General features: G+C 44.2%; 48 protein-coding genes and 1 riboswitch (2 of these 49 cut by a window edge). Of the genes, 25 read left to right on the forward strand and 23 right to left on the reverse strand.

What is annotated here, in order from left to right; all coding sequences use genetic code 11:
- Positions 1-191, reverse strand: partial view of an SOS response-associated peptidase gene (locus NDI48_05795; GenBank protein ID MEP0830720.1) — the start only. Its footprint begins 490 nt before the window's first position; only the first 191 of its 681 coding nucleotides appear in the window; the start codon lies at positions 189-191; its stop codon lies off the left edge, out of view.
- Between the two features lie 188 nt (positions 192-379).
- On the opposite strand from NDI48_05795, the gene NDI48_05800 reads away from it, so the two are divergent.
- The gene (locus NDI48_05800) at positions 380-862 is read left to right on the forward strand and encodes a hypothetical protein (GenBank protein MEP0830721.1); all 483 of its coding nucleotides are present in this window, start codon (positions 380-382) and stop codon (positions 860-862) included.
- Here NDI48_05800 and NDI48_05805 read toward each other — a convergent pair whose 3' ends face one another.
- The gene (locus tag NDI48_05805) at positions 863-1690 is read right to left on the reverse strand and encodes a DNA adenine methylase (GenBank protein ID MEP0830722.1); all 828 of its coding nucleotides are present in this window, start codon (positions 1688-1690) and stop codon (positions 863-865) included. It lies immediately after the preceding gene.
- A gap of 113 nt (positions 1691-1803) precedes the next feature.
- Between NDI48_05805 and NDI48_05810 the strand changes: the two genes are divergently transcribed.
- From NDI48_05810 to NDI48_05825, 4 genes are all read left to right on the forward strand, one after another.
- A complete protein-coding gene (locus tag NDI48_05810) occupies positions 1804-3438 on the forward strand; it encodes a hypothetical protein (GenBank protein MEP0830723.1) in 1635 nt (544 codons plus the stop codon).
- 161 nt (positions 3439-3599) lie between these two features.
- Complete coding sequence (locus NDI48_05815; GenBank protein MEP0830724.1) at positions 3600-3803, forward strand: DUF751 family protein; 204 nt, start codon at positions 3600-3602, stop codon at positions 3801-3803.
- A gap of 159 nt (positions 3804-3962) precedes the next feature.
- Positions 3963-4361: a 30S ribosome-binding factor RbfA gene (rbfA, locus tag NDI48_05820; protein MEP0830725.1), complete on the forward strand. Its 399-nt coding sequence runs from the start codon at positions 3963-3965 to the stop codon at positions 4359-4361.
- Positions 4362-5150: 789 nt separating this feature from the next.
- A complete protein-coding gene (locus tag NDI48_05825) occupies positions 5151-5393 on the forward strand; it encodes a DUF4327 family protein (protein MEP0830726.1) in 243 nt (80 codons plus the stop codon).
- Positions 5394-5916: 523 nt separating this feature from the next.
- Here NDI48_05825 and NDI48_05830 read toward each other — a convergent pair.
- From NDI48_05830 to NDI48_05865, 8 genes are all read right to left on the reverse strand, one after another.
- The gene (locus NDI48_05830) at positions 5917-6309 is read right to left on the reverse strand and encodes a hypothetical protein (protein MEP0830727.1); all 393 of its coding nucleotides are present in this window, start codon (positions 6307-6309) and stop codon (positions 5917-5919) included.
- Positions 6310-6490: 181 nt separating this feature from the next.
- Positions 6491-6841: a hypothetical protein gene (locus NDI48_05835; GenBank protein MEP0830728.1), complete on the reverse strand. Its 351-nt coding sequence runs from the start codon at positions 6839-6841 to the stop codon at positions 6491-6493.
- A 474-nt stretch (positions 6842-7315) separates the two neighbouring features.
- Positions 7316-8266, reverse strand: coding sequence for an FTR1 family iron permease (locus NDI48_05840; protein ID MEP0830729.1), 951 nt, complete (start codon positions 8264-8266; stop codon positions 7316-7318).
- A 102-nt stretch (positions 8267-8368) separates the two neighbouring features.
- Entirely contained in the window at positions 8369-8803 is a 435-nt protein-coding gene (locus tag NDI48_05845; protein ID MEP0830730.1) for a bacterioferritin, read from the reverse strand.
- Positions 8804-8957: 154 nt separating this feature from the next.
- Entirely contained in the window at positions 8958-9524 is a 567-nt protein-coding gene (locus NDI48_05850) for a hypothetical protein (protein ID MEP0830731.1), read from the reverse strand.
- A gap of 248 nt (positions 9525-9772) precedes the next feature.
- Positions 9773-10789, reverse strand: coding sequence for a helix-hairpin-helix domain-containing protein (locus NDI48_05855; GenBank protein ID MEP0830732.1), 1017 nt, complete (start codon positions 10787-10789; stop codon positions 9773-9775).
- A gap of 129 nt (positions 10790-10918) precedes the next feature.
- Entirely contained in the window at positions 10919-11932 is a 1014-nt protein-coding gene (locus NDI48_05860) for a multicopper oxidase domain-containing protein (protein MEP0830733.1), read from the reverse strand.
- Between the two features lie 259 nt (positions 11933-12191).
- Complete coding sequence (locus tag NDI48_05865; GenBank protein MEP0830734.1) at positions 12192-13184, reverse strand: ion transporter; 993 nt, start codon at positions 13182-13184, stop codon at positions 12192-12194.
- Positions 13185-13683: 499 nt separating this feature from the next.
- Here NDI48_05865 and NDI48_05870 point away from each other — a divergent pair, with 499 nt between their 5' ends.
- The 3 genes from NDI48_05870 (at position 13684) to NDI48_05880 (ending at position 15869) form a co-directional block, all read left to right on the forward strand.
- Positions 13684-14064 (forward strand): cupredoxin domain-containing protein, encoded by a 381-nt coding sequence (locus NDI48_05870; protein MEP0830735.1) that lies wholly within the window; start codon positions 13684-13686, stop codon positions 14062-14064.
- 229 nt (positions 14065-14293) lie between these two features.
- On the forward strand, positions 14294-14998 hold the full coding sequence (locus tag NDI48_05875; GenBank protein MEP0830736.1) for a class I SAM-dependent methyltransferase: 705 nt from the start codon (positions 14294-14296) through the stop codon (positions 14996-14998).
- 115 nt (positions 14999-15113) lie between these two features.
- Complete coding sequence (locus NDI48_05880; GenBank protein MEP0830737.1) at positions 15114-15869, forward strand: VanW family protein; 756 nt, start codon at positions 15114-15116, stop codon at positions 15867-15869.
- A gap of 123 nt (positions 15870-15992) precedes the next feature.
- On the opposite strand, the gene NDI48_05885 is transcribed toward NDI48_05880, so the two are convergent.
- Genes NDI48_05885 through cbiM form a run of 4 tightly spaced genes read right to left on the reverse strand, consistent with a single transcriptional unit; the run spans position 15993 to position 18811 of the window.
- A complete protein-coding gene (locus NDI48_05885) occupies positions 15993-16778 on the reverse strand; it encodes an ATP-binding cassette domain-containing protein (protein ID MEP0830738.1) in 786 nt (261 codons plus the stop codon).
- 59 nt (positions 16779-16837) lie between these two features.
- Positions 16838-17620, reverse strand: a complete 783-nt coding sequence (cbiQ, locus tag NDI48_05890) for a cobalt ECF transporter T component CbiQ (GenBank protein ID MEP0830739.1) — start codon at positions 17618-17620, stop codon at positions 16838-16840.
- Between the two features lie 15 nt (positions 17621-17635).
- Positions 17636-18022, reverse strand: a complete 387-nt coding sequence (locus NDI48_05895; GenBank protein MEP0830740.1) for a PDGLE domain-containing protein — start codon at positions 18020-18022, stop codon at positions 17636-17638.
- A gap of 36 nt (positions 18023-18058) precedes the next feature.
- On the reverse strand, positions 18059-18811 hold the full coding sequence (gene cbiM / locus NDI48_05900; GenBank protein ID MEP0830741.1) for a cobalt transporter CbiM: 753 nt from the start codon (positions 18809-18811) through the stop codon (positions 18059-18061).
- A 784-nt stretch (positions 18812-19595) separates the two neighbouring features.
- Between cbiM and NDI48_05905 the strand changes: the two genes are divergently transcribed.
- The 9 genes from NDI48_05905 (at position 19596) to NDI48_05945 (ending at position 35969) form a co-directional block, all read left to right on the forward strand.
- On the forward strand, positions 19596-20594 hold the full coding sequence (locus tag NDI48_05905; GenBank protein MEP0830742.1) for a hypothetical protein: 999 nt from the start codon (positions 19596-19598) through the stop codon (positions 20592-20594).
- 104 nt (positions 20595-20698) lie between these two features.
- Positions 20699-21787: a hypothetical protein gene (locus tag NDI48_05910; protein ID MEP0830743.1), complete on the forward strand. Its 1089-nt coding sequence runs from the start codon at positions 20699-20701 to the stop codon at positions 21785-21787.
- Between the two features lie 266 nt (positions 21788-22053).
- Positions 22054-22446: a hypothetical protein gene (locus NDI48_05915; protein MEP0830744.1), complete on the forward strand. Its 393-nt coding sequence runs from the start codon at positions 22054-22056 to the stop codon at positions 22444-22446.
- 97 nt (positions 22447-22543) lie between these two features.
- Positions 22544-22897 carry a hypothetical protein gene (locus tag NDI48_05920; GenBank protein ID MEP0830745.1) on the forward strand — a complete coding sequence of 118 codons (354 nt, stop codon included), beginning with the start codon at positions 22544-22546 and terminating at the stop codon, positions 22895-22897.
- 162 nt (positions 22898-23059) lie between these two features.
- On the forward strand, positions 23060-25327 hold the full coding sequence (locus tag NDI48_05925) for a TOMM precursor leader peptide-binding protein (protein MEP0830746.1): 2268 nt from the start codon (positions 23060-23062) through the stop codon (positions 25325-25327).
- Positions 25328-25472: 145 nt separating this feature from the next.
- A complete protein-coding gene (locus NDI48_05930; protein MEP0830747.1) occupies positions 25473-26570 on the forward strand; it encodes an amidohydrolase in 1098 nt (365 codons plus the stop codon).
- 403 nt (positions 26571-26973) lie between these two features.
- The gene (locus NDI48_05935) at positions 26974-32628 is read left to right on the forward strand and encodes an AAA family ATPase (GenBank protein MEP0830748.1); all 5655 of its coding nucleotides are present in this window, start codon (positions 26974-26976) and stop codon (positions 32626-32628) included.
- A 3-nt stretch (positions 32629-32631) separates the two neighbouring features.
- On the forward strand, positions 32632-33000 hold the full coding sequence (locus tag NDI48_05940) for a response regulator (protein ID MEP0830749.1): 369 nt from the start codon (positions 32632-32634) through the stop codon (positions 32998-33000).
- A 47-nt stretch (positions 33001-33047) separates the two neighbouring features.
- Entirely contained in the window at positions 33048-35969 is a 2922-nt protein-coding gene (locus NDI48_05945; protein ID MEP0830750.1) for a response regulator, read from the forward strand.
- A gap of 95 nt (positions 35970-36064) precedes the next feature.
- On the opposite strand, the gene NDI48_05950 is transcribed toward NDI48_05945, so the two are convergent.
- Complete coding sequence (locus tag NDI48_05950) at positions 36065-36220, reverse strand: hypothetical protein (GenBank protein ID MEP0830751.1); 156 nt, start codon at positions 36218-36220, stop codon at positions 36065-36067.
- 20 nt (positions 36221-36240) lie between these two features.
- Positions 36241-36747 (reverse strand): transcriptional repressor, encoded by a 507-nt coding sequence (locus NDI48_05955; protein MEP0830752.1) that lies wholly within the window; start codon positions 36745-36747, stop codon positions 36241-36243.
- A 513-nt stretch (positions 36748-37260) separates the two neighbouring features.
- Between NDI48_05955 and clpX the strand changes: the two genes are divergently transcribed.
- On the forward strand, positions 37261-38601 hold the full coding sequence (clpX, locus tag NDI48_05960; GenBank protein MEP0830753.1) for an ATP-dependent protease ATP-binding subunit ClpX: 1341 nt from the start codon (positions 37261-37263) through the stop codon (positions 38599-38601).
- A 342-nt stretch (positions 38602-38943) separates the two neighbouring features.
- Here the strand turns inward: clpX and lspA are convergent, their stop codons facing one another.
- Positions 38944-39453: a signal peptidase II gene (lspA, locus tag NDI48_05965; GenBank protein ID MEP0830754.1), complete on the reverse strand. Its 510-nt coding sequence runs from the start codon at positions 39451-39453 to the stop codon at positions 38944-38946.
- 122 nt (positions 39454-39575) lie between these two features.
- Positions 39576-40157, reverse strand: a complete 582-nt coding sequence (locus NDI48_05970) for a biotin transporter BioY (GenBank protein ID MEP0830755.1) — start codon at positions 40155-40157, stop codon at positions 39576-39578.
- A 737-nt stretch (positions 40158-40894) separates the two neighbouring features.
- Between NDI48_05970 and pstS the strand changes: the two genes are divergently transcribed.
- From pstS to pstB, 4 genes are all read left to right on the forward strand, one after another.
- Positions 40895-42052 (forward strand): phosphate ABC transporter substrate-binding protein PstS, encoded by a 1158-nt coding sequence (pstS, locus tag NDI48_05975; GenBank protein MEP0830756.1) that lies wholly within the window; start codon positions 40895-40897, stop codon positions 42050-42052.
- A 231-nt stretch (positions 42053-42283) separates the two neighbouring features.
- A complete protein-coding gene (gene pstC, locus NDI48_05980) occupies positions 42284-43234 on the forward strand; it encodes a phosphate ABC transporter permease subunit PstC (protein ID MEP0830757.1) in 951 nt (316 codons plus the stop codon).
- Between the two features lie 44 nt (positions 43235-43278).
- A complete protein-coding gene (pstA, locus tag NDI48_05985) occupies positions 43279-44172 on the forward strand; it encodes a phosphate ABC transporter permease PstA (protein MEP0830758.1) in 894 nt (297 codons plus the stop codon).
- A 151-nt stretch (positions 44173-44323) separates the two neighbouring features.
- Positions 44324-45151 carry a phosphate ABC transporter ATP-binding protein PstB gene (pstB, locus tag NDI48_05990; protein ID MEP0830759.1) on the forward strand — a complete coding sequence of 276 codons (828 nt, stop codon included), beginning with the start codon at positions 44324-44326 and terminating at the stop codon, positions 45149-45151.
- Between the two features lie 236 nt (positions 45152-45387).
- Here the strand turns inward: pstB and NDI48_05995 are convergent, their stop codons facing one another.
- Positions 45388-46665: a glycosyltransferase family 1 protein gene (locus NDI48_05995; GenBank protein MEP0830760.1), complete on the reverse strand. Its 1278-nt coding sequence runs from the start codon at positions 46663-46665 to the stop codon at positions 45388-45390.
- Between the two features lie 160 nt (positions 46666-46825).
- Positions 46826-46972, reverse strand: a riboswitch (cyclic di-AMP (ydaO/yuaA leader).
- 329 nt (positions 46973-47301) lie between these two features.
- Here NDI48_05995 and psb27 point away from each other — a divergent pair.
- Together psb27 and NDI48_06005 are read left to right on the forward strand one after the other, a co-directional pair.
- Positions 47302-47703, forward strand: a complete 402-nt coding sequence (gene psb27, locus NDI48_06000) for a photosystem II protein Psb27 (protein ID MEP0830761.1) — start codon at positions 47302-47304, stop codon at positions 47701-47703.
- A 532-nt stretch (positions 47704-48235) separates the two neighbouring features.
- Positions 48236-49720 (forward strand): family 10 glycosylhydrolase, encoded by a 1485-nt coding sequence (locus tag NDI48_06005; GenBank protein ID MEP0830762.1) that lies wholly within the window; start codon positions 48236-48238, stop codon positions 49718-49720.
- Between the two features lie 105 nt (positions 49721-49825).
- Here NDI48_06005 and NDI48_06010 read toward each other — a convergent pair whose 3' ends face one another.
- Both NDI48_06010 and NDI48_06015 read right to left on the reverse strand, forming a co-directional pair.
- A complete protein-coding gene (locus NDI48_06010) occupies positions 49826-50659 on the reverse strand; it encodes a hypothetical protein (protein ID MEP0830763.1) in 834 nt (277 codons plus the stop codon).
- 1186 nt (positions 50660-51845) lie between these two features.
- A complete protein-coding gene (locus tag NDI48_06015) occupies positions 51846-52028 on the reverse strand; it encodes a hypothetical protein (GenBank protein MEP0830764.1) in 183 nt (60 codons plus the stop codon).
- Between the two features lie 378 nt (positions 52029-52406).
- Here NDI48_06015 and NDI48_06020 point away from each other — a divergent pair, with 378 nt between their 5' ends.
- Positions 52407-54122 (forward strand): tetratricopeptide repeat protein, encoded by a 1716-nt coding sequence (locus NDI48_06020; protein ID MEP0830765.1) that lies wholly within the window; start codon positions 52407-52409, stop codon positions 54120-54122.
- Here NDI48_06020 and NDI48_06025 read toward each other — a convergent pair whose 3' ends face one another.
- Together NDI48_06025 and NDI48_06030 are read right to left on the reverse strand one after the other, a co-directional pair.
- Positions 54123-54302: a hypothetical protein gene (locus NDI48_06025; GenBank protein MEP0830766.1), complete on the reverse strand. Its 180-nt coding sequence runs from the start codon at positions 54300-54302 to the stop codon at positions 54123-54125.
- A gap of 208 nt (positions 54303-54510) precedes the next feature.
- Positions 54511-57671 carry the end of a CHAT domain-containing protein gene (locus tag NDI48_06030; GenBank protein MEP0830767.1) on the reverse strand. It continues 3991 nt past the right edge of the window, so the window shows 3161 of its 7152 coding nt (coding positions 3992-7152); its start codon lies off the right edge, out of view; it ends in the stop codon at positions 54511-54513.

The following is a 57671-nucleotide window of genomic DNA, read 5'->3' on the forward strand; positions in this document are numbered from 1 at the left end:
TTCGCCCAACTGGGAATCAAACCCCAATGTAACATTTTGAACTGCCTGTCTTGGTGGTCTGGAGTTTGTAAAACCGTAGCCACCGACTGAGTAGGTGCAATATTGTATCGGGGTGTCAAGGGAGGAACAGCCACCTGAAAAACCTGAGCGATTGTTTCTGCTGATTGGCTCTGACTAAATCTTCCACACATGTTTTTATCCTATGGCCTGTATGATGAAATCCATTTTTTCTATATATAGTATATCTGTACTGATGTGAATCAAAAAATCAACCATTTTTTTCTTTTTACTAGCCTGTTTTTCAGGTGGAGAACTAGCAAAAGACACCTGATAGAGGTAATCTTTTTTTAGCTGGTCACCGTGTCACTCAGAAAAAACAATGAATCAGGGTGGTAGAGCCGTCATTTCTGGGAATGTGTTAGAAAAAACGGTTGAAACAATCTTACAGGTACATGGATATACCGAAATCTGTCGAGATTTGCCTAAAAAACGACGACGCGACTGGCTGTTATACTCGAATGAGCCAGCCAAACGATATGCTAAACAGGTTTATATTGGTTCGGGAATTTATGGAACAGCGATTTACGTAGATTTTTATGTTTTTAATTCTGTAGCCATTCCCAATGGTCTTATTGTTGAATGCAAATGGCAGCAAGCTGGTGGTTCAGTTGATGAAAAACTTCCTTACCTTAATTTAAATATACAGACTTGTTATCCCTCTCCCGCTGTCGTCTTGATTGATGGTGAAGGAATGAAAAAAGGAGCGATCAATTGGCTAACAAGACAAGTAGATTCTAATTCTAATTTACTGGCTGTACATAACCTAACCCGTTTTATAATTTGGGCTAACAACCATCTTTAATTAATAAGAGGTGATTAAAACCTCAGAAATTTTTCCTCGCTTACTGGCTTTAGAGTTAATTAACCGAGTGGCTGATATTGAATTAATTTTAAAATCACGGTAGAGTTCTCGGATGAAATTACAATCCGAATTAGAAAGCATAACTTTGACACCCCGTTGAGCTAGCTCGGCAAAAACTTCTTTAAGTTTTATCTGATCATCCGACCTAAAAGCATAACGGCTATAAGCTGTAAAATTACTCGTAGGACTGATTGGATAATAAGGGGGATCAAAATAAACAAAGTCATCACAGCTATCCGCATAGTCAAGAATGTATTCAAAAGGCTTTACATGAATTTGAGCATTCTGAAGTGCAAAACAGGCTGACCTTAGTAAAGATGGATTGCAAATTCTAGGATTTTTATATTGACCGAGGGGAACATTGAATTGACCTTGAGAATTCTCTCGATATAAACCATTAAAACAAGTTTTGTTGAGATAGATAAGACGTGCAGCTTTCTCCAGATTAGTGATGCCATTACGTTGACGTATATCATAATAATATTCTTTACAATGGTTGCTCTGATGTGCATCCAAAAGAACAATCAACTCCTCAACATTGTCTTTGACGCATCGATAAACATTAACAAGTTCGGCGTTAATATCCGTTAAAATAGATGATGGTGGATTAAGATAAAAAAAGACAGCACCTCCTCCGAGAAAAGGTTCATAATAATTCTTAAAGGCTTTAGGGAAATAATGTATATATTGCTGAATAAGCTGACTCTTCCCACCCGCCCACTTTAGGAATGGCCGAGGCACAACAGTTGGCTGAACAATAGTATGCATTGAGCTAAAAAACAGTGATAAGTGAGTAAAAATTTATTTTTTCAGTTTTTATCCTTTGTTTGTTCCGTAACTAGATAAACTTTATAAAATTATTTTTTGATTCTACTAAAAAAATGCAAATATTGGCAAAAACTTATGCTTCAAATTTATATCTCTTTATTTTAGTAACTTTAGTCTATTTCATCATTAATATTTTAAGCTATAGATTAATCAAAAGCAAATTATCTATTCCTAATGTAAAAATTAGCTTGATTGTTTCTCGTATTCTAATCACTAATTACATTTTTTTATTAGTCTTCTACGCTACACACAATAATTTTTTTGACCATGCAGAGGCGAATATAGCTACTGTGTCCTGGCTTTTTCAAATAGGCAAGCCTATTTATCATGAATTAGAATCTCCTGAGCGCTACAGTATTCCCTATGGCCCAATGCTATATGTTATTAATGGATTTTTCTTAAGTCTACTTAAGCCAAGTATATTTTCTGCAAAAATTGGTGGCACCTTAGCTGGCGGTCTGAGCCTGTTGTTGATATTCTATACTTTAAAAAAATTGGTAGGTTCTCAAATTGCAACTTTTTGCTTAGGTTATATAAGTTTAATTTTTATTTCAACTTATTTTTATTTCGCCGCAGCAACTTTTTGGAACAGAAGCGATTCTTTTCTCCTCATGTTCGTATCACTAGGGTTGCTAACGGTAGTTAGAACAACTTCATTGCTGGCAATCTTATGTTCTTCCTTATGTATAGGTATTAGTGTAAATCTCAAAATACACGCCATATTCTATTTTTTACCTGTTTATATTTTGTTGTATTTTCGTCATAAAATTTCTTCTCTTCTATTTTCAATCTTAGCTTCTCTAAATCTGGGAATTTTCCCTTTTATTTTCCTGCCACAAGTGTCTCTAAAAAACTATATGCTTTGGCTACAGGAGTTTGGTAGCCAAGGGCTATCACTGAACTTATTAAAGGGAAATATAGTTTGGTCTATCTACTTATTAGCACCTATACTATTTTTGTTTATTTATTTTAGAGTTATTAATCAAAATGAATTTAATATTTTCATTAAAAAGCATAAATATTTTATTTTCTCCCTTTTTATAAGCCTTCTGGGTGTAGCAGTAATAGGTTCTAAACAGGGTGCAGGAATGAACCATTTACTTCCCTTTGTACCCACAGAAGCTTATTTATTCGCATTGACTTTGTCTCAAGCCATGGCGGTCGAAAAAAAGCAAATTTTTCAAGATATCAATAAATATTATTATTGTTTTTATATAAGCTTAATATGTGCTTTGTTAAGCGTTACTCTAGTAAGAGGAACAATCAATGCAAGCAAACTCATTGAGTTATCAAGAAAATACCAGAATGAACCCATTCAGGAAATTAATAAAGTTGTTAAATCTTATCAAGGGATTACTATTGGAATGGGCTATGGGGGTGATTATGATTTAACCTACTATCGACCGATTTTAGCATACCAGGGAAATCCTTACTTACTGGATGCCGTTTCTATGATGGATTCGGAGTTTTTAGGCAAAGAAACACCGATTGCCACATTGAAAGCTCTAAGCTCATGTCAAACGGATTTATGGTTAATTCCTAAAGGAAGTTCGCCCTTTGAACTCTATAATTACTTTAATCAACGGCAAGTTTTTAGTGAAAAATTAAAATCAACTTTTTTGTTAAACTATGAATTAAGGAATCACACCAAACATTACAACTTATGGTTTTGTAAAACAAAAAAATGACAAAACACTACAATTAGAGAATAATCTAAAGACTCTAGCTGGAATAAACTATCACAAGCAGTGCAGCGATGATAGCAAGCCACTAAAATAACCTCATGGCTTGTCGATCTCACTCACAAGTGCTAACAGTAAACAGTGACCTCGTAAACTTTTTTAGGAAAATGCAAGATTTTTGGGAGAATGTCTCTCGCTACCCCCGTTTCTTTATCACCTTCACCTTGGGGATCTTTTATTTCTTATTCGAGCGACTGAAGCCTCTATTTGAGCGCCCTCTCACAGCGATCGCCTTGACGGGTATCCTGATCGCAGGCTTTTTCTTCATTGCTTTCACTCTCCGGGCTATGCTAGGTTTGAGTCCTGTTTAAAGAGGGGAGTTCACATAACCGCAAGTTAGAAGAAGGTATACATGACGCCCTCTCCCTTTGGACTGACGTTAGAAAAATTCAATGCCTGTCAATATTATTCTTAGTGAACTACTATAGCTCGTTGGAAGCGACTGTCTGTAGTGTAACAAAGGGGGCGTTATGCCTACAAGTCGCCGTGTTTCTCGCGTTGCCTCGCTGATTCAGCAAGAAGTCAGCCAAATGGTACTCCACGAAATCAAAGATGACCGAGTGGGGGCTGGTATGGTTAGCGTTACCGATGTGGACGTATCTGGCGACCTCCAGCATGCAAAAATCTATGTGTCAATCTACGGCACTGATGAAGCAAGGGCAGAAACCATGGCTGGGTTAAAGTCAGCCACAGGTTATGTCCGTCGCGCATTGGGTCAACGAATTCGCTTACGCCGAACACCAGAGGTTATCTTTATTGAAGACCGAGGGTTAGAAAGAGGCGATCGCATGTTGGCACTCCTCGATCAGCTGAGTGAAGAGCGTCAGAGCAAGGAGTTGGAAGACGATATCCCTGAGGCCGAAGATTGAAATTTGCACTGAAACCTCTGCCGGATTTCAACGGCTTAGCTCTCGCAGAACAGGTTGCATAGATGATTCTAGTGCGATTGCCTAGCAACCTGTTCCAGTATCTAGCGTCGGCACCCTCAGCATGGAAGTTTTACTATAGGCCAGAGTTGGGCTTTGGGGGGTGATAGTGGTGGGAAAGAACATCATAGACTTGCCCTTGGTCTCAACTCAATTACGAACTTGAATGCAATAACCGTCATCCCACTCGCCATTCACGTCATTTTGTTATACTGATTCATTCTGAGTAGCCCATTTGAATGGAGTGCTGGACAATCATCTGTGCCGAAAGAATAGCTTAATAATTTTTTATGCAACGATACTTTACACCCTCTCATAATCTATGGCAGCCCTTATTTTGAGAGTTCTTTCTACCTAAGTGGCTACATCTAGGCGTTTCTTTAGGGAAAAATGGCCCAGGCTCAGGTGATCCCCACTTAAAACCATGTGCCGTCAGGACTCTCCAAATTAATCTACTGACGCACTTAGGTTAAGTTTTGTTTAAGTTTTCAATAGAGCTTTTACATTCTTAGCTGGAAGACACGCTAGCCTGGTTTCCTGTAACCCTTACAGAGAGGGCGTTTCATGCTTGGAAGAGATAAAATGTGGTTTTTACCTTTTCTTAATCTTTTGCGATCTTTATTTAAAAAGAGAATTCATTCGTAACTTTCTATACGGAACTAAATTTATTTTCACGCTAGCGAATATTCGATTATATTTAATCGTAGCTTTGTTATTTCCCTGCCTATTACCATGAGCATTAACACCGTGCCTTCTACACCTACGATTCAGTACTCCATCGATGTCATCCAAGACGAAGCGCGCCACTTAGTCGAAAAAGGCATCATTAGCCGCCAGCAGCCTATCTACGTCCTTTGCCAGTACATTCCCGCACGGGAGTGGGTTTGTGTCGAGTGTGAGCTAGAGCGGTGCGACTTCTTGCTCAGAGACCGCATTGCCGATTTGATCGGATCTGAAGAATGGGATAACGATTAATATTTTTTATGGGAAGGAGAACAAAAACTGATGACTAGGAAGACTTACCTAGTCCTTGGCAAACCTTGAGACACCTAAGCGTGATCAAAAAGACTTTTAGGACGATCTAATTGGCCAAAAATTATGGGAAAAGCTTGAAACGAACTTTCTATCCTATTAAGCTTTAATAATTCAGTCCGCCCTTTAGGGCGTTACTTATTTTAGACGGCTTGAGAAGAATCAGAGAGCACAGTGCCCAGGCTGCCCCAATCTATAGAAAGTGTTCCCAATTGCCTCGTGAGTGAAAGGTAACAAATGTAACAGCTCGACTGACTCGGCGTCTAACCCTCAACTCATCCGCTATATCGGCTAACAGACCTCCTTGAGCAATTGCCTCTAATCCGCGAAAATCAAACAATCCTGATCAGGGCGGGAAGTATTGAACTTGCTGCTAACAACCCTAAGTCACCTAGCGCCAAACCTTATAGGTTATGGCGCAGCATTTTTGTTCTTTTTGCTCAACCTTGACCAACGCAGAGCGAGTCTAACTATCTAAGTCGGAGTTCCGCAACTTCTCTAACTCAGTGCGGATGGCGGCAATTTGTGCCGTCAGTTCTTCTAATTCCAACTGTGTATTGGGTGGGGCAGGGGTGGTTGGTGGTGTCGCAGAGATATCACTCGCTGTTTCTGTTGTGGAGGAACGCCCTGGAGCACTTTGTTGCCTCCACATCTGCTCAATAAAACTTCGGGCTTCTTGCTCAGTGATTGCTCCTTTCTCGGCCCACTCAGTGACCCGTTGGCTGAACTCTAACCTCAGTTGAGACAAGCTTTCTTCACGCTTTTGAGAGTCACCGAGCGTTTCGACGAGGGAGGTCGTTGCCCCCAACGAGACACGCAGTCCAGTTTGTAGCAAATCTAGGAGATTGTTGGAGTTCATCTAAGTATCCAGTCCGGTTGCACGAATGACTTCGTTTATAATGTATCGTTTTTGGCGAATGGCTAAGAGGAGAAGGTAATTTGCAATCCTAGGACTTATGCCAATTGACCTGTTGGACTCTATTGCTAGTCGTCAGGTGGGCATCGCCTACCCTAGATTTTCTGTGTATGTTCTCAATCTTTCAGCCCACTTGCTCCACATATTGATTAACATCATCGATCACGCGCGTCAACTCCGCTTCTGTCGTCAGGCGGATGCGCTCGTCACGGAGTGTAACGAGGACTTTAGCCGCAAAGGGACTCGGCCAGATATTAGGGTTGCAGAAAATTTCTAGAAAAACATCCCCCGAATATCGGTACTCCATGGGTTTTTGAGGCGTGGGTTTGGCACCACCACCGATGGCCTGGGTCGCGGCTTTCAGGCTCTGCATCAATTGGGCGATCGCTTGCTGTAACTCTCTAGCCGCATCAGCCGTGAAGGCAAACGACACAGAACCTTCGACAAGATTAAGTTTTAGTGGAGTAGGAGCCATATGTCATGAATCTTAATATTAGGATTTTAAGGCAAGAAGTTGTAATTGAACTCCTGGAAAAATTTACCAGACAATCGGGTTCATCGGTGCATTTTTATTAAAAATACTCTCAACAAGTCCCCAAATTGACACAATGATAGGGAACCCAACTCCCCTAAAATCAGTAGGTTTCAGCCATTTTAAAGACTCAACTAAATGCTAGAAATATTAATTCAATGGGGTAGCATCTGTGGTGCAAGATAACCGAGCTGAAGTTCGTAAAGCTTTTTAAGCTTTTTCAACTGGATAGTTATTTCCGCCATGCTGCACTAGACTGCTAGTTTTCCACAGATAGGGGTACTTTTCCACAGAAAATGGCGAGTTTTCCACAAAGATAAAGAAAAGATAATCATTGCCATCGCTATTCTTAACCCAAGCTCACGCCAGATTTTTGCAACTCTTAGCTAACGCATCCGTCTGAAATTAGTTTCGAGATTACTTCCGGCTTGCCGATTTCTCACGCTGAACACTGGCACCTGTTGGCACCGCTAAGCTGTTGAAATAAAGTCCGCCAATGGTGAACATAAACAACAGGTAAGCTACGGCTTGAACCAGATAAATTTTTTCCCGATAGCCAATTAAGGCTTTAAGCACTACACCGGGAAACTTATCATCAGGTAAAATACTGCTCGTATTCCAAACGATGGGGCCTAAAATACAGGAATGGTATTTGGCAAACCGTTCATAGTAGAAGCACAACGATTCTGAACTCCGATCCATTTGAGCTAAAGTATTGATGGATTGGTCAAAATGTGCTAAAGAAGAAACCACTAAACCAGCAACAATCAGAAGTAACAAAACCCCCATGACCTGAAAGAAGAGGCGGATGTTAATTTTGACACCCCACTTGAATAGCAACACACCAATTCCGGCAGCTACTGCGATTCCAGCAAGCGCCCCTAGGGCAGGTACCAACCCTTGTTGAAATTTGGCAACGATAAACAGAACCGTCTCAAACCCTTCTCGTAGGACAGCAATCAGAATCAGGGTGAAGACGCCCCAACCTGAACCCTTCCCTTGTTGAATCGCAGAAGTGACAGCGCCTTCAACTTCTGATTTCAGGTATTTGGCCTGTTGGGTCATCCAAATCAGCATCCAACTCAGCATGGCGATCGCAATCACGCCAAAGACAGCCTCCAGCAACGGCTCAATCACAGGTGCATACTGTGGATAGGTCGTGCTCAAGGCTTGAATCCCCCAGCTAAATAAGACGCCGACCAAGGCACTAGCGACGAGTCCGACGGCGACACCCGCATAAACCCAAGGGTTCAGATGTCCAGCTTTGGCTTTTTTCAGGCAAGCCAGAACAATTCCCACCACAAGGGCGGCTTCAACGCCTTCGCGTAGAGTAATGACAAAAGTCGGTAAAGCAGCACTAAAATCCATTAGTCATTAATCCTTAGTCATGGGTTATTAGTGAGTCTTTTGTTAATAATCAGTGGTCAGTAGCCACAGACCACTGACTACTGACTCTTAACGACTGACCCCTTAACTAAAATCGCGCAACATTTTTTTAATTTCTATGTTGTGCATTTCTTCTTGACCAATCATGGTGCGGGCGTACTCTTCCAAATAAACACTGGAATCATTTACGGTTTCTAGTAATTGCTTGTAGAGATTCAGGGCTTTTTTCTCATGGTTGAGGCTTTCTTCTAAAATATCCCGTACTGAGTGCTTGTAAGTTTCCTCAATCGGAGCAATTCGCTGGCTGGGATGTCCTTCTAAACCGGTGAGAATCTCTCCTGCCTGTTGAGCATGGAGCAAGGATTCTGTGGCTTGGGCTTTGAAAAAATCCACAATCGGAGTGCGGTAGGGACCCGTCACCATCAGGGAATAGTGGGTATAACGGACTACCCCAGCCAGCTCAAATTCCATGATCGAGTTGAGGATGTCAGTGGTGCCTTTGAGATCGAGTTCCTTCATGGTGAGCCTTTGGTTTTATGGTTGTTGAAATTCTCTCATGACGATCTAAGTGCTTGTCTCAAGGTTCACCACGAAACAAAGCACTAGAGGCGAGAGCCATGCCCTGAACGGAAGTGTTTTTATCTAGGTGGGATCAATCCTAGAACGCAAACCCTTAAGGGCTTTTTGTGTATTCCGTCACGGCTTGCGAGAGGGATTGAAGGGACGTGATGGCTTTGGCTTTGTCTGGATTGGGCGGCTGTATCACCGTATTAGTGACTTGCGTAACACCTGATGCCAGTTTGTTGTAGGCTGATTGAGATTTGTTTTTAACCTGAAATTGGATGATCTTCTGCTGCCAGTTATCGCTAAAACCCTTGGCATATTGTTTGGCTTTGGCAATATCGTTAGCTTGCAATGCCTTCACGGCAGCGGGCAAATAGCCATTGAGCTTGGCTAATGTTGGCTTGGCCCCATCATTGGTTTTAGCCGTAGCCTTGGCCGTATTAGCGGGTGCTACGGCTGTCTTCCCTGTTTTTGGGCTAGCAGCGGGACTAACGCCAGGACTAGCTGCTGGATTTACAGCCGCTGTGGAATTGGGGGGAGCGGCCTTTGGCTTTTTCGGTCTTTTTACAATTTGGGGTGTTGAGACCACTGCCTCATTAGACTCTTCTTGGTTACAACCCGCTATCCCCCCAAGCAGCAGGATACTGGCAATTACCACAGCATTGAAACGCATCATTTCTAACTCCTCAAAAATTCAGGGAATAATTCTAGACGGTCTTGGTCTAATAACGAAGCACCACAGCTACGGCTGCAACTAGAATTGTCAGCTTCATCAAGATAGTAAATTACAAAACTGACACCTGAACAGAATTACTTGAGGAGAATTAACGAACCCTGAAGACAAATCTAGCGGTTTCATTAGGTTTGATTTTTCTTCGTCGCTAGAAATTAGAGGGCGTTGGATTGAGCTTAGCCGTCTGAAGCTTAGGCTTTAAGAACATTTTGAGCGTTCTGCTCAATGGTCTTGATGAGCTGGGAGACTTGCTCAGGAGTCATCACAGGTTTGGCTGGGGCTTGCGCGGAAGGCCATGCGGTTTTTAGTTGAGTCATGCTGTCGGCGATCGCTTTTTGGGCTTCGGGATTGGATTTTTTCAAGGGGTCGGAAATTTGGCTCAATAAGCTATCCGCATAGTTGACAAATCCTCGCGAGTCCTGATACTCAATTACGGCGGCTATTTTGCCATTGGCGATCGCAGCCCCATATTCTGAGTTCGCTGCATCCAGTAACTCGTTGATCACCTCTAGCACGAATTGAGGCGATTGACGCTGTTGTTCTGGCAAAACTTGAATCGCCTGATCGACTGACTGCATGGACTGATCGAAATTCGTTGCGACTTTAGCATCCTTAGAATTCGATTTCACTAAGTCTTGCAGGCTGATCAAGGTCTTCTTAAATTCTGGGACTTTCCGCTCATTGAGCTGCTCTTCCACATCGACGTAAATTTCTTCGACTGGATGACCGATGTGAGGTTCAGCTTGTTTGGGCAATTGTGCGTCTAGGAGTTCTTTTGCCACCAGCAGATGACCTTTCATCAAGCCCAGCTTACTCATGTAATCGACATCTTTGGCTTCCCCAGTGAGCACGATATCCTCAACGGTGACCATATCCTTAATTTGGTCAAACTGCTCTTGAGCAATTACCTTTTTGGACACCAGTTCATCAGGACTGCCATAAGGACGACTGGCCTGAATTTTATTAGATAGGGCTGGAATCCCTAATTTGGCTTCTAATTTGTCTAAATCGGACAAAATTGCGGTATTGATGTTGATTTTATCCTTGGCATTGCTTGAATGATGAGTGCTTGTTGCCGTCGGACTGGAATTGTTAGCTGGAGAAGAATTTGAGGTTACACCAGACTTTGGTGAGGGAGCGCAGTTCGTCAGAACGACCAACAGCGTACTGGCAACAACAAGAGCAAGGAAACGGAAAATAGACTTCATTGTAAGTTCAGAAATTTGTAATTTGAGATCAGATCTTTAGTTGCTTAATAAAATTCTTTTGCAACATCAATTTAGCTTTTTATTCTCTAGCTAATAGGAATCTTTGTCAAATAATGACCAAAAAAGTCACTAGGCTTGAGCGATGACTTCAAAATTTCCCATGCAACCGCTTTCCGCGATCGCATCTTGGTGAGGATGAAACATATACTTACCCGTGTAAGGATAGGCAAATTCCAGGATGTGCCGTTCTGCGGTCCCCATCGTAATCACATCACTTTCCTGCGTTGGCTTCAGAGTCATCCCGGTGGGATAAACGCGAAAGAAGTTGGCATGAGTATGAAAGGTGACGGCCGCGTCGAACTCAATCATATTGAGCAGATACAATCGCACGAGCTGGTTTTGGTAAATGGGGATTGGATGCTCCATATAGTAATTCGGCATCCCGTTAAAGGCATAAAGTTCATTTTTGTTGTCATCGTTAATGTCATAACCGCCCATAATCATCACCATTTCATCAGCAGGGGGACGCCCTTGGGGAGGGTCAACGATGAACATGCCATATAATCCTTTGCTGATATGGCGTGTGACGGGTGCCGTGTGGCAATGGTAGAGATGAACGCCGTAGGGTTCGGCATCAAATTCGTAAATCGTGGCCGCACCATGACGTATCGGTTTGATACCATCAGCCTCAGCCGGGTGGATGCCATGAAAATGCATGGAGTGAGAATGTCCACCGTTGTTGAGGAAAATAATCCGGACGCGATCGCCCTGTTTGGCTCGTAGAGTTGGCCCTGGCACACGACCATTGAAGTTCCAAGTCACGAAGGATACAGCACTATTGAGATGAACAGTACTGTTTCCGGCAACAATCCGAAATTCGCGAATTGTCCGTCCGTTGTCTTTTTTCACGGTGCCATAATCAAAATTTCGCAGCATTGCCATAGGGCTAATCCTGCTATCCTCTGAGGAAGAGGCGTCATTGGGAAGCAGTGGCACTCTAACCTTCGCCGTTGAGTGGCGCGTTTGAGCAAACTGTTGCACAGCCAAAGCCGCTCCCGCCACGCCAATTCCTGCTAGTCCCAACTTGAGAAGTTGACGACGATTCCACAGAGGAGTTTTCTTAAGCAGAAAGGGGTCTGGCATGAATCGCAAGTTATTGAAATAATTGTCTAGTTTAGAAGAATAATTCTTCAAGTCTAACTGTTAATTATTCTCAACAGACTGAACAATAGCCTAATTACTCTCAACTGTTGAAAGCAGTATGACCTAAATTAAGAGTACGTATTGTATCAGTTAAGAAGAAAATCGTGCGGGCTTTGATGTTTCGGTGCTGCTACAGCACGCATAAAATAACCCAACTAACCAACCCGCTAGCAAAAACTGACTCAATACTTGCGAATGATTACAGGTTAAACTTGCGAACGGCTTCCACGTAGAGGGAGATGGCTAAGTCTCGGATGATCGTTTCATCTTCCAAGCGATCGCCAAACTTCCCCTTAGCGGCTTCAATGCACATATTCATTAGCTCTGCTCTCTGTTCCACATGGGCGCTAATTAACTGCTTTTGCTCCGGCGTCCACGGCTGTTGGGTAAGGCTTGAAATTATTTCTGGCAATTCTTGGCTCTCTAGCTCTTTTCTTCTTTCAACTTCTGTGGAAAAGCCAGAGGCAATGATTCCCGCAGGTAGTGCAAATAATCCAATTCCAATAAAGGCAAGTATTGCACCAAACAATTTTCCAATCGCCGTAACTGGGTAAATATCCCCGTAACCTACAGTCGTTAGAGTAACAACGCCCCACCACATAGCCGCAGGAATACTAGGAAATGCTTCTGGCTGCGCTTCTCTTTCCGCAAAAAACATTACACTCGAAGCAAAAATCAATAAAATAAAAACAGCTACTAGAGTCATTATCAATTCATCTTTTTTAATTTTGATGACTCGTAATATAGTTCGTAAAGCTTCTGAGTATCTAATTAATTTAAGTAAGCGCAAGAGTCGAAATAAATCTGTGGATTCTACTAGAGCAACGCCCGGAAATAATAGCAGTAAGTAAAAAGGTAGAATAGCCAACAGATCGATGATGGCTAAAGGCGTGCAAGCATACCTTACCCGGCCCCAAAGGGAATGATTATAGCGGATATCAGTGGTGCATGACCAGAGGTGTAAAATGTATAATATTGTAAAGCAGACAACAGATACTACTTCAATATCAATCAAAAAAATATTAAACTCAAAACCAGTAGTTTTGGCAGTTTCTAAGATAAAAGCACTCACATCTAAAATGACCAATAAGGTTACCCCCCAATCATCAAGATTACTGAGGAAATCATTAGGATTAGAAGATTCTAATATTTCATAAACTCGTTGTTGAATTCTTGGCTGAATATTGCTCATAGCCAGAAGGAAATTCGTGAAAATATTGGGAGATATTACCACATCTTTTGAACGACAAGATGTAATAAATAGAAACGGAACATAGTCTTCCAGCAGAGTGTCATGATCGCTGGACGGAGATTAGGCGTTAGGGTAGCGAAACAAAGTCTAGCGTACCAACCCAACTCATCGTACTCTGTTCGTGGCGGTTGAGCAGGAGCTAGGGCAGCACCAGGCAACAAAAGTATTGCAGCCTGTACCGCTGATGCCGAGCCAAATTTAGGGAGAACCAGGCTAACTGAGAATGTCACAGGAAGGTCATGCCCTAGTCACAGCAATTTCACCCCCAGCGGCTAGATTTCTGAACAATTGATTGCAAAACGTGTAAATGAAAACAGACATTATTCTCAAGAGCCTAACTATTTGTGTCATCCTATCTTCACTGGTTGCGTGTTCAAACAACAAGAGTGCTGAATCCAGTTCCCTGAATCATGCGCCCACTCAGACTTCTCCAAGTGCGATGAACAGTTCCCCAAAACCCAAGGAAACTGTTAAGGGAACAAAGATTAACGTCACGGCAAAGGAAATGCTGTTTCAACTCTCGTCAGCAACAGCTCCACCTGGATGGGTTGAATTTGTGGTTAAGAACGAAGGCCAAAAGCCACACGAATTTGTAGTTCTGAAAAATGAATATCCCGCTAAAAAACTCCCACTCAAGGGAGGAAATTTGGCGGAAGACGCCAAAGGACTCAAAAACGTGGGTGAAATTAATGAAAGTAAGCTCACAAGTGGAGCAACACAAACCCTCCAGCTCAATCTCACGCCAGGGCGCTACTTACTGGTGTGCAACTTACCCGGACACTTTCAGGCGGGTATGAAAACTGAGTTTACAGTTAAATAATCTGTTGTACATGAAGCTTGTGACTAAATAAGCCGTAGATTGAATCTGGGATGGGCGACAAGCCCGCCCAGACTATATAAATTAGATGTTTAGCCTCCCGGAATTTAGGTTGTCAGCGTTGAAGTTGATAAGGGAATCGCGAGTCCAGTCGTCCTTGGATGTCCTAAGTCTGACTGTAATCGCTAAGTAAAACTGACTAAACCTTAAAAGCCCGCTAAACCATTGACTCATGCTCCAGCAACCCAATCATCCCGATCGCGAAGATGAAGTCCTAAGGCTCTATTATGAGGAACTGGCTTCAGAATACGATCGCTCCCGTTTTAACAATAGCTATGGTCGTTACATTCACAGCCAAGAGCGAGAAATTTTAAGCCGTTGGCTGGGTAGCGTCCAAACCCAATCTATACTCGATTTAGCCTGTGGGACAGGGAGATTCCTTTCTTTTGCTACAGCAGGGCTTGATTTAAGCCCCAAGATGATTGAAGTTGCCAAAACTAAATATCCAGATAAACAATTCATCCAAGCCTCAGCTTCCCATATTCCCATTGAGTCGGGTCAGTATGATGCTGTTTTTTCCCTACATCTTTTCATGCACTTAAGCCAAGCTAAAATTCAGGCTATTGTGGATGAATGTTATCGAATACTCCGTCCCAATGGAATTTTAATCTTCGATATTCCCTGCGCTTTACGTCGGAAACTTATAGCTTATAAAGCGGAAGACTGGCATGGCGCGACTTCTTTTTCCCTGAACGATATTCATCAGCTGTGTACTGGAAAATGGCAGGTAGAAGAATTAGTTGGCGTTAATTTCCTTCCCATTCATCGGTTTCCTAACCCAACTCGTTCTCTTTGGCTACCTGTAGATAAATTTTTAAGTCACAGCTTTCTCAAATTACTGGCATCTTACTATTTCGTTAAACTGATCAAGCTCTGAGCTATAATCCAAGCTCCTTTCTCAAATTTACCCCAAGCCTTTATTTCCTAGCAACGAAAATGGAGATGGATTGGGATTGAATGTCAAATTCTGAGCAATTTAGTTGATGTTTGGTATGAAGCACTTAATTCCCTCTGGATTAAAACTACACTTAAAGTTATTCCAAAGATACCAGTTAGATTGGGTCAATAATCACCAAGATAAGTTTGTGAATTTTCAGCCAATCAATGAGGGAGATAAAATTTTATTTCAACCCAGAATTAGCATCTCTCAAGCTATCAAACAAACCCAGCATTCGGAAAATAAAAAACACAATTTTAATCTAGCGATCGCAAGGATTCAAGATGTAGCCATCCAGCCAGGTGAAATTTTCTCTTTTTGGCATCTAGTAGGAAAACCAGACCGAGCAAGAGGTTATCGAGAAGGGCGATCACTGGTAGCTAACCAACTGAAAGCTGAAGTCGGAGGGGGATTATGTCAATTATCAGGACTGCTCTATTTGTTAACCTTAAAAGCTGGGCTTACTACACTCGAAAGACATGCTCATTCTCATGATATCTATACCGAGTCAACCCGATTTGCACCTTTAGGGTCAGATGCTACCGTTGTTTATGGGTATAAAGATTTTAGATTTCAAAATAACTTATCGATTCCCGTGAGTTTTCGATTTAGTATACACGAAGAGGAAATCCGAGCAGCTTTATGTTCTCCTCAGCCCATTCCCGAATATCGAATTGAATTTAAAGTAGAAGACTTTGACGGTGGGGCTAAAGTGGATACAGTTCGTTTTGTTCCACAAAGTCATACAGTTGAAGTCATCAATACCACAACCTATGAAAAATTAATATCAAATCCTCATCCTGCTCACTAAAGGTTGTCTGCCAACTTTTGTAAAGACGAAAAACTCAACCTCTCTCTTTCTTACTCTGCGCCCTCTATGCCTCTGTGGTTAGTTAAAAATAAACTAACAAGACACCACCCCCAAAAGTTAAAACTAACTCATCAACGCCATGGCAACAGGGGCATCTTTAAGCTGACAATAGGGACGACTATAACTCAAAGGTGACTCTAAAGCGTGCTGAACCAAAAATTCTGGATTACTCATGACTTGCTCAGTTTGACCATCGAATACAATTTCTCCCTGACTTAAAACAACCGTGCGATCGCACAATTCCAAAGCTAAATCCAAATCGTGCGTTGCAATCAGTTGGGTTAACGGCAAACTGTGCAATAAATTAATTAACTGACGACGAGAACGGGGGTCTAATTGAGCAGAAGGTTCATCAAAAACCAACACCTGCGGATTCATGGCTAAAACACCCGCGATCGCAATTCGTTTCTTCTCCCCCCCCGATAAATTATCCGTATTGCGTTGACCATAGTAATCGGGGTCAATACCAACCGCTGCCATCGCTTGGCAAACGCGATCAATCAGTTTTTCATCTCGCAAACCCTGATTCATCGGGCCAAAACTTACATCATCCCAAACCGTAGGCATAAAGAGCTGATCATCGGGGTTTTGAAAGACTAATCCCACAAAATTGCGAATCTCTCGTAAATTCTCCGGCGTGACAGACCATTCTCCAATCGTTACCGTTCCTTCCTGGGGCAGAATGATCCCATTTAAGTGTAATTGTAAGGTAGACTTGCCCGAACCATTAGCTCCTATTAAAGCAACCCTTTCACTGGCTTTGATGGAAAGATTAATACCCCTCAAAGCATGAGTGCCATCAGGGTAAATATAGGTAAGGTTTTCAATTGCGATCGGATTATGATGCATGAGGCTGTTGAACGTAAGAATTGTGGCTCAAGGGTATGGAGTGAGAGCTTCAGTGCGGCCTACAACCCTAAACGTAAGTAAACCGCTTGCCCCAACACTATCCAAATACTAGTTATAGTCAAAGCCATGATATCCAGTCGTCCGCCGGATGGTACTTTTTCCACAAGCGGCACGCCTTGATAACCCCGTGCCTGCATCGCTTGATAAACGCGATCTCCCCGTTCATAGGTGCGGATGAACAGAGAACCTATCATATTGCCAATGACTCGGCGCTGCCATTGATTGTTACCACTCAAATTGCGAGATGCTGCCGCCCGCCGCATGGCGTTAAACTCTTCAATCAAGACATTGATGTAGCGATACATGGATGCCAAAATCGCGACTAACAGGGGCGGAGTTCGCAGGGCAACTAAGGCATTGAGCAATGCTGGAATGGAAGTGGTTAGGGTCAATACATTCAACATCATCAGGGAGAGTAAGGCTTTGAGCGTAACACTCCCCAACACCGTTAACCCCACTGTCGTAATTTTCAGCACACCCCAAGACCAAAGTACCTCGCCGCCCTCTCGAAACAACGTACCCAACAGCACAACCCCAACAAACGCAAACTCAACGGCGATGCGCTTGAGCAACACGGGTAGAGTTACCCGACTCAGCAAGATAACACTTAGCACAGCTAAGGCATAAATCCCCCAAGTCCACCAACGCCCATTGGGGGTGAGTGCGATCGCAAATACTAAAAGCAGCGTACACAAAAGTCGGGTACGGGGCGCTAATAAGTGCCAGCTCGTCGTTTGCTTGCTATCAATATCGAGATGAAACGCCCCTATGTGCAGCAGCATTCAGTTAAGTCCTAACTAATCGAGTGGCTGATCTGAAGGTTCTGAATCAAGAGATGCCTGATCATCCGTAGACGATGAACCCGAACCCCGAACAACGAGTTTGCCGATTCCCCAAGCCAAGCCAAACGTGGCTAAAGTTCCGGCTAAACCTGCTAAGGGAGTCGCCACAGCTTCGGGTACCCCTTTGAGGGCATACTCATCAAAAACTTGAGCAAAAGGCAACTTCCTGGCTGGTGCATCTTCGGCTGCCTTGTGATCAAATTTTAAATCTTGGGCAACGCGGTCTAAGCCATCTGGGTCTGAACTGGCAAAGGGAGAGAGAAAAACTGCAATCAGCAGGGCTACACCTAAGCCAGCAATGAAAAAAGCTCGGTTACGTGAGGGTGAAAGGTTCTCACTCATATGCGTTTAATGCCTATCTATATTGATACAAATTCTTTAACGCTGCACGAACGAGCGCGAATCCGATACTCTCCGCTTACGGGGCGGATCGTAGAGCATATCAGGTCGAGTCCGCCAAATAAAACTCACTGTTACCAACGTAATCAGCGCTTCTCCAATCCCAATCAGTAAGTGCCAGAATGCCATTGCCGACATCGCCACTGCCAAGGGTATAGTTCCCGATAGGGCAAGTTGTACGGCACATAAACTTGAAGCGATAAAAACACTAGTCCAAGCTGCAACGGCTGTAGCAACCGCCATTCCCTTCCAGGTATCACGACCCAAAGCCTGACGAATCGCACGATAGAGATAGTAACCGCAAAACGTACCAATCAACCCCATATTGGTAATGTTGGCTCCTAGCACCGTGATGCCACCATCTTGGAATAGAACCGCCTGCACGATGAATACCACCACCATCACCAGTGAACCCGCCCAAGGGCCTAACAGAACTCCTGCCAGCGTTCCACCTAGGAGGTGACCGGAAGTGCCGCCGGGAATGGGAAAATTAATCATTTGTGCAGCAAAGATAAAGGCAGCGCAAACGCCCATCAGGGGAACGACTCGTTCCTGGTATTCTGCCTGTGATCGATTTAGAGAGAGTGCAATTAAAGCGATCGCAATCACCCAAGTAACCAGACTAATGGGTAGGTTCAAGAAGCCATCTGGAATATGCAAGGCTAAGTGCGGCTGTATCATCCAATGCCGCAAGCTGTTGGATGAGATGCTGTGCAGCACAACTGTAACCATGATAAAAAACTGTCCTTAGCAGCCAGATTCTTCAGTAAACGTAACCCTCTAATAAAACCTGTCCCACATCAAAAATACAATGCCGTAGGGGGGGATTTTGAGCAAAATCTAGAGAATTTCTTTAGAATTGGCGACTTTATTCCATTATGTCTTGAGATGGAGGTTTTATTCCAGAAATCTTTGTAATACGCTAAATCGGCTCATAGTTCATAGTTCATAGTAGAAATTGCCATAAACCATGAACCATGAACGTGACTTGCAGTTGTCTGTCGGTTACTTCACTAACCTGCGATCGGAACGTCAAGCAGTATTAAGGAAGTGAGTATAGATAAACACAATGATGTGAAGACGCAGTAAACACGTCGGCGCGTTAACGACGCGAAGCGTTGTGCATTGCTGTTCGCGATTCTCAATAGCGAATTATTCGCTTTCCACGGCTGTCAGTAGTACGACTCTGGGCGAAATAGCTTCACTTGCTGCCCTTGACGAGCGCCCTTGTACTTGAGTATATTACGGTAGAACATTTGTTCTAGTATGGAAATAAAATTTTCGGTGATTCCGAATACCTGTTGTGAAAAATGCATCGGCTAACAGTTGTTGAAATAATGGCTTGAAAAAACAAGTCAGCGTCCGGAAAACTGTCACAGGCTCGTGTAGTTAAACACAGCAATTAGCGTAAAACGTTTCTCTTAAAAGCATTAGCTTTTGGAACTATAATACGCCAGCTTTCGAGTGCCGCTGCATTACTCGTTGTTGAGTTAAATATTGTGTAAGGAGAACCATCATGGTTGCAACCAAAGACAGCAAAGAACAGATTTCTAAAGCGTTTCAGCAAATCCTTACAGATCGCAAAAGAATTGACTCAAGAATTGCCACCAAAGAAGAGGAAGCCGACAAAGAAAAGAATAAGCAAATTTTACAGGTTGCTTCAACTTATACCATTGATGGGATTGTCAAAGGACTCGCCGATCTGCAACTTGAGTTTGGCAACATTGTCAATGGACTTTCTGAGAAATTAACTCAAAAAGTCTCCAATTTAGATGAGTTGCATCGTGCCATCAGCGTTGCAACTCAGAATTTACAAGAGCTAAACTCAGTTCGAGTCGTTGCCGATGCCCTACACCTTCTCACCCAGGAACATCAAGAAAAGCTCAAAACCCTGGAGCAAAATGCAGCCAATCAGCGAGAAGCCCTTGAAAAAGATATGGCTGACAAGCGTAAAAATTGGGAGAAAGAACAAGAAGAGTTTGAAAATTTTGTGCAACAACAAAACGAACTATTGATTAAAGAAAGACAGCGTCAAGAAGCTGATTATGAATACGAATTAGAACGCGACCGTAAAATCGAAACGGATGATTATGAAGAGCTAAAACGCACTCAAGAAAGAGAATTGTTAGAAGCGAATCAAGAAAAAGATAAGCAATGGGCTGAGCGCGAAAAAATTCTCGCAGAGCGTCAACCCTTGTTGGAAGAGTATCAACAAAAAGTTGAAGACTTCCCCATTGAGATAGACGAGGCTGTGAAGAAGTCTAGAGAAGAAGCGATTAAAGACATTCACCAAGACGCCAAGGTGAAAGCTGAATTAGTTAAGAAAGAGTGGGAATCCACGAAACAGGGTTATGACTTTAAGATTCAGTCTCTAGAGCAAACCATTCAAAAACAAGTCGAACAAATCGAAAATCTTTCTGCTCAGCTTCAAGAGACGATGAAACAGGCACAATCTCTTGCCATGAAAGCCTTTGAGAGTTCTTCAAATTCCAATTCTAAAGAACAACTCAAATAAAGGGTTATTGGCAGATTGCAGGTTAACCGAACATCCAGTTATTTTTAACCTCCAATTTCACTCTTCAACCTTCAATCCGTAATCAGTAAATCAGAGGTTTTTGCATGGCAAGAAAACTGAGTGATAGAAATACAAAAGCAGAGCTTCTAGAGGGTTATGCTCAGTTGCAAGAGGAAAAAAAAGCATTAGAATCACAACTCAAGCTGCTTCAGAAAGAACCTAAAGACAAACCTCCCATTGCTACTGATAAACAGTCTCAACCCCAAGGAACTGCCATGAGCCAACCGCAAACTGTTAAAGACAAAATGAGCTATACAATTGATAGCTTGGTTAAGCTGCAATTGGGGTTTGGTAGTGCGATTAGTGATTTATCTGAAAAATTGACTTCAGAAGCTGAAAAACTGGAAGAACTGCGGCATTCTCTCACAGAAGAAATGCAACTACTTAAAGAATTACATGAGCTAGAAGAGATTAAAGACGATACACTGGATGCTTTAATCCAAGCTTATGAAAGTAACTCGAAAGCATTTGAGGAAGAATTTGGTCAACGGCGCGAAACGTTGGATCAAGAAATTCAGGAATTGAGGAAAGCTTGGGAGAAAGAGCAAGAGGAGTACAAGCGCTCAATTAAGGAACGCAACGAACAGCAGAGCAAAGTACGTCAACGGGATATTCAAGAGTATGAATATGATCTGACACTACGGCGTAGCTTAAATAACGACGAATACGAGCAGAACCAAAAAGGCTTGTATAAGGAACTGGAAGAAACGAAGCAAGCGCAAGAGAAACAGTGGGATGAACGGGAAAAAGCGATCGCAGAACGGGAGAAGAAGTTTGAAGAGTTAAAATTCAAGGTGGAAGCCTTTGAGAAAGACAAGGAAGCCGCGATTAAAAAGGCAAAAGCTGAGGGTGAAGGAATCGCAAGAAAACAGGTATCTGTACAGGAAGATTTACAGAGCAAGGATTTAGAAGGCCAAAAACGCAACTATGAGTTGAGGATTCAATCCTTGGAGCAAACAATCCAGAATCAGGAAGCGCGAATTCATAACCTATCGAAACAATTGGATGGGGCGCTCAAGCAAGTTCAAGATTTGGCAGTCAAGGCGATTGAAGGGGCTTCTAATATTAACTCGTATCAGGCGTTGAAAGAAATTGCCATGGAACAGGCCAAAGCGCAAACGAAGAACAAGTAATATCATCTCCATACAACATTAATGCAGGGGCACGATCATGTCGCGCCCCTAACTTTGTGAATCAGCGATCGCGCCACGTCAGTTATCAAAACTTTACTTCTTCTTTTGCCTTGACGAAGACTAAACATGATATGTATGGAGTCACGCTAGTAAAAACGCAGCTTTTTTCAAGTATCTAACGCAGTAAATTGGGTCACTCATAGAGACCCGTCTTGAGCTTTTGGTTTGACCCCCTGAGCTTCCCATTGCAAGGAGTGTATTAACTTATGAGTCAATCATCCGATACCTACAATGTTCTCTCTCCCACGAAAAAACTCTCCCAACTGATCGCGCAGTCATGGCTGGATGGACAAAAGCTTACTATTGATAAAAATTTTCTGGTTGAAAACGATATTGTCTCCGTTGAGGAAGCTGACTATTATAAGTATGAGATTATGGGAAAGAAGGAGCCGCCCTACGTCATTCACATCGATACGGTACATGTCGATCAGGAACAGAAAGGTACGATTCAGATAACGTATAGTCCTGAGCGACCCTCTGAAGTGACAGAGGAAGAATTGAATGAGTGGGTTAATAGCGACACAAACTCATCGCCTTGGTTTGCGCCTGGTAATTTGCGGCACTTCCTTCCCCACTTGGAAATGATATTAGGTCGTTAGTGAGCAGCCCTGAAAGTCGGTTGTGATTATCACAACATTAAACGGATTCATTTTCATTGGTTTGAGTTGTGTTCTAATTTCAAGGAGTGTACAAGTTATGGCTTACAACCTTCTCAGTCCCAATAAAAAACTTTCCCAACTGATTGCCCAGTCTTGGCTCGATGGGCAGCAGCTTTCTTTTGATACACAATTTCTGATTGACAATCATCTTCTCTCTGAAAATGAGGCTCAATATGTGGAAATTAATGTCGATACAACGCCATGCGGGCCTCCCTACATCGGTAAAATTGAGGGGATAGTAGGCGGAGACGGATACTCGATGTATATACCCTATCCTAATCGACCGACTGAAGTGACAAATGAGGAGTTAACTCAGTGGGTTGATAGCCCAGTAGACTCAGCACCGTATACTCCATTTGAAATCAGTCAATGGATACCTTATAGTTGCTAAAACTAGCGCTGTTCTATTCTCCTAGAATCTAGGTGAGAAAAGGGTTTCAACGGGAACTACTCGAATCCATTTAGGATAGAAGCTTGGGAGAGAATTATATGAAAATGCTCTCTCAGCTTTTAGTTGAGCTTTAAAGCAATAAAATCATTAGTATCTGATGATATGCTGAATCAGCCGAAGTTAAAAAGCTGTTTTCACTTTTTTCAATTTGAAACTATAGGTTCAGAAGAGACATTTCTCCTGACTGAGAGAAATTCTGTTTTGCTCAACAGTCGTCTAGAGCATCTATTAATCCCTTTGCTGGATGGTCAGCATACGGTTGACGAAATTGTTTATCAACTAAAAGAAAAAGTATCTGCTGCTGAAGTTTACTATGCTCTGATGTTGATGGAACAGAAAGGCTACATTGCTGAAAGCGATGAACCTTTGCCATCTAACTTAGTCATCTTCTGCGATCATTTAAACATCAATCCTAAAGAAGCCCACAGACGTTTGCAATCAACTAGAGTAGCGGTGAAGTCCTTTGGTTCTAATCTTCCCACCTCTGAATTCAAACGAACGCTTGAGTCTCTGCATATCCAAGTCTCTGAGGAAGGAGAGATTGAGGTTGTATTGACTGATGACTACTTGCAAGACGGCTTAGAGACATTTAATGAAAAAGCCTTGCAGCGATCGCACCCTTGGATGCTGGTTAAACCTGCGGGCACAATTGTTTGGATAGGGCCTATATTTTATCCTGGAAAAACGGGTTGTTGGCAGTGTTTAGCTCAACGCTTGCGAGACAACAGACCTGTTGCAAGATTTATCGAAAAACGTAAAGGGATTTCAACCCGTTTAACCTCCCCTCTCGCTTCCCTGCCCTCTACATTGCAAACCACATTAGGGATGGCAGCGACAGAAATTTTTAAATGGATTGTTCAGGGAGAAAATCAACGTCTAGAGGGGATGTTAGTTACCCATGATACTCTCACTTTAGAAACTCAAAATCACATTCTAGTTAAGCGTCCTCAGTGTCCAAGTTGCGGAGAACTCGTTAATGGGTTGAATCGCAAACCCTTGCCCATTATTCTGGGACATCGGAAAAAAACATTTACAGCGGATGGAGGACACCGCTGCTTTCCACCGGAAGAAACCCTGAAGAACTATCAACACCACATCAGCCCTTTAACCGGAGTAGTTCGAGGATTAAGAAAGAGAGACCGAAACTCCAATGGTTTAACTCATACTTATGTAGCTGGGCATCATTTCGCCACGATGTTCGATGATTTAGATGCCTTACGCCAAAATATCGGGGGCAGAAGTGCAGGTAAAGGAAAAACGGAGCAGCAAGCTAGAGTAAGTGCTTTCTGTGAAGCAATTGAGAGATACTCTGGCGTCTTTCAAGGAGATGAAATCAGACAAAAAAGCAGTTATCAACAACTGGGGGATAAAGCCATTCACCCCAATGAATGTATGAATTTCAGCCAACAACAATACAACAATCGTCAGGAATGGAATAAAAGTTGTTCTAGCGGGTTTCAAAAAGTTCCAGAACCCTTTGATCAGGAACGGGAAATTGAATGGACGCCCGTTTGGTCAATAACCAATGAAGACTTTAAGTATCTGCCAACGGCTTACTGTTATTATGACTATCCCCAACCCTCAAAACCGGATTGCTGGGCGAACTCCAATGGCTGCGCGGCTGGCAATACCCTAGAAGAAGCTATCTTACAAGGGTTTATGGAGTTAGTGGAGCGAGATTCTGTAGCCTTATGGTGGTATAACCGCCTCAAGAAACCGAGGGTTGATTTAGGTTGTTTTGATGAACCCTATTTTCAAACCCTGGAGGACTATTACCAAACACTACATCGCGAACTCTGGGTTTTGGATATTACCAGCGATTTGAATATTCCAACCTTTGCCGCCATTACTCGCAGAATTGACCAAGAGGTTGAAGATATCATTCTTGGCTATGGTGCTCATTTTGACCCAAAACTTGCGGTTAGTAGAGCCTTAACAGAGGTCAACCAAATCCTTCCTAACGTTTTATCCGCTCATGCGAATGGTAGTACTCAATATCCTCCATCCTCCGATTCCCTCGTGATCCAATGGTGGAAAACGGCTACTGTAGAAAATCATTCTTATCTAGTTCCCGATGAAAATGTTCCACCCAAAGGGAGCGCTGATTATTCCCAATCTTGGAGTGACGACTTGCTAGAAGATATCAGGCTTTGTCAGCAAATTGTAGAAAAAAACGGCATGGAAATGTTGGTATTGGATCAGACTCGACCGGATATCGGACTAAAAGTCGTTAAGGTTATTGTTCCCGGTATGCGCCACTGGTGGAAAAGGTTAGGACAGGGACGGCTGTATCATGTTCCAGTTAAAATGGGTTGGTTGCAAGAACCGATACCAGAAAATCATCTCAATCCATTTCCGATGTGGATGTAATCAGGAAGTTAAAAGTATTGTGTAGGGTGGGTTAGGCTAGGCGTAGCCGTAACCCACCAGATGTTCTGATAGAGAATGGTGCGTAACGCTGTCGTTAACACATTCTACTAACTGAAAGAAAATCGTTTAATTAACATATAGACTAATGATTAACAACTATAAAATCATTGATGCAGATTCCCATGTATTCGAGCCTCTGGATATGTGGGAAAAGTATTTAGAACCTGCTTATAAAAGCTTTGCACCGTCACCGGATATGAAAATTAGAGGTGAGCCGATCTACTACAAAGCTTCTCAGGAAATTGTTACCCAATGGACTAAGCAGATTCTGCAATCTTACCCGATGGCTAGAGTCAATGGCTTTACGAATGAGCTTCACCTGCTGACCATGAAGCAGATGAAGATTGATGTGTCATTTATTTATCCGACTCTGGGATTAGCCATATTATCCATTGATACAATGGAGCCGCAATTGGCGGGAGCCTTTACCCGTGCCTACAACAATTGGTTACAAGACTTTTGTAGTTATGACCCGCAAAAACTGCAAGGAGTAGGACTGGTTAATCGTCATGCTCCCGATGAAATGGTTGAGGAATTGCATCGAATCGCCAAATTTGGCTGGAAGGCTGTAGTGTTGCGCCCCAACCCAGTTAAGGGACGACTGCTGAGTGACCCCGCCTATGAGCTATTTTGGACAGAGTGTGAAGCACTGGGAATAGCGGTATGTATTCATGAAGGCACTCATAGTCGCTTGCCCAGCGCTGGCGCAGATCGTTTTAATACCCGTTTTGCCCTACGCGCTTGCTCTCATCCGATGGAGCAGATGATGGCAATGCTTGCCTTGATAGAAGGAGGGGTGTTAGAGCGTCATCCTAAACTTAAAGTCGCTTTTCTGGAGTCCGGTTGTGGCTGGCTACTCTACTGGCTGTGGCGGCTGGATGAAGAGTATGAGTGCCATTATTGGGAGGTTAAGGATAATGTGAAGATGAAGCCTTCCGAGTATTTTCGCCGCCAGTGCTTTGTCGTGCTTGAACCGTCGGAACCCTACATCGATCGCATCATTGAGTATATCGGTGCAGATAAGTTGCTCTTTGGTTCTGACTATCCCCATGTTCATTGGAAAACAACGGAAAACGACCAGGATATTTTAGATATTAATCGGGTGCTTCAGGAGCGGCTACCGCAGGAGACAGTGCAACAGATTCTTTGGGAGAATCCCGCTCGATTCTACGGACTCGCATGAGCCAGTGTTTATAGATGCAGGGGACACTCTATCGCTGTTTTCAAATTGAGTCGCCATAACCCGCTACACACCTGCAATCCTTCCAAGGGGTAAAACTAGCTCAGCGTGAAGAATCTTCTCAAAATCCCCTTTTTAAGCCGGAGCCGAAGGTGAGGAGATTTAGGGGGATCTGACTTTTGAGACATCCTCTCAACGCAACCTATAGCAATCCTCAATGATTCGTAAACGCCAAGATCCCCAACTTCTTGAAGAAGTCGGGGATTTGAGCAGCCAAAGTTTGTAACTTAAATAGGATTGCTATACTTGCTTTGTTACTGACTTCAAAGCCATACGCTACACTGCGTTAACCTATTCTAGCAATTGAAGATTCACGTTATAAATTAGCTTTCCGGAAAATCTAACTATGAATACTATTACTAACTACCAAATTATCGACAAAATTCATGAAAGTGCTAATTCATTAGTCTATCGAGGTATCCTCACACAAAATAACCAGCCCATTATCTTGAAAATTCTTCAAGCAGAATATCCCAATCCATCTGTCCTCACCCGGTATAAGCAAGAATATGAAATCACCCGTTCCCTGACTCTGGATGGTGTTGTCAAAGTTTATGGCTTGCAGAGATATCAAAATAGTCTAGCCATGATCTTAGAAGATTTTGGCGGAAAATCCTTAAAGCTATTAATGGCAGAGCGTAAGTTTACGCTAGAAGAACTTCTTACTATTGCAATCAAGATAGCTGAAAGTTTGGGAGCAATTCACGCGGCTAATATTATTCACAAAGACGTTAACCCCTCTAATCTCGTCTACAACCCTAAAACTGGACAAGTTAAACTTATCGACTTTGGCATTTCCACCGTTTTATCGCGGGAAAATCCGACAATTCGCAATCCCGATCGCATAGAGGGAACTTTAGCCTATATTTCGCCAGAGCAAACGGGCAGAATGAACCGTGCGATCGATTACCGAACTGACTTTTATTCTTTAGGTGTCACGTTATATGAACTGTTCACCCATCAACTTCCCTTTGCAACTCATGATGCGATGGAGTTGGTGCATTGTCATATCGCTAAACAACCTGTACCGCCCCATGAATTTGTAGGGGCGAACGGCGGTGCCCCCTTACCAAGCATCGTTTCAGATATTGTGATGAAGTTGATGGCGAAAACGGCAGAGGAGCGATATCAAAGTGCCTGGGGATTGAAAGCCGATTTAGAAAATTGTCTGCATCAGTTACAAACTAGCGGTCAGATTTTAGAGTTCCCCCTCGCTTGTCAGGATATTTCCGATAAGTTTCAAATCCCACAAAAACTCTACGGTCGGGAAGAGGAAGTCAAAACTCTACTCGCCGCATTTGTTCGCGTAGCGTGCGCGGAGCGCAAACGAGTCGCCGCAGGAAGAACACAAGAACAGGAAGAGACTGTAACTCAATCCGAAACTCACTCCCCCCAACCCCCCCTTATTAAGGAGGGGCAAACAACACAGTCTTTCCCACGGGGGCAAGGGGGGGTCGAATTGATGCTCATTGCTGGTTATTCAGGCATCGGTAAGTCAGCTTTAGTCAATGAAGTTCATAAACCGATTGTGCAACGGCGCGGGTATTTTATCTCCGGCAAGTTTGACCAATTTAAGCGCAATATTCCTTATGCGTCCCTAATTCAAGCCTTCCAGGAATTAATTCGAGAGTTGTTAAGTGAAACTGAAACACAGTTGCAAACTTGGAAACAGAAGATTTTAGATGCACTGGGTAGCAATGGTCAAGTCATCATTGATGTGCTTCCCGAATTAGAACTGATGATTGGCAAACAACCGTCAGTGCCGCAACTTGGGCCAAGCGAGTCCCAAAATCGATTTAACTTAGTGTTTCAAAAATTTCTTGGTGTTTTCACGCAACAAGAACATCCCTTAGTCATCTTCCTGGACGATTTGCAATGGGCAGATTCAGCGTCTTTGAAGTTGATTGAACTACTCATGACGGATAGTGATCGCCAATATCTATTGATGATTGGAGCCTATCGAGATAATGAAGTCAGTCCAACTCATCCGTTAATGCAGACTTTAGAGCAGATTCATTCATCTGGTGCTAGGGTCAATACTATCACGCTTCAACCGTTAGCAATTGACCACGTTAACCATTTAATTACCGATACCTTAAACAGCTCTACAGAAGAGACAAAATCCCTAGCTGAGCTAGTGTTCAATAAAACGAACGGTAATCCCTTTTTCTTGACTCAGTTACTCCAATCCTTATACACAGAAAACCTACTAATTTATAATCCCTCTCAGTCCTTACCCTTCCCCCTTAAGAACCGGAGTTCATACGAGGAGGTTTGGGGGGGTAAGAAGACCAATCAAGGGGGGTGGCAGTGGGATATTGAGCAAATTCAAGCCATAGGGATAACCGATAATGTTGTCGAATTAATGATCGGCAAGATTGAAAAACTCGACACAAGTACGCAGAAGGTCTTAACGTTAGCGGCCTGTATTGGGAACCGATTTAATTTAGATGTTCTCTCTGTTGTCAATGCCAAATCTTTATCCGATACAGCCACTGACCTTTGGCCAGCGCTTCAGGAAAGCTTGATTATACCGCTGAGTGACGACTACAAAACTCCTCTGCTTTGGAAGTCAGAGCTAGAGTCTATTGACCACTCAGATACGTCCTCTTTTTTCGTTCCCAAGACTCCATCAGCTATACCCTACAGATTTTTGCATGACCGCGTTCAGCAAGCTGCCTATGCTTTAATTCCGGAAGGCCAGAAAAAAGAACTTCATCTAAAAATTGGTCAACTCCTGCTGGAAAATATCAAGCCTGATGAATTGGAAGAGAATATCTTTGATATTGTCAACCAACTCAACATAGGGCTAGAATTAATTACCCATCAGGCGGAACGAAATAAGCTTGCTCGCTTTAATCTAATTGCTGGCAGAAAGGCGAAAAATGCAACAGCGTATGAACCTGCCCTCAGATATTTAGAATTTGGTCTAGAACTCCTATCAGCCGATAGCTGGAAACATCAGTATGACTTAACGCTAGCTCTCCATTTAGAAACGGTAGAACTCCAGTACATAAATACTCAGTTCGATCAAGCGGAAAAACTTTCTGCTGTTGTCCTAAATCACGCCCAAACACTCCTCGATAAAATCAAGGTGTATGAGCTAAAGCTCCAGTCTTATATAGCTAAAATTCAACTCCATGACGCTATAGAGACTGCACTTGAGATTCTGACACAATTAAGAATAGACTTACCCCAAAAACCCAGTAAACAGAGGATCGAGGAAGAACAAAAATCCATAGAATTGCTCTTGAGAAATAAGCAAATTGAGGATTTATTCGTTCTACCAGAAATGACCGACCCCTATAAACTTGCGGCTGTCAGGATTTTACTGATTGTCACAATGCCAGCATTTATTACAAATCCTCCGTTATATTCTCTGGTGACCTTGACGGCAGTCAATCTCTGCATCAACTATGGAAATCCTCCCCAAGCGGCTGGCGTGTATATTTTTTACGGCAAGCTGCTGTGTGGAATCATGAAAGATATTGATTCTGGTTATCGCTTTGGTCAACTGTCATTAAGGCTGTTGGATAAATTTAATATTCAAGACTTTAAATCTCTCGTCTTACATTACAGTAATGGATTTATCCGACCCTGGAAAGAATCCGTCCGCAACAGTGACATCATCCCCATGTTGCAGACAGCCCTTAATGTTGGTCTAGAGACGGGAGATATCGAACATGCGTCTTATAATGCCTCAGCCTATTGCCTGTTCTCAATGTTTACTGGCTGCAACCTGGAAGAATTGAACCAAAAGTATGAAGAATACATCAATTTGGTTATCAAATTAAAACAAGAGTATACCGTTTACTACATGACAAATTGTAGTAAAACAGCCATTAATTTACTCAGAGGATATGAAAATAACTTTTGTTTAGTTGTCAGTGACACTCAAGACCAAGAAGAGAGCATACTAGAGCAATGGACTAAAGTAAAAGCAGCTTGGTTGCTGTTAAGTGCTTACTTAGCCAAAACGATTTCATATTACTTTTTTAAGGACTATAACCAGGCGGTCAATAGCGCCATAAAAGCCGATAAGAATGTAGAGAGTTCTGCCGCTTACCTGGTTTCAGTGCAACATAATTTTTACTATTCTCTGGCTTTACTGGCAAGTTGTCATTCTGCTGAAAACAAAACACCTAATAAAGTTCCCAAGCAAGTAACCGTCAATCAGAAAACGATGAAAATGTGGGCGGAGCATTGCCCAGAAAATTTTCAGCATAAATATGACTTAGTAGAAGCTGAAAAAGCGCGAGTCTTGAACAAAAGTTGGGAAGCCTCAGAACTCTATGCTCGCGCCATCCGAGGAGCTAAAGAACAAGGATACATCCATGAAGAAGCCCTAGCCTACGAACGCGCCGCCGAATTTTACCTCTCCCTTGGCAGAGCAGAAATTGGTCAATTTTACATGAAGAATGCCCATCATTGTTATACTCGCTGGGGAGCAGTGGCTAAAGTCAAAGCCTTAGAATCTGAGTATCCACAAATATTAGTAGGAGCAACCAGCCGAAAGGGCGATAAAAACACCAGCACGATTGTCACCACATCTGAGAGTGATGCTCAAGCGCTGGACTTGGCAACTGTAATTAAAGCCTCGCAAACCCTAACCAGTGAAATCTTGCTGGGCAAATTGCTCTCCAAGTTAATGAAAATCGCCATTGAAAATGCCGGAGCGCAAAAAGGCTTCCTGATTCTCGGTAACGATAGCAAGTGGGTAATTGAAGCCGAAGGCGTTGTGGGTAAAGATGAGGTGAATGTGATGCGCTCCATTCCCGTTGACGCGGTTGACTCCTCCATCGGAGTTCCCCTTGTCTCCAGTGCCATCATCAACTTTGTCGCTCACACTCAGGAAAACGTCGTCTTAAATGATGCCACCCATGAGGGACAATATACCCGCGATCCCTACATTATTGCGACTCAACCCAAATCCATTCTCTGTGCTCCCCTACTTAACCAAGGCAAACTTAGCGGCATACTCTATCTAGAAAATAACCTCACGACTGGGGCATTTACTCCCAAGCGAGTCGAAACCTTAACCATCCTTTCCGCCCAAGCCGCCATCTCCATCGAAAATTCCCGCCTCTACAACCAATTAGAAGAATACAACCGGACGCTAGAGTTCAAAGTCGAGGAGAGAACTCAGCAATTACAAGAGAAAAATCAGGAGCTCGCCTCCACCCTGAAAAAACTCAAAGCCACCCAAGATCAAATTATCGCCCAAGAAAAATTGGCTTCTCTCGGTGCTCTCACAGCAGGCATTGCCCATGAGATTAAAAATCCCTTAAACTTTGTGAATAACTTCGCTGAACTTTCTGCCGAGTTAACAGAGGAACTGCTCGAAGAGATTGAAAATCAAAAAGATAAGTTAGATACAGAAACAACAGAATATATTGAGGAGATATTAAATGACTTGACTCAAAACGTCAAAAAAATCAATGAACATGGTAAGCGAGCAGACAATATTGTGCGTGGCATGTTAATGCACTCTGGGGGCAAAGCCGGTGAGCGACAACTCACTGACATCAATGCCTTACTAGCAGAGTATGTAAATTTGGCTTATCACGGAATGCGTGCTAAAGATTCTTCCTTCAATATCACCATAGAAACCCACTATGACGACACGATTGGGTTAGTGAATGTTGTCCCACAGAATATTAGCCGAGTCTTTCTGAATGTGATTAATAACGCTTGTTATTCGGCCCACGAGAAGAAAAAAGAACTCGGAGAAGGATTTTTACCCACACTTTCAGTTACTACGAAAAACCTAGGTGAGCAGATAGAAATCCGCATCCGAGATAACGGCAAAGGCATAACCGATGAAATTAGGGATAAAATATTCAATCCCTTTTTTACCACCAAGCCCACCGGTCAAGGAACCGGGTTGGGTCTATCGATCAGTCACGATATTATTGTCCAAGAGCATCAAGGCGAACTCAAGGTGAACACCGAAGCGGGCAGCTATGCGGAATTTGTGATTGTTTTGCCAAGACGGAGTTAAGTCATGAAAATCATGGTTGTGGATGATGAAGAAGATGTTCAATTATTATTTCGGCAAAAATTTAGAAAGGAAATCAAACAAGGTCAAATTGAATTTCAGTTTGCCTTCTCGGCAAAGGAGGCACTGGAATACTTAAATAGTCAGCCAGAAAATTGCGTTGTCCTGATTCTCTCAGATATTAATATGCCAGGCATGAACGGTCTAGAACTGCTCAAAATTATTAAAGAAAAATTTCCTAATTTAAAAGTCTTTATGATTACCGCCTATGGAGATGAAGAAAATTACAAAGTCGCGATGGAGTATGGAGCGGACGAATATCTACATAAGCCTGTTGAATTTGACAACCTCAAAGACAAAATTTTGAATTATTAGCTAAACCTAACCGGCAAATAAACTATGCCAGCAAGCAGGGAAAAACAATGCCAGCGAAAATACTGGTTGTGGATGACGAGCCTGACTTAGAATCCCTGATCCGCCAGAAATTTAGAAAAAAAATTCGGCAAAATGAACTTCAGTTTGTTTTTGCACAAAATGGTTTGGAAGCCATAGAAAAGGTACAAACTGAACCGGATATCGATATGGTATTAACCGATATTAATATGCCCCAGATGGATGGGCTAGCTTTGCTCACTCGGCTTTCAGAGCAACATCCCACTATCAAAACTGTGATTCTTTCGGCCTATGGGGATATCGACAATATCAGGAAGGCCATGAATTTGGGGGCATTTGATTTTCTGACGAAACCGATCGATTTTCAAGATTTAGAAATTACGACCAACAAAACGCTGCAACATGTTGATCAGATGAAACAAGCGCTGCAAAAAGAGCGTTTAGCTCAGCAGGCTCAAGCCGAATTATTGAAAAATCTCCAGCAAGAAATTGCCGAACGCCAACGTGCCCAAGAGGCTCTACGCATTAGCGAGAGGCGGTTAGCTCAATTTTTGGAAGCATTACCGGTGGGCATATTTGTGGTGGATAGTCGTGGTAGAACCTATTACGCCAATCAAACCGCACAGGAGTTACTGGGTAAAGCGATCGCGCCGGATGTCACGACTGAACAATGGCCGATGGTGTATCAAGCCTATGTCGCAGGGACACAACAAATTTATCCCATAGAGCAACAGCCCCTTTGGCGAGCTTTAAGAGGAGAAAGAGCCACTGTGGATAATATGGAGCTTCATCAAGGCGATCGCATTATCCCTCTAGAAGTGTGGGCAACTCCAATTTTTGATGAAACGGATCAGGTTGTCTATGCAATCGCGGCCTTTCAAGACATCACTCAACGCAAACGAGCGGAAACTGAACGAATTCGTTTCACCCAAGAACTGGAATTCAAGAATACTCAATTACAGCGCTTGGATCAAATCAAGGATGAGTTTTTAGCCAATACATCCCACGAACTCCGTACCCCGCTCAATGGCATTATCGGCATTGCGGAATCCCTCCTCGATGGTGCGGCGGGTGAACTCAATGGCAGGCAAAAAGCCAATCTCTCCATGGTCGTCTCTAGTGGGATGCGGCTGGCCAACTTGGTTAATGATATCCTTGATTTCGCCAAACTGAAGAACCGAGACATCGAACTGCAAAGGCAGCCTGTAGACTTTCGCCAGATTACAGAGATTGTTCTGAGGGTTTGTCGTCCTCTGGCGGCGGGTAAATCCCTAGAACTGAATAACGCGATTCCAGAGGAATTAGTTGCCGTTGAAGGTGATGAGAATCGGCTGCAACAAATTATGTACAATCTGGTCGGCAATGCGATCAAGTTTACGGAATCTGGAGCAGTGACGGTATCTGCGATCGCTCTCGACGGTATGGTAGAAGTGACCGTTGCCGACACCGGGATTGGTATCTCACCCGATAAATTCGGCGATATTTTCAAATCCTTCGAGCAAGTGGATGCCTCCGTCTCCCGTGAGTATGGTGGAACCGGACTCGGACTAAGTATCACCAAACAACTTGTGGAACTGCATGGCGGTACAATCCGCGTCGAGTCAGAACTGAGTCAGGGTTCCCGGTTCCTTTTTACGCTACCCATGAGTAGCCAAACACCAACTCGGACGTTAGATTTCAGCCAAGCCGTGGCTAGAATGCGGGAAAATGAATCACCGCCCCCCGAACTTCTTGCACCCATTGTTCAATCAAAGGGTCAATTAACAATTTTGGTGGTAGATGACGAACCGATCAATTTGCAAGTTGTTGCCAATCACCTATCCCTGCAAAACTATGGCATTGTCCAAGCCCACAGTGGAATAGAAGCATTAGAAAAAATTCACAACGGACTCCGGCCAGATTTGATTTTGCTCGATATTATGATGCCGAAGATGTCTGGCTATCAAGTCTGTCAAAAAATCCGCGAACAGTTTCCCGCTTCGGAAATGCCCATTGTGATGTTGACGGCCAAAAATCAAGTTTCAAACCTCGTGGCTGGCTTGGATGCGGGGGCCAATGATTATTTGACCAAACCTGTCCTGAAAAATGAACTTTTAGCGCGAATTAAAACCCATATCAATCTCTCTAAAATTAATATCGCCTATGGTCGGTTTGTCCCCCATGAATTTTTGCGCTTTTTGGGACATAAAAGTATTGTGGATGTCCGTTTGGGTGACCAGATTCTTAAAGAAATGTCCGTGATGTTTGCTGACATTCGCGACTTTACCGCCCTCTCCGAAGAGATGTCTCCCAAGGAAAACTTTGATTTTATCAATTCTTACTTGAGCTGGGTAGGGCCTGTTATTCGCCAGCATCATGGTTTTATTGATAAATATATTGGGGATGCGGTGATGGCGCTGTTTCCTGAGACTGCGGATCAGGCCGTAAAGGCTGCGCTCGATATGCAAAAACAGGTCTTACTTTATAATATCAAGCGGCAAAAAGCTGGTTATCCGACCCTGGCGATCGGTATTGGCTTGCATCGGGGGAGTTTGATGCTGGGAACCATTGGCGAAGAACGGCGCATGGAAAGCACTGTGATTGCCGATGCGGTTAATTTAGCGTCTCGTCTAGAAGATTTAACTAAAGTTTATGGGGCTTCCATTCTCATCAGCGGACCGACTTTATTTAGCCTGGAAGACCCCACGCTGTATCACTATCGATTCATCGGACAAGTACAAGTTAAAGGTAAGAAAGAACGGGTTTCTGTTTTTGAAATTTTTGAGACAGATCCGCCTCAACTTCAATCTCTCAAACAGCAAACTAAAACCTTGTTTGAACAAGCCGTCATACTTTATAATAGTAATCAAATTGCCTCTGCTTATCAAATATTCAAAGATATTTTCCAGATAAACGCCCAAGATAAAGCGGCTAATTTCTATATCAAAAACTGTGAAATTTTTTTAAATTAAACCATGACCTGAGCCTATTAACCCAACTGTCACTCGGCTCAAGTAGGGACAGCTCTCTAATATTGATTTCTCTAACTCGAATCTAAACAAAAATGTCAAGAGAGCCAACAGCTACGTGGAAAGCTAGACTGTTGGCTGTGGATGAAATAGGGTGCGGACAATACGCCATAAGCTTCCTTCACGGCGTGCGTCTCTGCCAAATCCCGAATTTGACCCATTTCCTCCTGCTCACAAAACGTCGTTACACTCATTGGGCAAGAAGAACAGGTATCTAGTTCAACCCATGGGCAATTGAGCGGGTGCAGCACCAATTACTGGGTAAGGCAGAAGGCCATCCCATTCGCAGAGCCTCCGGACAGATGGTATGAATCGTGAGTTGGCAGTCAATCATCTGTAAACCCTCTCGTTCCACCTGCTTGACCCCTTGTTTGAGAATCGAATCATTCTTGAATTCAATGGTTCGGTTGCACTGAATGCAGACTAAATGATGGTGATGATTCGGGAAAGGCTGATTGAGTTCGTAATGTTTATGTCCTTCCGCCAATTCTAGTTCCCGTAAAATACCCATCCGTGACATTAACTTGACGCTGCGGTAAATGGTCGATAAACTAATCGGCTCTCCACGCTGCTGTAACAGCTCGTGGAGTTCCTCCGCACTCAGATGGTTGCCTCTGGGTAAATTTTGAAAAACATGCAGAATTGTTTCCCGTTGTGGCGTTAAACGCCAACCTCTGGAATTGAGTTCGGCCTTGAGTGAAGCGGCTGTGTAAGGAGGCATAATAACTCTCTCAAAAAAAACCGTTTATTGACAATGCATTATTGACAATAATAGTTACTGGCACCTCGGACTTGCAACAAAATCTAATAGTTGAGAATAAATCTCAGTGCTTTATTGATAAATATTGAAAAACCACCGACGGATCTAAGGAGGATGAGATTGTTCTTAGAATGGTATTAAGACCAATTGCAGTCTAAACTGGATTCTCTCCAGTGAGTGATCACAAATGGTTCGTCGGTCATGGGGTTGGCATAAAACTCCGCCTCAAGCCGTCATCCCTATGCCTTAACAAACCCTTAACAATTGCAATTTGGTAGAATGATCGTTTTTTGGGTTATTTCAGCAAGATAGCTGCTCCTTTGACTGGGAAACCCAGTCCCATCACAATGAGTAGCATCTGATTTCAGACGCATAGGGCAAAACTCCTTTTCTCAAGGGGAGCTGACACCGATATAGCCGCACCCAGCTAAAGCTTAGGATGCTGCTACCACCTCAAATAGCGATAATTTTTATATGTCCAAATACGACTCTTATCTAAGATGTTCCTTTTGCGGTAAGTCCTCTGAACAGGTACGCAAATTAATTGCCGGACCCGGCGTCTATATTTGTGATGAATGCGTGGAACTGTGCAACGAGATCTTAGATGAAGAACTGTTCCACTCCTCCAATGACACAGCCATTCAACCCGCTCAGGACGCTGAGCCTCCCCAAAAGCAACCTATCCCAGTCAGCCATCGAGCTTGGCATCAACTGCCAAAACCGATAGAAATTAAGCAAGCTCTAGATGAGTATGTCATCGGTCAAGACCAAGCCAAAAAAGTTCTCTCTGTGGCTGTTTATAACCATTACAAACGCCTCAGTGTTGACCCAAGCGAGAGCAGCAAGACGACCCTTGAGGAGAGTGTGAAGCTCTCTAAGTCCAACATTCTTCTGATTGGTCCTACCGGGTGCGGCAAGACCCTTTTGGCTCAATCCCTGGCAACTCAGTTAGATGTTCCTTTTGCGGTTGCGGATGCCACCACGCTAACAGAAGCCGGTTATGTCGGGGATGATGTGGAAAATATCTTGCTGCGATTGCTGCAAGTCGCTGACTTCAATGTTGAAGCGGCTGAGCGAGGCATTATCTACATTGACGAAATTGACAAGATTGCCCGTAAAAGTGAAAATCCGTCCATTACGCGGGATGTTTCCGGAGAAGGGGTTCAGCAAGCTCTCCTGAAAATTTTGGAAGGGACGGTGGTGAATGTGCCGCCTCAGGGTGGACGTAAGCACCCTTATCAGGAGTGTATTCAACTTGACACCAGTAATATTCTCTTCATCTGTGGCGGTGCCTTCGTTGGGTTAGACAAAGTCGTAGAGCAACGCATCGGGAAAAGCTCGATCGGCTTTGTGCAATCCGGTGAAGTACAGTCTCTGCAAAAGCCGACAGCCGAACTTTTCAAACATCTAGAGCCAGAGGATTTGGTGAAATTTGGTCTAATTCCAGAGATGATTGGTCGGTTACCTGCAATCACTTCCGTTGAGCCACTCGATGAAGACGCCTTGATGAGAATATTGACGCAACCTCACAATGCTTTGGTGAAGCAGTACCAAAAATTACTGAAAATGGATAGTATTCGTCTAGAGTTTCAGCCAGATGCTCTAAGAGCGATCGCCCAAGAAGCCGTTCGCCGCAAAACCGGAGCGAGAGCACTGCGGGGCATCCTAGAAGAGCTGATGCTGGAGATTATGTACGAATTACCCTCCCGCAAAGATATTCATCGCTGCACGATTACCAGGGAGATGGTAGAGAAACGCTCCACGGCTGAACTCCTGACTCATCCCTCTTGGCTGCTAAAATCCGAATCGGCCTAGATTGTTGGAGCCAACGGTGATGAAAATCACAATAATCACCATCGGTTTCTGTGGCGATGTACAACCCTGGAGTGAACGGGTTAGAGAGAACGGACAGACTGTTCCAGTTTTGTCTAGTTACAGCCAGCAGGTTGTCCCTCGCCCACAGGATTAGCCGGAGCAAGCGATCGCACTTCTTGAACAACGCCCAGAACAACGAGATTTCGTTTCAGTGTGTAAGTCCTAGTACCATCAACTAACCATTGCTCTAGGTGAGAAGATTTGCGCCTAAGAGGGTGTAGGGCAAGCCGTGGCCTGGATTAGCGATCGCCTATTTTAATCACAAGCTTTCGCCAGTTAACTTTAAAGACGCCGAGACTTCGACGCGGGGGGTTGATCCCGAAAACTAACAATCAGCAAGCAGATAATGCCAATGTTAATAAAAACATCAGCGAGGTTGAACACGGGGAAATGAATCAGACGAAAATCCAAAAAATCTACGACGCACGTTAAAAGCTTGCCGTCTACGACGCAACTGTTGAAAAAACGGTCAAGACCATTGCCCAAAGCTCCTCCCAAAATAAAGCCGTAACCTAGCTGCTCTATAGTATTTAACACGGGGCCAAACAAAGCGAACGCGATTAAACCAATGCTCACGACCAAAGACAGCCAGCGTAACCAAACTTCTCCCTGAAAGACACTAAAAGCTGCACCAGGATTTAAGACATAGGTAAAGTGAAAGACACCCGGCCAAAGACCTAGAGTTTGCTTCAACTCAAAATTCTGCACCACTAAATATTTGCTTAGCTGATCCGAAATCAGACTGATCAAGGCAATAACCCAAAAAAAGGGGTTTTTCAGGGGCTTGGTCATGGGTTATGAGTCATTAGGTTGAAGGTTAGAAGGTTGAGCGTTGGAGAATTGGGCTTTTTGAAGATAACTTTCAACCTGCACCCTGTCAACCTGCAACCTTGCTTGAACTTGAAGACAAACAGCTAGTAAAACATCAGTTGTCGCAAAGCAAACGCTAAAGCTGTAACAGCACAAGTGACTACCATTTGTCCTGGCAGTGGCTCAATCGAGTATTTCATGATGGCTTCCCAGAGGGACAAATTGCCAAAGGTTGCCAAACTCAGGGCATGGAAAATGATCAAATATCCTATACCGTAGAGATGAATCGTCGAAAGACCACACACGCAGCTAAAGGCGAGAGATTCGATGCGCGGCGGCATCCGAAAAGCTAAGAAGCCACAAACCCAAGCACCGGCGATAAAGCCCAGTAAGTAGCCAAAGGTAGGCTCCTTTAGATAGCTAAGACCACCACCCTGGGTAAAAACAGGCAAGTTCAAACCCAAGACAATATAAGCGATTTGAGAAAGGGCACCAGCACTTTTACCGCCTAAACACCCCGTGAGGAGGACAGCCCCGATTTGATAGGTAACACCAAGCGATACTGTTTGGATGCCATGCCCTGACCAATCCCAGGGCGGATTAGTCACAAAGGCTTCCACAAAAGTGCCGCCGATTGTCAGTAGTAAGCCAATCAACGCCCACAGAAGTTCATTGGGAACAGACACAGTCAGCAAGAGGCAAAGAGCCAATATTGTACAAGGTGGAAGGCATTTATTGTAAAAGAAAGCATGTCTTCTGTTTTATTTTCCAGAAGATTTGCTGGTTGCCCAAAATCTTTATATCTGAGGAAAGCCTGACTCTCCGGCAAGGGGCGCGTCGTTACCCATTAACCGCAGAAACTCTGGCATGAGGGGATGATGGCATGGGGGGCATCACCTCACATTAGGGCACAGCCAGGTTAGATACCTGTTTCAACACTGCTCTGTAGCCACGATGGAAACTTTGCCCAAAATCTCCCGTTAAGGTGAACGCCTGCTAGATTTGGTGAGATAATTTGGGATAAATTTGAGGGTTTTGAACCCTTCTTAAGAATCCGGATAATTTTAGGCTATATTTGGTTTTTTAAAGCTATTTTTTGATAAAATCACCTAAAAAAAGCTGATCCGCTTAAGAGAAGCACAGATGTTTCCTGATGAAACCGATTAAAGCTCACAAGACTTAGCTAAAGCATGAAGAAAAAAGCATTAAACTAGGTGCAAAGAATATTATAAATTTTACGAATCGAGTTGAATTTTCCTTGAATTCAGCTCATCCATAAGCTAGAACCAAGCTCATCTTTCTTCATTGAACTTCCGTTAGACTGAATGAAGTGAGCAGTAGTCAGAAATCTTAATCTTCCCTTTACGTCTAAGCGCTATTCTTTTATAGGTTTACTGATAAAAGTAAAAAAAATTAGATAACGATGCTTGTCCGGATCAATCTCACCCATACTACTCGTCTAGCGGCCTCAATCGCTGTGGTTGCTATGACAGTCGGCTTAGCGGCTTGTAGTGGGCCGCAAGGCTCAGAGAAAGCTGCCGATGGCGGTACTTCTTCCGACGCATCTAAAAATGCTGGATCGGATAAACTCGCCCTCCAACAAGATGTACAAATAGTCGGTGCTGGGGCATCATTTCCGGCACCGTTGTACCAGCGTTGGTTTCAAGACCTGAACGGTCAATATCCCAAACTACAGGTTAATTACCAGTCAGTGGGGAGTGGCGCAGGCGTTGAGCAATTCACGGCGGGTACCGTAGACTTTGGCGCTAGCGACACAGCGATGAAGGATGAAGAAATTCAAAAGGTGCCAGCAGACAAAGGAGGGGTTCTCTTACTGCCGGTGTCGGCAGGCGGTATTGTTCTGGCATACAACGTTCCAGGCGTTGATGAACTGAAACTACCTCGGCAAGTCTATGCCGATATCTTGCTCGGTAAAATTAAGAAGTGGAATGACCCTGCGATCGCAAAAGCGAACCCAGACGCCAAGTTGCCAGACCAAAATATCACTGTAGTACACCGTTCTGACGGAAGCGGTACAACTGGTGTTTTCACAAAACATCTCAGTGCAGTCAGCCCAGAATGGAAAACTAAGGTAGGAGAAGGTAAGACAGTACAGTGGCCTACTGGGGTTGGTGCCAAGGGGAATGAAGGCGTCACGGCCCAAATTCAGCAGACTCCAGGGGCGATTGGTTACATCGAGTACGGCTACGCCAAGCAAAATAATTTGAAGGCTGCCGCCTTGGAAAACAAAGCCGGTAAATTTGTTACCTATAACGACCAGTCGGCCTCGAAAACACTGGAAGCCGTGCAACTGCCTGAAAACCTCAGAGCGTTCATTCCCGACCCAGAAGGCGACGAGTCCTATCCCGTCGTTAGCTACACTTGGCTTCTTGTGCATCAGAAGTATTCCGACCCAACCAAAGCTAAAGCGATAGAAGGAATGATTGAGTATGCTTTAACTGAAGGTCAGAAAGTTGCCCCAGAGCTAGGGTATGTTCCTCTACCCAAAAACGTTGCTCAGAAAGTCGCTGCGGCAGCCGATCAAATTAGCGCAGACTACAAAATTACTGTTGGTCAATAGCCTCGAAGGGAAACTTGAAGCTAACTCAAAGGTAATTCCATTGTTGATTTTGAGTTACAGTACGCTAGATTTGACGGTTTAGTGATCCGAAGTTGCATCCAGTTGTGGTATCCGATACGGGAAGGGGGAATTGACAACCAACTTATCCGTATCGGTCACTGCATTTGAGGGCAACTTGGTAGAATATTCGCTCCCACTTTTTTCTCATCCGTTTGTTCGGTAAAGTCAATCATGGCTACACAAGCTCAGAATTCTCCAGCTGGAATCCAGCCTCGCTCCAAGACCGAAAAAACTCTGGATCAGGCTTTTGTCTGGCTAACTCGCATCTTAGCGCTGGCGGTTGCCGGGGTTTTAATCTATGTAGCCGTTGTGGTTGGGATCAGGGCTATGCCTGCGATCGCCAAATATGGTCTAGGATTTCTGTTCTCTAGTGCCTGGAATCCCGTTAACGAGACTTACGGGGCGCTTCCCATGATCTATGGGACAATCGTCAGTGCTGCGCTCGCACTATTATTTGCCATACCGCTTGGAGTTGGCACGGCTGTCTTTTTGAGCGAAAATTTTCTGCCCTTATCTGTTCGGACACCACTAATATTTATGGTGGAGCTTCTAGCGGCTATTCCGAGTGTTGTCTACGGTTTGTGGGGCATTTTTGTTCTGATTCCTTTCCTGCTTCCAATCGGGGGATGGCTTCACACTAACTTCGGCTGGTTGCCTATTTTTAACACTCCCCTACGTGGCCCAGGAATGTTACCGGCAGCCATCATCTTAACTATCATGATTTTGCCGATTATTACGGCAATCTCTCGCGATTCTTTAGGTTCCCTGCCTCCCGATTTAAGGCAGGCATCCCTAGGCTTGGGTGCAACACGCTGGGAAACACTTTTCCGAGTCCTCATTCCGGCAGCTTTCTCAGGAATTGTTGGCGGAATCATGCTAGCTTTAGGTAGGGCGATGGGAGAAACAATGGCTGTTACCATGATCATTGGCAACGCCAATAATTTGAATATTTCGCTGCTAGCACCCGCCAACACGATCGCTTCCCTCCTAGCCAATCAATTTGCTGAGGCTTCCGGTTTACAAGTTGCAGCTCTCATGTATGCAGGGCTGGTTTTGTTTCTCATCACACTAATCGTTAATGTCTTGGCTGAGTTGATTGTTCGCCAAGTGAAGAAATTCTAGCGACTTAGAGAGCGTCGGCCCCATCCTGTGTAAAGTCTTCTTATATGTCAACTAGCGCTCAAGACCAACATTCTTTTGGTTCCCCTGCCAGTGGTATGACTCGGTCTTACACAAGTCCGCGAACGTTGTTCGGGATTGTGATGACCCTACTGGCAGGTGCCTGCTTAATCATTGCTCTCATCCCTTTATTTTTGGTTCTGTTCTACGTCCTCACTCAGGGGGCGAGTCGTCTGAATTTAGACTTATTTACCAAGCTGCCTCCGCCTCCAGGATTGAAGGGAGGAGGGGTTGGTAATGCCATTATTGGTACTTTGATGACGGTAGGAATTGGGACTCTGATTAGTCTACCGTTTGGCGTCTTAGCCGCTGTTTATTTATCAGAATTTAGCAAAGGTAAAACAGCTCGCTGGATTCGGTTTGCCACCAACGTTCTCGCTGGCGTGCCTTCCATCATTGCTGGCATATTTGCTTACGGGATTATCGTTGTCACCATGGGAGGATTCTCAGCCGTCGCGGGCGGCGTAGCCCTAGCGGTGCTAATGTTGCCCACGATTGTCCGAACGACCGATGAAGCGCTACAGATTGTTCCCCAAGATATCCGGTGGGCATCGGTGGGAGTGGGAGCGTCTAACTACCAAACTGTTCTAAGGATAGTCCTCCCAGCAGCAATACCTGCCATTATTACAGGCGTAACTCTGGCAATTGCTCGTGCCGCAGGCGAAACAGCCCCGTTAATTTTTACGGCGCTCAATTCACCCTTCTGGCCGCGAGGGATATGGAAGCCAACTCCATCTCTTTCTGTTTTAATCTATAACTTTGCTTCAGTGCCCTTTGAAGCCCAAAAGGAGCTGGCCTGGGCGGCGTCTTTTCTCCTAGTTGTCTTAATCTTACTGACCAGCATACTCGCTCGCTGGGCAACTCGTAAGAGCGTGTATTGAAGAAACGTCGAACTCAGAATCTTTAGGAATTAAGACGGTTAAGGAAGCAACATCAAAATGTGGTCAAGTCCCAATTCTTCACGAATTGTAGGCAACACCCAAAAAAACCATTTCTATTGGAATGTCAACTAAAAATTCAGGTGAGATTGTTATGACTTATAACCAGCAAAATACACAGCGAGATCGGTTTACTGTGGAGGAAACCGAAACCGTTCTACGGGTAGAAAAACTTGATATCTACTATGGTAAGTTTTTAGCGGTTCAGGATGTTACTATGAACATTCCTAAAAATCGCGTAACGGCTTTCATCGGCCCCTCTGGTTGTGGAAAAAGTACGTTGCTGCGATGCTTTAACCGCCTCAACGATTTAATTGATGGATTTCATATAGACGGAAAAGTTTATTACCATAAGCAAGACCTCTACGATAAAAGCATTGATCCAGTAGAGGTACGCAGGCGGATGGGTATGGTGTTCCAAAAACCCAATCCTTTTCCGAAATCAATTTATGACAATATTGCCTATGGGGCACGGGTGAATGGCTATAAAGGCAATTTGGATGAGTTAGTAGAGCGATCTTTACAGAAAGCTGCACTCTGGGATGAAGTCAAAGACAAACTGAAGCAAAACGGACTGGCACTATCCGGTGGACAGCAGCAACGTTTGTGTATTGCGCGTGCGATCGCGACCAATCCTGATGTTGTGCTGATGGATGAACCTTGCTCTGCCCTTGACCCCATCTCTACGCTCAAGGTCGAGGAGTTGATGCACCAGCTCAAGGAAAACTACACCATTGTGATTGTGACCCACAACATGCAACAGGCCACGCGGGTCGCGGATATGACCGCCTTTTTCAATGCGAAGGCAACAGATAAGGGTGGAAAACAGGGCTACTTGGTGGAATATGATCGCACCGAAAATATTTTCCAAAACCCACAACAAGAAGCCACTCGGGACTATGTGAGCGGACGGTTTGGGTAAACGACCCGATGTTCTGCTTCAGGAGAAGTGGGCTTGTGTGGTCAAAGGGGAATGCCTGAAATTGGACTTACATCCCCGCCCACAGAGCTAGACGGCAGTTCTATCCGTCTGAGGTGACTCAATAACGGCTCACTGTTCACTGTTACTGAGTCATCTGTATTACGCTAATCGTCATCTAAATTACATCACCGCATCTTTTGAGCAATCTGCATGATGCAACTTGAAGACAAATGAGTTTACGCCGCGACCTGAGGTTTTTGCACGGATTTGACCGCTGATTGAGCCAGCAGTTTACTGTACACAGAAGTGAGCCGATAAGCAACGCTCTCCCAACTCATGGCAATTTCCACCCGTTGCCGACCGATTTCACCTAATTGGTTTCCCCAAGCCGGATTGCTCAAGATACGGTCAATCGCTTGAGCAAAAGCCGCTTCATCTTGGGGTGGCACCAGTAATCCCGTGACTTCCGGCACGACCGTAAACTGCAACCCTCCCACTTTACTCGCCACAACAGGTGTAGCACAAGCCATGGCTTCAATCGCCACCAGCCCAAAGGGTTCATAATGGCTGGGAACCACACACACATTGGCGGCGGCATAGTAGCTGGGTAACTCGGCATCCGTGAGTCGTCCAGGGAAGGTAACGATCTCGTTTAAGCCGAGTTCTTGAACAATTGCTTTGATGCGATCGCACTCCATCCCATCACTCTGCCCTGGACGATAACCTCCTGCGATCATTAACCGCAAATCGGCATTGCCCTGCCACCTAGATTTAGCGATTGCCCTGACTAAGGTTTCAATTCCCTTGCGCTGATCAAATCGACCCACGTAGAGCACCACCTTGGCTTCCCGTGGAATCCCCAATTGTTGCCGTGCGTCTTGGCGTGCGATCGAACCCATCCGCTGAATATCCGTACCACAGGGAACGATTTCAATCATTCCTTTCCCAGAAACCAGATTTCGCATGTGTTCTTCTTCTTGAGGACTTGTCGCAATAATCCGATCGGCTGTTTCTAGACAAGCTTTTTCCACCGCTAAGCGCGTCGAAGCGATCGCGGGAAGATTACTCACACTACGATACTTAACAGCCCCTAACGAGTGGTAAGTATGCACCTGTTTCAAGGGTTGAAGTTTTTTCAGTTCCATCCCCACCCAAGAAGATAACCAGTAATTGGTATGGACTAAGGGATACTGGTATCCTTCTTGTTCCTGGAATGCCTGAAATTGCTTGACAAACTCTGGCAGGTAGCCAAAGGCATCATCTCGATTAATAAACTGAGCCGGTCCTGCCGTTAGTCGGATTGTTCGGCAATTCGGTGCATGTTGAACAATATTCGCTTGCTCAGGATCGATGCGGCGAGTAAACATATCCACACGCCATCCCTGTTTAGCCAGTGCTAATCCTACTTGACGCACATAAACGTTTTGCCCACCGGCCTCTTCTTGACCAATTTCTGCGGCTGGGTCGCCACTAACAGAAATCAACGCAAGACGGCCCTTGTCATTTATAAGCATGATAGATTTTTCACCCCATGAGTAGCGACCCTGCCTTGAACCCAGGAGGTACAATTGATTTTTCATCTTCTCAGAGTCAAGGACAGGTGCAACGAATCGGACTAGTACCAGCCAAGGACACTGACGAAAACACAAACATTAATTTGATAATGCTGAGCTTTCAGTCTCTTCTCGATGCCGACGGGGTTAGCTGACGGGCTAGGACTGAGAGATGTCCCTCTTCTTTACATCTCCATCATGAGGAAGAGATCATAGAAGATACGCCCCAGAAATGGTTCCCCCGTTCCAGTTTCAGCTTTATATATGTATGGGTGCCTTTATACCCCTGAAACTGAATTAGGCTGACTTACATGCAATACGCTTGAATTACATTAGACTATCATTGTATTGCGCTTTTTTGAATTAATCAATATCTCAATCGGTATTATTTTATAACAATTTATGACTAAATATTGCTATATTGTTTACTAAGAATTTTTAGGAACATCAATCTGAAAAGTCAAAAACAGTCACTGCTGTTTGATGAAGCAGAGAGTCAAAAGTCGGCTTCATACAGGAAAAGGCGATCCCCGAAAGCGTCAATCCAAGATACGATAAGTTTTAATTTTGAAAATCCGTTTGTTGTGAATCATGCTGATTAAGCGCTATATATCACGTTTGGTTGCCCTCGTTTTAGTTGTGGCGATTGGTCTTATGGGGTGTTCCTCAACCACTGTTTCCGGTTTGAGTGGAGATTACCGCCAGGATACGTTGACCTTATTGCAAAACTTGAGAACAGCCATTGAATTACCGGAGGGTACGCCCGACAAAGCAGAGGCTCAATCCAATGCGCGTCAAGCCATTAATGAGTTTGCCTCTCGCTATCGGCGAGATAGCTCAGTGACTAGCCTCAGCTCCTTCACCACGATGCGAACGGCCTTGAATTCTTTAGCCGGTCATTATAGCTCTTACCCGAACCGTCCCTTGCCACAGAAGTTAAAGAATCGCCTAGAACAGGAATTCCGGCAGGTCGAGAGTGCCCTCAAGCGAGGCGCTTAAGCTGATTGGCCTTTGAGTTGCATTGTAGTAGTTCGCCAGAACCCTGAGGGGACACTCTAGGTGTAACTGAGGTGACGATTCGTTGAGTACAGCTCGAATTGACACTTCTATGGGGCGTTAACGCGAACACGCACCTATCAATGGCACGGGTCATCACCCTTGTTTTTTATCCTTTAAGGGTTTGATCCGTCAAACCCTTCTTTTTTATTGGCGAAATCTCTGATACTATTTCTTTTTTTATCTGCTATGTAGGACTACGGGGTCATGAGTTAAGAGGTAGGAGAACAGAAGGTTGAAAGTTAGACGGTTACTGGAATCTGAAGCCGGACTTTCTGACCCATCAGCCCATCTGTCAGCTTAACTTGGAGAACCTTTGTAGTCACTCTTGAGTCAAATGGTATGAGCAATTGTCCGGAACGATTGGCAACAGAGCTGAAAGCGGAAAATAGCTGAACTCTATAATTGTCGATTTGTTAGCAGTCTGTGAAGACTGAGGACGCCCACTCTCTGTTCTTTTGTGGTGTTTGTAGGAATGTCTAACAGTTTTCTCCAAAAGGCGCGACAGCGGAGGCGTCTGCATCGCTATTTGGTTACCGCGCTCTTGACGAGTACTAGCCTAGTGAGCCAGTGTGGCTTGATGCAAAAAGTTCAGGCTCAAACAACGGCTTATTGTCAGTTGCCTAATGAGGCGATTTCCCAAAAAGAAAACTTACGTATTGGCGCTCTAAAAGGTAACTCAGACTCTGAAAAGCGCTACAAAGCCCTTGTCAAGCAACACGCGGATTACTTACGGCAATGTCGCTCTCGAACGTGGCCTAATAACCAGTCCATTTGGCTGCGATTATACCCCTGTGATGCTCGATCTGGAGCGATTGATGATATCCTCGACCGTCTGGTTAACCGAGGCTACAACCAGGTCAACGTTGAAGTGTTTTATGACGGTCAAGTGCTCTTACCGATGTCCGATAACCCAACAGCTTGGCCGTCCGTAGCGCGGACGCCAGGGACGGATAAAATCGACCTGTTAGCCCAGATGATCCAAAAAGGACATGAGCGGGGGATGCGGGTTTATGCCTGGATGTATACCATGAATTTTGGCTACTCCTACGCTCAGCGCCCAGAAACTCGAAAAATGCTAGCGCGCAATGGTCGGGGAGAAACGAGCTTGTCCTACGTCCCAGACGGTTCTCAAGCCTTCATTGACCCTTACAACATGCAAGCCAAGACAGACTACTACCAAATTGTTCAGGCTGTCTTGAAACGACGCCCGGATGGAATTTTATTCGATTACATTCGGTATCCGCGTGGCTCTGGGAGTGATTCTGTGGCTGCCAGAGTTGAGGATTTATGGATTTATGGTGATGCCGCCAAACAAGCTCTGTTTGACCGCGCGCTCAACAGCAAAGGACGAGATTTAATTCAGCGCTATATTAGCAAGGGTTCGATTAATGCTAGTGATTTGGCGAGTGTCAATCAACTTTATCCGGAGGAAGAGACTCCCCTGTGGCAAGGTCGTACTCCCTCACCGACAGACTCCTTAGCATCTCTGCAATGGCAACTGTGGCAGCTCAGCGTTGCTCACGCCGCTCAAGGCATCTTGGACTTTTTAAATCTAGCAACTCTGCCAGCCAAGCGTGCCGGGATCAAAGCGGGAGCCGTCTTTTTCCCGGATGGCAATCAAGCGGTGGGTCAAATGGGGTATGATTCTCGTCTACAACCTTGGGATCGATTCCCCAGTTCCTTGGAGTGGCATCCGATGTCCTATGGGGTCTGTGGCAGTACCAGATGCATTGATGATTTGGTCAAGCGAGTCATGAATCGGGCGTCCCCTGGTACTCAGGTGATACCTGCTTTGGCAGGAGATTGGGGCCGATCTGTTACCAATCGCCCATCCCTAGACGCTCAGATGAGGGCGCTCCGCCAAGAAGTCCCGCAGATTAACTCGGTGAGCCATTTTGCTTATTCGTGGCAAGACCCAGGCTTTGACCGCGATCGCAAATATTGCCGATTGGATTAAGGTGCTAAGTCAAGTATGAAATTACCTGGCCTCCACACTCTTCTATCAAGAGATGGGGGCCAGGTATGTATCGAGCTTTGTTTCATGCTTATATTCTTGAGCTGACTAATACCCAAGCTTCTGGTGATGCAATCTCAGCATTCGCTGGGCTACGTCAAAGGGTATATCAGCTTGCTCAAAATCCTTGAACCCAAATATTCTACTACTAATATTCATGAGTTGCCAGTAGCCTTCTTTTCGGATCAGAATCGCTTCTCCTCTAAGCTCTTCTATCGACCAAGTTACAATGGCATACGGCTCCTCAATTGTTACTTCTAGGAACCTAACCTTCTCTTGCTGTTCACCCCACTCATTGACCATATAATCAGTCACCGCTTCCTGGCTCTCTTTAATGGCTATATGTTGGGTTTCTGCCACTACAGATGCGTTCTTTAGCAATACTGTTAGCAAATTTAAATGAATATTTAAGTGGTAGATCATTGCTCCGAGTTGACGGATGTAATGAACCAATTTCTCATCAACATGAATTAACCCACAAAAATGTTCGTTTTCTATTTCATTATTTCTCTGTTCAAGATATTCGTTATATTCCCTAATCAATCTAAATATACTGTTATTTTGATTTTCCAGCATATAGACTATATATTCATCCACTAAGATTTGATGGGGAGGTAATTCATGAACTATTTTTTTGAATTTATCCTCATTAATAGGGGGAATTAAGGTATTCTTAAAAACTTTAATGTTCTTGTTTCCAAGAATATTAAGTTCACGACGAATAATCTGATCTGCTTTTCGTAAACTAAAAAATATATCGTCTACTTCAAGAGCCAGAGAAGACAAGAATATATTATCTTCTTTGTTCTGGATCTTCTCGTTATTTTGGAGCATTTGGTTCGTTCTACTCTTCATTTCGGGGATAAACAGTTGTTCTGTCATACAAGTTTTTGTTGGAACAAAACGGTTACTGCTCATAAATTTTTTAGTCATTATGTAGAGAAAAATTTGTCTTTATATGCTTTCTCTAGGTACTCAATCCTGAGAGTATCTATATAACCGTACAAATACTCTGTGTTAGCCCAACCTTTGTGGAGAGTTAACAGTAGTGAGTCTGATGCTCGTTTTAGGTTGCTGTGCTTTGTACATGCAGTTGGTTAGGATTACCTCTGGCACGACTCTGTTTGCAGAGCTTTGTTCCCCTATCGCGTAGGAGAAACTGTAGCCAAACTTAGGCGAAGAGCAAGAATCAGGGAGATAGCCTGAGGATTCTTCGTAGTAGCTCCTTCAGAGCTAGCTGTCTTTGAAGAAAGAGAAATATACTTTCCGAGGGTTCGCTATGCAACCGCTTCAACCACATTTCAGATAAAACTCCACAAATTCAGTACAGAATTGCCCAAGTTTATAGTTAACTAGGGATGATATAAGCCCTCACCATTCAGTGAAAAATTTCACTACGAACTACGGCAAAGCTGCATTTAGGACTCCAATCCTCGAAAGAATTGAAGATTGATTAAATTGAAGCTGAAAAAGTAGATAACCCTATATAAGCCCGTTGTGCTGATTGGGTAGCACACAATAAGCCGGAAAGCTGTACTTGCCAACCTACGGCTTAGATTCTGTAGATCTTTAACTTGTCATACAGCGTATGACTTGTATTACCTATGTGCATCCTATTGCAAATTGCTGACAACAGCAACAAATTCAAGGAAACTTTATTAAGTCTTTAACAATAGCCGAGTACAGACTTCTATCGGTTTGTAGTGAAATGACATTCTGCGGCAACCGGGTATACGCTTGGATTAAAGCTATATACCCAGGAAATAACTGAAAAGCGAGCGTAAGACAAACTGTAATACATAGTTGTTCCGCACTCGTGAGTCCTGAAGGAGCAAGCACGATTCAGTCGAGCCAAAGGGAGTAGCTACCACGTCAGCACAATGGCAATGCCGAAGGCCGCATGACCTTGTGGAGAGAAGAGAAAAAGCATCAATAATAATGGCTTGAAAGTTGGCGGTAATCACTTTAGGCGATAGCTGAAAGATATTACATTTCTTTACTTGACCGGGCTGGAGCCTTGAGCAGGAGCTTACCACTTCCCAGACTTGCCAAGAGATTCCAAGTTAAACTAAACCGCCTTGATGATTTTCACCGACACTGCAACCGCTATAGCTGCCACCGGAACGTCACAAAGCATCACAGCATTCGCATCCATCTTCGCGTGCTTACCAATACTCAGTGGATGAATAATTGTTGCACCTGCACCCATCAGGCTCTGCCGCAGAAATGAGTGGAGTTGTTGGAGATTCAAGGAATTTCAACCTTGTCTGTTGACTGTGTTGTTGACCTCATCTCCGTTTGAGTTTCAAAATCTAGGCTTGGGTCTTCTTTAAGCTGTTGCCAGAATCTCAGCCGTATAGTTTCTGGTTCGTTCCCATTGGATAATCAATCTGCTGATTAGCCTGATCGACTTAGAGAAATCCATCGGTTTTTTAGAATAAATGAACTCTTAACCTATCCTAAGTTTGTCAATCGTTTTTCTTATATCTTCTCTAAGGGTTACATTCGTTAATACAACGCTTTGCCTCCCTGTTTTTATGTACAATAGTTAGATTGTATATGCAACTATAAAAATAAACTATAAAGGAATTCTAACAAAGATTAAAAATTGAAATTTAAAGAGAAAATTATGAAAACAAAGTCTCTAAATAAGGAAATAGAAAGATTTTTATCGGTAGTTTTTTGGGGATTATTTTTTTACGGTCTATTTTTTATAATTTACTTTCCCAAAAGTGGGCTAGCTGAACAGGAAATAAAAGATGGAGATTACTGGGCCAGCCTGTGTGCATTACTAAAGACTGAAAAAAAATATGAAGAATCTCTGGCAGCTTGTGACCAAGCGCTCTTGATTAATTCCAAAGAGGCTGTCACTTGGACGAATAGAAGTGATGTCTTACTGAAGTTGAAAAAATATCCAGAAGCGTTAGTTTCAGCAGAGCAAGCGATTCGGATCAAATCAAACTACTCTTTGGCTTTGGTCGATCGCTGTCAAGCCCTATCTGAATTGGGAAGATACGAAGAAGCGATCGCAGCTTGTGACTTAGCCTTGCGAGGAGATGGTAATTGGGAAAAAAGTTCACCAGCACTCGCTTGGTATCATCGAGGTTTGGCACAGGCGAAGTTGAAACAGTATGAAGAGGCGATCGCGTCTTTTGACCTTGCTATAGAGATTAATCCAACTTACTCCCTAGCATGGGCTGATCGCTGCCAAGCCTTAGCGAATTTGGGTCGATACTCAGAAGCGCTGTCCTCTTGTGATCAAGCGGTGCGAACCGATGGAAAATGGGAAGATGGTTCTCCGGATTATGCCTGGTACAACCGAGGGATGGTGCTGAAAAAGTTGGGACGATATGAAGAAGCGATCGCGTCCTACGATAGAGCAATCGCCCTGAATCCCAATGATGCGACAACTTGGACTCATCACGGTTCCGTGCTAGAACTTTTGGGCAAACACGCCCAAGCCCTGACTTCCCAGGAATGGGCGGTTAAAATTAATCCCAAGTATTCTCTAGCGTTGGCTAACCAATGCGCGACATTCAACCGGTTGGGTGACTACGAAAAAGCGCTTGCCGCTTGTGAAAGTGCCTTGCAAGGGGATGGAAATTGGGGGGAAGAAAGCCAGGGTTTGGCTTGGGATCAGCGAGGAAATGCCCTCGCCGGACAGGGTAAACAGGAAGAAGCCCTCGCCTCTCATGAACGTGCGATCGCACTAAACAAAGACTATGCTGAAGCCTGGAACAACCGCAGCGTCACGCTGTGGTACATGGGACGATATGAGGATGCACTCGCCTCAACAGATCGCGCGGTGGAAATCAAACCGGAGTACTCTCAAGCTTGGTACAACCGAGGGCGAATCTTGAAGACGTTAAAACGGTATGCTGAGGCAGTTGAGGCTTATGATCGAGCGATCAAACATTGGGGAAATGGGGGCGATAACCGTGCGGCGGCAGATATTTGGGCGAACCGCAGCGTCGTCTTGTGGCATTTGCAACGATATCCAGAAGCCCTCGCCTCGACAGATCGTGCGATTGACATTAATCCCGATTCCTTCCAAGCTTGGTACAACCGAGGTATTGTACTGACAGCATTGGGACGCCAGCAAGAGGCACTTACCGCTTACGATCGAGCAATTCAGATTAATCCCAAGGACGCTAACATTTTAGCGGCTAAAGGCTTGGCATTAGCGAAGATTAAACGACTGCAAGAAGCGATCGCTACCTTTGAACAAGCTTTGAAACTTGACCCCAATAATGGAGTCGCTCAAGCTTATCGAGAGGCTCTCATGCAACAGTTGCAACAGTTGGAGCAAAAAAAGCCAAACGATTTGCCCAAGCCGATAAGATGATTAATCTTGCGCGATCGGTTTGACGACAACCCGACCATTCTCAACAACTGTGCAGTATTTTGGCCTGATTTTATCAGTACTCGCTGAATTTTGGTCAGCCAACGACTTGCAGTGGTCTATATTAGTTTGCTGTTGCTGATTCAAGGTAACCGCGCAACAAGCGGTGGTATTGGGAGACATATCGAGCCTAAATAAACTCTTAGTGTTATTCTCTCACCAATCTATCTTTATTGGCGTCCCTCAAAAAGGTGATGTGATGTTATTGCTGTAGCCATAAAGGTTAGGACTTTCTTTAACAGCCTAAACGACCACATAGCAGTAATAACCCTTCTGCCTTCTGTCCTCACTAAAGCTCCGGTTTGCCTTCTGCCTTTTGCCTTTTGCTATATCACCAAGGACTACCAATCATCGTAAAAGCAGACCAGTAATAAGGATGTGAAAATTCCTTATTATCGATTTCTGCTAATTCTGGCGGGAGAGGAATGGATTCACCCTGCCCAATGCCTCGGAGTTGCCCTTCTTCTATCCGCACTTGCCCTTTAATCATGGCAATTTGTGCCTGTCGCAATGCTTCTGCTTTAATCGGTGCCGTCTTCAACTGTTGATAAAATTCCGTGATTAGCCCCAACGTTCCCTCATCACTGACGTACCAAAGACTGGCGATGGCTGACTTCACACCCGCCGCCACCGCTAACCCACCAAAACCGAATTCAGCATCTTCATTTCCTAATGCTGTACGACAAGCACTTAAAACTAATAACTCAACGGGCGGATTATTCCATCCCATCTGTCGCAGTTGATCTAAGCGCAACTTGCTATCCGACAATTGAATATATGAATTTCTGGGAGCACCCAAATTAAATTCTCCGTGCGTTGCCAGGTGAATCACTCCAAATGGCGTTTGATCACGTTGTGCCTTTAAATTAGCCAGCGTGAACCCTTGGTTGAGGAATGATTTTCCCGTCCACAAGCCTTGAGAGGAGGATTGGTTTGCAGGTAGTAATTCCCGGTTTTCTGCTGCCAAGTTTTGTTTTCCAACTAGGGTAGATAACTCGATTGGCACCGCAGGTAAAGGGTCTTGCTCCGTAAATCTCGATGCCCCCATCGCCAAAACTTCAGTTGTTTTCACATCTCCATAACGGGTATCGGTGAGATTGATACTGGGAATTAAGCCGATACTGTATTTTTCTACTAAAAACTGTTTCCCATCGTATAACGCCGCCATTGGGATTGACCGGAGTCCCCCATCCATCGAAAATACCAATGTATCAATCTTTTTGGCTTTGAGTTCAGCTTCCAAGGGTTCAACTAGCCATTGATAGAGTTGTTTTGCTGTTTGTTGGTAGCCTGTTTTGCTTCTAGGTTCAGTGACTTGAGAGCGGAATTTTGCTGCTGTTTTGAGCAGGGTATCTTTATTCGCTTGGTAGACAGTTTTGAGCAGCGGTTTATCTTTAGGAGTGACCAAGATTAGTTGTAATTGATCGGGTTGGGTAAACACATAAATAACGGCTGGTGTTTTACCCGTATTGGTGGCAATATCACTGAGGACAGCCTGAGTTTGTTCCACCGAGCCTGACTCACCGGTATCACTCGTAAGATTGCCCTCAAAGTGATTCTGAAACTCTTGCATTCTCAGTTGCTCAACCAGTGCGATCGCTTTTTCGACTTGTCCGTCACTGATGGCCTGGTCAATATCTTCCCGCACAATGGATGTTGTATTGAGTAAAACGATCGCTGATGCACTAATCGTATTTATCCCTTGAGGAGCAATATTTTCTCCCTGAATGTCTTTTGGGACTCGATTGGTGTCTGGTTTGGGTGAGGGTGAGGGTGTTGCTGGTAGCAGCGTTGGCGGCTGGGGGGATGGTGGTGGGTTCTGAGTAATGATTTGAATGTTGCCTTGGGTGTATGCACCAGGAAAGGATTGCAAGGGCAAAATCGAATTGGCTGAACCTGTTGTGATGGCACCCGCCGTGCCGTTGATTGTTGCATCGCCCACATTAAAGGGAATGTCTCTTGCTCCCCCGTCGTGCCGGATGATGATATCGCCACTTCCTGTTCCTCCGGCAGTGGAAATGCTGGCGTTTATGCCATTGCGATCGCTAAAAATCCCCACAGCCCGGAAAAACTGATTGGTAGTAATGTCAACTGTTCCCCCCTTGCCAGATGTACCGCCTTGTGCATTAATCGAGTCAACTTGGATATCTCCAATCGGATCGAGCAAGACATTGCCGCCATCTCCTGTAACGGCACTGGAGTTGAGCTGTCCAGCCGTAATTTGCTGCTGAGCAATGACGGTGATATTTCCACCGCGTGTGTTGCCTGAAGCATCCAGGTTAGCGCTATTAATAATCCCTGTTTGGCTGTTGAGGGTAATATCGCCACCAGCACCAGTATCCGAATGAGAAGTGAGGTTATTGGTGGTGATGTTATCTAGGGCTGAAAGTGAGATGACTCCTCCATTAGCTGTAGTAGAACTAGAGTCTAGAATGCCTGCACTGGTGTCAATCGTGCCATTGCTACTGATGATGGTAATTCCAGGATTAGCGGTAATGTTACTCGTGGTGATGTTTTGATTTGCTTTTAGGGTAATTGAGGCATTATCTAATCCGGTAATTGCACCTGTGGCGTTGATGGTGCCTGCTCCTTGAGGTGCTTGAATGGTTACTGGGTCAAAGAAGGTAACTGGATTGAGGATATTGATGGCACCACTGCTGTTAGCGCCTCCAATGGTGATGGAGTTAAAGCCATTTTGCAAAGCAGCGATGTCTGCTGTCGTGATGTCTAAGGTTCCCGTACCGCTATCGGTAGCACCTGCGATCGCAATATTTTGACTAGGTGTAAAGGGTTGAAGGACAAGGTTACTAGCACCTGTTACAGAATTAGCACCCCCGGCAAAGTTAATCTCATCTGCGGTGAGTGTCAGTGCATTGCTCCCTGTTGCCAAACTGGAGTTAAAGCCAATCGTGCCAGTTCCAGCATTAAATGTGGCATTACCTGTTACTTTAACAGGTTGGTCGAAGGTGAGATTGTTGTTAGCGATTGTTATATCACTGCCGACAAATACTTGGGAGCCATTACCACCCGTAACGTTCAAGTTCCCTAAGGGATTAATTCCTCCTACCGCATCGCCTAAGGTGACTGTACCCGTTCCTACCGTCAAATTCAGAGATTGAACACCGGGAGTTGTACCGTTAATCGTACTGGAAAAATTGATGTTCCCTGCACCTAAGCCATCAGATATACCAGTAGTAATGCTTGTATTATTGTTAGCGAGGGTTACTGGGCCAGACAGAGTAATGTCACCACCGTTAGGATTAGGGCTGTAGCCGTAGTAAGAGCTTCCCATAGCGGTCAGATTACCGAGAGTAATGCCACCAGGAGCAGTAATATTGATGTCTCCTCCACCGTAGTAGTCGTCGCCAGTGTCGATTGTGGTGGCGCTGGTGTTGATTTGATTGCTAATTAGGGTGAGGTTGTTTCCATTGGTTCTGATATCGCCTGGAGTTGTTGTGATTGAACCTGCCCCAGTTGAAGTTTGAATGATGG

The organism is Microcoleus sp. AS-A8 (genome assembly GCA_039962225.1).
GTDB lineage: Bacteria > Cyanobacteriota > Cyanobacteriia > Cyanobacteriales > Coleofasciculaceae > Allocoleopsis.

Coding starts and splice junctions, on each gene's coding strand:
- NDI48_05800 (MEP0830721.1), top strand. CDS start 380: ATGAATCAGGGTGGTAGAGCCGTCATTTCTGGGAATGTGTTAGAAAAA.
- NDI48_05805 (MEP0830722.1), bottom strand. CDS start 1,690: ATGCATACTATTGTTCAGCCAACTGTTGTGCCTCGGCCATTCCTAAAG.
- NDI48_05810 (MEP0830723.1), top strand. CDS start 1,804: ATGCAAATATTGGCAAAAACTTATGCTTCAAATTTATATCTCTTTATT.
- NDI48_05815 (MEP0830724.1), top strand. CDS start 3,600: ATGCAAGATTTTTGGGAGAATGTCTCTCGCTACCCCCGTTTCTTTATC.
- rbfA (MEP0830725.1), top strand. CDS start 3,963: ATGCCTACAAGTCGCCGTGTTTCTCGCGTTGCCTCGCTGATTCAGCAA.
- NDI48_05825 (MEP0830726.1), top strand. CDS start 5,151: ATGAGCATTAACACCGTGCCTTCTACACCTACGATTCAGTACTCCATC.
- NDI48_05830 (MEP0830727.1), bottom strand. CDS start 6,309: ATGAACTCCAACAATCTCCTAGATTTGCTACAAACTGGACTGCGTGTC.
- NDI48_05835 (MEP0830728.1), bottom strand. CDS start 6,841: ATGGCTCCTACTCCACTAAAACTTAATCTTGTCGAAGGTTCTGTGTCG.
- NDI48_05840 (MEP0830729.1), bottom strand. CDS start 8,266: ATGGATTTTAGTGCTGCTTTACCGACTTTTGTCATTACTCTACGCGAA.
- NDI48_05845 (MEP0830730.1), bottom strand. CDS start 8,803: ATGAAGGAACTCGATCTCAAAGGCACCACTGACATCCTCAACTCGATC.
- NDI48_05850 (MEP0830731.1), bottom strand. CDS start 9,524: ATGATGCGTTTCAATGCTGTGGTAATTGCCAGTATCCTGCTGCTTGGG.
- NDI48_05855 (MEP0830732.1), bottom strand. CDS start 10,789: ATGAAGTCTATTTTCCGTTTCCTTGCTCTTGTTGTTGCCAGTACGCTG.
- NDI48_05860 (MEP0830733.1), bottom strand. CDS start 11,932: ATGCCAGACCCCTTTCTGCTTAAGAAAACTCCTCTGTGGAATCGTCGT.
- NDI48_05865 (MEP0830734.1), bottom strand. CDS start 13,184: ATGAGCAATATTCAGCCAAGAATTCAACAACGAGTTTATGAAATATTA.
- NDI48_05870 (MEP0830735.1), top strand. CDS start 13,684: ATGAACAGTTCCCCAAAACCCAAGGAAACTGTTAAGGGAACAAAGATT.
- NDI48_05875 (MEP0830736.1), top strand. CDS start 14,294: ATGCTCCAGCAACCCAATCATCCCGATCGCGAAGATGAAGTCCTAAGG.
- NDI48_05880 (MEP0830737.1), top strand. CDS start 15,114: ATGAAGCACTTAATTCCCTCTGGATTAAAACTACACTTAAAGTTATTC.
- NDI48_05885 (MEP0830738.1), bottom strand. CDS start 16,778: ATGCATCATAATCCGATCGCAATTGAAAACCTTACCTATATTTACCCT.
- cbiQ (MEP0830739.1), bottom strand. CDS start 17,620: ATGCTGCTGCACATAGGGGCGTTTCATCTCGATATTGATAGCAAGCAA.
- NDI48_05895 (MEP0830740.1), bottom strand. CDS start 18,022: ATGAGTGAGAACCTTTCACCCTCACGTAACCGAGCTTTTTTCATTGCT.
- cbiM (MEP0830741.1), bottom strand. CDS start 18,811: ATGGTTACAGTTGTGCTGCACAGCATCTCATCCAACAGCTTGCGGCAT.
- NDI48_05905 (MEP0830742.1), top strand. CDS start 19,596: ATGGTTGCAACCAAAGACAGCAAAGAACAGATTTCTAAAGCGTTTCAG.
- NDI48_05910 (MEP0830743.1), top strand. CDS start 20,699: ATGGCAAGAAAACTGAGTGATAGAAATACAAAAGCAGAGCTTCTAGAG.
- NDI48_05915 (MEP0830744.1), top strand. CDS start 22,054: ATGAGTCAATCATCCGATACCTACAATGTTCTCTCTCCCACGAAAAAA.
- NDI48_05920 (MEP0830745.1), top strand. CDS start 22,544: ATGGCTTACAACCTTCTCAGTCCCAATAAAAAACTTTCCCAACTGATT.
- NDI48_05925 (MEP0830746.1), top strand. CDS start 23,060: ATGCTGAATCAGCCGAAGTTAAAAAGCTGTTTTCACTTTTTTCAATTT.
- NDI48_05930 (MEP0830747.1), top strand. CDS start 25,473: ATGATTAACAACTATAAAATCATTGATGCAGATTCCCATGTATTCGAG.
- NDI48_05935 (MEP0830748.1), top strand. CDS start 26,974: ATGAATACTATTACTAACTACCAAATTATCGACAAAATTCATGAAAGT.
- NDI48_05940 (MEP0830749.1), top strand. CDS start 32,632: ATGAAAATCATGGTTGTGGATGATGAAGAAGATGTTCAATTATTATTT.
- NDI48_05945 (MEP0830750.1), top strand. CDS start 33,048: ATGCCAGCGAAAATACTGGTTGTGGATGACGAGCCTGACTTAGAATCC.
- NDI48_05950 (MEP0830751.1), bottom strand. CDS start 36,220: ATGAGTGTAACGACGTTTTGTGAGCAGGAGGAAATGGGTCAAATTCGG.
- NDI48_05955 (MEP0830752.1), bottom strand. CDS start 36,747: ATGCCTCCTTACACAGCCGCTTCACTCAAGGCCGAACTCAATTCCAGA.
- clpX (MEP0830753.1), top strand. CDS start 37,261: ATGTCCAAATACGACTCTTATCTAAGATGTTCCTTTTGCGGTAAGTCC.
- lspA (MEP0830754.1), bottom strand. CDS start 39,453: ATGACCAAGCCCCTGAAAAACCCCTTTTTTTGGGTTATTGCCTTGATC.
- pstS (MEP0830756.1), top strand. CDS start 40,895: ATGCTTGTCCGGATCAATCTCACCCATACTACTCGTCTAGCGGCCTCA.
- pstC (MEP0830757.1), top strand. CDS start 42,284: ATGGCTACACAAGCTCAGAATTCTCCAGCTGGAATCCAGCCTCGCTCC.
- pstA (MEP0830758.1), top strand. CDS start 43,279: ATGTCAACTAGCGCTCAAGACCAACATTCTTTTGGTTCCCCTGCCAGT.
- pstB (MEP0830759.1), top strand. CDS start 44,324: ATGACTTATAACCAGCAAAATACACAGCGAGATCGGTTTACTGTGGAG.
- NDI48_05995 (MEP0830760.1), bottom strand. CDS start 46,665: ATGCTTATAAATGACAAGGGCCGTCTTGCGTTGATTTCTGTTAGTGGC.
- NDI48_06005 (MEP0830762.1), top strand. CDS start 48,236: ATGTCTAACAGTTTTCTCCAAAAGGCGCGACAGCGGAGGCGTCTGCAT.
- NDI48_06010 (MEP0830763.1), bottom strand. CDS start 50,659: ATGACAGAACAACTGTTTATCCCCGAAATGAAGAGTAGAACGAACCAA.
- NDI48_06020 (MEP0830765.1), top strand. CDS start 52,407: ATGAAAACAAAGTCTCTAAATAAGGAAATAGAAAGATTTTTATCGGTA.
- NDI48_06025 (MEP0830766.1), bottom strand. CDS start 54,302: ATGTCTCCCAATACCACCGCTTGTTGCGCGGTTACCTTGAATCAGCAA.